We start from the raw sequence: 57,671 nt of genomic DNA, 5'->3' as shown, positions 1-57,671 counted from the left end.
TGCTCTTTATCGGAGCGGTTTGTCTCTTCTTTACCAAAAATCGTTTGGTTAATAATGTTGGACGAATCGTTTTTGGTGTCGGTGGTATCTTCTTTGCCCTCAACTTGATGAGTGGGGCTATGGAACCTCTTAAAGATTTGCAAGTCTTTCGTGACTATATGGTGCAGTTAAGTAAAAGTCCTATCTTGGGTGTCTTTGTTGGATCAGGCTTAACACTTTTGATTCAGGCCTCTTCTGCAACCATTGGTATCTTGCAAAATCTCTATGCTAGTCATTTGATTGACCTGAAAGGAGCCCTCCCAGTTCTCTTTGGTGATAATATCGGAACGACCATTACAGCTATCATTGCTTCCTTGGGAGCTAATATTGCGGCCAAACGTGTGGCAGGTGCCCATGTAGCCTTTAATGTTATCGGAACCATTATCTGTCTTGTCTTCCTTGTTCCGTTTACCTCTTTGATTCAATGGTTTGAAACGACTCTTCATTTATCCCCAGAAATGACCATAGCCTTTGCTCACGGAACCTTTAATATAACCAATACCATCATCCAGTTCCCATTCATTGGAGCTTTGGCATACTTTGTGACCAAGCTGATTCCTGGTGAGGATGAGGTTGTCAAATATGAACCGCTCTACTTGGATGAAAACTTGATCACCCAAGCGCCTTCGATTGCTCTTGGAAATGCGAAAAAAGAGTTGCTTCATTTAGGTGGATATGCAGATAAAGCCTTTAGCCTCTCTTATGATTATATTGTTCATCAAAATGAGAAAACAGCTGAAAAGGGTCATAAGACAGAAGAAGCCATCAATACCATCGATGATGATTTGACTCGCTACCTGATTCGTTTGTCAAGTGAAGCCTTGAGTCCGAGAGAAAGTGAAGTTCTCACCAATATCTTGGATTCTTCACGGGATTTGGAGCGGATTGGAGATCACGCGGAAGCCTTGATCAATCTGACCGATTATTTAATTCGTAAGAAAGTGGTCTTTTCAGAAGCGGCCTTGGCTGAATTGGAAGATATTTACAACCAAACCCATCAATTTGTAGAGGATGCTTTGAAAGCTATCGAGCACAATGATGTGAGTCTTGCAAACCAATTGGTAGCACGTCACGAGGCAATTGAAAAATTGGAGAAAAGACTTCGGAAAACTCATATTCGTCGTTTGAACCAAGGTGAATGTACGCCACAAGCCGGAGTGAACTTTATTGATATCATTTCTCACTATACACGTGTTGCAGACCATGCCATGAATCTAGCTGAAAAAGTACAAATCGAGCAAATTTAAGGAACGTCAAACAGAGTAAGTAGGAAGCTTACTCTGTTTTTTGTTGGATTCTATTCAAAAATAGGTCTAGACCATTTACAAATGGAAGTGAAAGCGTTATAATATGTATGAATATAAATGGAACACAGTTCCTACAATGGAAAGGACGATTTTATGTCTACATATATTAAAGCAGATCAATTTTATTATCCACATGGGGTTCGCCGCGGAGGCTATTTGGAGCTTGTTGATGGCAAGTTTGGAAAACATGTGGAAAGCTTACCAGAAGGTGCGGATGTGCTGGATTATTCTGGTTACAGCATTGCGCCTGGCCTCGTAGATACCCATATTCACGGATTTGGTGGGGTAGATGTGATGGATAATAATATCGAAGGCACTCTCCATACCATGAGTGAAGGGCTCTTGAGTACAGGGGTTACGAGCTTTTTGCCTACGACCCTTACTTCCTCTTACGAACAACTTTTGGCAGTAACGGAAAATATCGGTGCACGATACAAGGAAGCAACAGGAGCTAAGATTCGCGGGATTTATTTTGAAGGACCTTATTTTACAGAAAAATACAAGGGAGCTCAAAACCCATCTTATATGAAGGATCCAAGTATGGAAGAATTCCGGGCTTGGCAAAAAGCTGCCAATGGTCTGTTGAATAAGATTGCCCTTGCTCCCGAGCGTGAAGGGGTGGAAGAATTTGTTCGGACTATTACAGGAGAAGGAGTGACTGTCGCTCTGGGACACTCCAATGCTACTTTTGAAGAAGCTAAAAAAGCGGTTGATGCAGGTGCGAGTGTCTGGGTACATGCCTACAATGGTATGCGTGGTTTGACGCACCGTGAACTCGGTATGGTTGGTGCCATGTATGAGTTGCCTCATACTACAGCAGAGTTGATCTGTGATGGCCATCACGTTGATCCGCTAGCTTGTGATATCCTGATGAAACAAAAAGGAAAAGAAAATGTTGCCTTGATTACGGACTGTATGACAGCTGGGGGCTTAGAAGACGGGGACTACATGCTTGGGGAATTCCCAGTTGTGGTCGCTGAAGGGACGGCTCGCTTGAAATCAACTGGTAATCTAGCTGGCTCAATCTTGAAATTGAAAGATGGATTAAAAAATGTTGTAGAGTGGGGGATTGCTAACCCTCACGAAGCAGTGATGATGGCCAGCCTCAATCCGGCAAAATCAGTCCATATTGATGATGTTTGTGGTCAAATTCGAGAAGGGTATGATGCGGACTTCATCGTGCTTGATCAAAATTTGGATCTGGTTGCGACCTATCTCGATGGGGTCAAACGTTACCAAGCTACCAATTAGATTCAAGAAACGAAGATAGAATACCTCCTCTCTAGGTCATACCTAGAGAGGTTTTTGTTTACCAATGGTAGTGCAATTTTGTGAATGCTGTCTTTTCATGCTATAATGGGAATTGAAATGTGAGGTAGCTTATGAAGGCAATTGATATACGTTTTTTATTGATGGGAATTTTTTTCTTGCTTTATGGGATTGTAAGAAAAAATATCTTTATTGTGATTGTTGGTGGGGCATTTTTACTCTATAGTTTTTATAGCAAGAAGATGGAGCCAACCAAGAAAAATATTTTTAAGCCAGAGCTCAAGCTTCGAGGGCCTAAGAAACCGAAATCGAAGAAAGGAAAGAAAAAATGAATCATTATCGTTTGAATAATGGGGTGGAGATTCCAGTATTGGGATTTGGGACGTGGAAAGCAGCGGATGGAGAAGAAGCCTATCAAGCTGTCTTAGCTGCTTTAAAAGCAGGTTATCGCCATATCGATACAGCAGCGATCTATCAAAATGAAGAGAGTGTGGGTCGGGCCATTAAAGACAGTGGTCTTGCGCGCGAAGACCTGTTTATTACCACCAAACTTTGGAATACTCATCACACCTATGAAGACGCTCAAGCTGCTTTGGAAGAGTCTCTTGAGAAACTAGGCTTGGACTATGTGGATCTTTACTTGATTCATTGGCCAAATCCAAAACCCCTTCGAGAAAATGATGCTTGGAAACAACGAAATGCTGAGGTTTGGCGGGCAATGGAAGATATGCTAGCTGCTGGCAAGGTTCGAGCTATTGGTATTAGCAATTTTCTGCCTCATCATTTGGAAGCCCTCCTTGAAACAGCTCGGGTCATTCCGGCTGTGAACCAAATTCGTCTAGCACCTGGGGTGTACCAAAGTGAAGCCATTGCAGCAAGTCGTAAGCATGGCATTTTACTAGAGGCTTGGGGACCTTTTGGCCAAGGAGAATTGTTCCAAAATGAACAAGTAAAAGAAATGGCTACTAAATATGGAAAGACCGTCGCCCAACTAGCCCTGGCTTGGAGTTTACAAGAAGGTTTCCTTCCATTGCCCAAATCGGTTACGCCTGAGCGGATTGCGAGTAATTTAAATTGCTTTGATTTTGAATTAACGGCAGATGATGTGGAACTCCTTCGCCATCTTCCGGTTGAAGCAGGTGCACCAGATCCAGACAACAAAGATTTTTAAAAGAGAATTTCTATTCATTAATGAAAACCGAGGACAGTTTCGTTCTCGGTTTTTAAAATCCTTTCAATGATTAAATAATTTTAAAACTCCAACAAAAAACAGATGTTCTATAATACTTTCCCATGCAACTTCAAAATTTTCCGAACGAAAATTAGTTAATAGTTAGTAACATTCGTGAATGTTACATTTGTGTTACAATTTGTTTTTTGAATGAATTTTCAGATAATTTTGCGTTATAATAGTTACTATTAAAATAAAAGGGGAGTTTCTATGAATAGACAAGAACGTTTTTCATTAAGAAAATACAAATTTGGTGTAGCCTCAGTTTTATTAGGGGCTGTTTTGGTATTTGGATCTGCACAAGCGAGTGCTGAAGAACAAGCGGCCAGCCAAACGAGTGCTGGAACACAGCTTGTAGCCACTACTCAACAGGCACCTGCTGAAGAAGAGCATTCACAAGCAACAGAAGCAAGTACAGCAGTTGCTAGTGAGAAAGTAGAAGTTGCAAAAGAAGCAACAGTTGCTGCAAAGACAACGAATGCAACAGAAGCAGCTCTTGTTGAAAAAACAGAAGCTCCGAAAGAGGCAGCTACTGTTCCAGAAACAAAACCGGAAGTAGCGGAAAAACCTGTAGAAAAAGCAACAGCAGTGGCTACTGCGACAAGTTCAGAAACAACGAATCGCCATGAGGCAGCTGAAAAACCTCAAAGCATCGAAAGTGACGAAATTATTACTGTTCCCCAAACCTGGAAGCAAGGTTATAAAGGGGAAGGGATGGTTGTCGCCGTCATCGACTCTGGTTTGGATGTGAACCACGAGGTTCTTCGGATTACCGATCCTTCAAAAGCTAAGTTTAAAAACCAAGGAGAAATCGAAGCTGCTAAGAAAGCAGCAGGAATTGATTATGGTAAATGGTACAACGACAAGGTTGTCTATGCCTATGACTACTTTGATGGGACCGACAATATCAAAGAGGCCGAAAGAGATTCTCATGGGATGCACGTTACAGGGATTGCAACAGGGAATCCTGATAAAGCAGCAGGAAACGGAGAAAAGATCTATGGTGTAGCACCAGAAGCGCAAGTTATGTTTATGCGTGTCTTCTCAGATCGCCAAAAAACAACGGGATCTGCTCTTTATGTAAAAGCAATTGATGATGCTGTAGCTCTTGGTGCAGATACTATCAACATGAGTCTTGGTTCTACGACTGGTTCTACGGTCAATGCGGATTCAGATATTGTGGATGCCATTAAACGGGCGCGCGCTAAAGGCGTATCTGTCTTAATTTCTGCAGGAAATAGCAATAGCTTTGGAAATGGTTACTCAAGACCTTCTGCTGAAAATCCAGATTATGGTTTGGTCGGAAATCCTTCAACAGTAGAGGACTCCATCTCTGTTGCTTCTATCAATAATAATGTTATTACGACAGAAGTGTTTGAAGTCAAAGGCCTTGAAGGCAATGCGGAAGCGGATAACGGTAAGTTTGATTACAGTAAATCTGCTGCAGACGCTGATTTTGAAAAAGGCAAAGAGTACGAATATGTGTCAGTTGGTCTTGGAAAAGAAGATGATTTCAAAGATCTGGATCTTACCGGTAAATTAGCCTTAATCCAACGCGGGGAAATTCCATTCTCAGAAAAGATTGCGAATGCCTTCCATCATGGTGCAGCAGGAGCTTTGGTCTACAATAATGTGGAAGGATCGAACCTTGGAATGGCAATTGAAGGAGATGCGAAAAAGATCCCATCTGTCTTTATTTCAAAACGTTATGGGGAAGCTCTTAAGGCAGGTTCCTACAAAATTGTCTTTAACAATACTATGGCCAACCGTCCATCTCCAGAAGCAGACCAATTGTCTGATTTCTCAAGCTGGGGAGTGACAACCGATGGTCAGTTGAAACCAGATGTCACAGCACCTGGTGGGAATATCTTCTCTTCTTTAAATGACAATACCTACGGGGATATGAGTGGTACTAGTATGGCTTCACCTCACGTGGCAGGTGTCGCCGCCTTGGTCAAAGAATACCTTGTGAAGCATCACCCAGAATTAACTCCAGAACAAGTTTCTGCAACTGTCAAAGCCTTGATTATGTCTACGGCTAAACCACATGTTAACAAAGAAACCGGTGTCTATACGTCTCCACGCCAACAAGGAGCAGGGGTTGTCGACACAGCCGCAGCCGTTTCAACAGACTTGTATGTGACTGGTGAAAACAACTATCCAAGCGTCACTCTTGGAAATGTTGGAGATAGCTTTACCTTTGATGTCACAGTCCACAATATTTCAGATACCGATCGTACCTTGAAAATGTTGGTGAATACTGACACAGATGAAGTGAAGGATGGTAAATTTACCCTTCGTCCACGTAAATTAACAGAAACTGCTTGGCCTGAAGTAACCGTGAAAGCACATAGTTCTGAAACAGTTACAGTGAAAGTCGACACAAGCAAATTCACAGAAGAATTAAGCAAAGAAATGCCAAATGGTTATTTCCTTGAAGGATTTGTTCGTTTTGTCGATCCAGCAGATGATGGAGATGTAGTTAGCTTACCATTTATGGGATTCAAGGGAGAATTCCAAAACCTTCCAGCTGTTGAAAAACCAATCTATGATTTGGTTCGTGAAGGAAAAGATGGCTTCTACTATCATGTTCCAAAAAATTTGAATATCTCATCTAGTGCTAATGTTTCTGCGCTCGTCACCCTTCAAAATGACCTTCTCCTTACACAAGGGAAACGTGATGGTCGTCGGATTACAGTTCTTGGTATTGAAGAAAATGCAGAAGGAACTCACTCTCTTCAACTAGATGAGAATGGAAATGTTCGCATTGCCATTTCACCAAATGAAGATGGGAATAAAGACCTTGTTGAATACAAGACAGTCGCTCTTCGAAACATTGAAAACCTACATGCAACTGTCTATGCAGCAAGTGATACGGAACATAAAAATCCACTGTGGGAAGGAACTCCATCTGATCATCGTAAGAACTTCTTTGATGGCAATGAAAAGAACCCACGCAGCTACACACTAGATAACACTGCTTGGAATGGTACCGATGCAAATGGGAAAGCAGTAGCAGATGGTGTATATGATTATGTCATTCGTTACACCCCAATGGTTCCTGGAGCTGAGGAGCAATCAACAACCTTCAAGGTTCAAGTCGATACTCAAAAACCAGTGATCACATCAGGATATATCCGTTTCAAAGATGGGGCTCAACAGTTTGTAGCACGTAAAGCCAAAGATGTTGGCGATGGCGGTATCTTAACTGAAAAACTCGTCTATGTGACTCCATTTGATGATCAGGGGACAATGGTCCAAACCAGTGAAGATAAGAATGGTACACGTGCGCTTGAAAATTATCATGTGATCAAGGCCAATGCAGATGGTAGCTTCGATCTTCCTGAAAACATCGATAAGAAGAATATCTACTACTATGTAGAAGACTTTGCGGGGAACGTAGACTATGTTTCACTAGCTGATTTAGTTCGGGATCAAAATAGTGGTCGTATTCAAATTGCAGTGCGTGATGCTAAGACAAACAAAGATATAGATACCATGTATGTGTATCGTATCAAGGACAGCAATGGTCAATATGTAACGGTTGATAAAACAAAAGATATTAACTTCTTGAACTTTGGTCATTATACTGCAGAAATCTTTACGTATGATCGTACAGAAGTGAAATTTGTCAGCAGCTTGACCCAAGAATTTGATTTGACAGAGGATAATAGTTTCCAAACGATTGCTTTTCTTGCCAATACTTTAGAATATGCACCAGTTAGCATCAGCTTTGATCAACCGGTTTCAAAAGCAGCTACGATCGTATTAAAAGGGGCAGATGGTGAAAACTTTGTCTTGCCTGCTGAAAAATATGGTAAAAATGGCTTTGGTAAATCTGTAGCAACTGGTCAATATACCTTGGTTGCAACTCTTCCTACAGGCTATGAACTAGCTGAGGAAGCACCAGTGATCTCAGTTGTCGCAGGGCGCAACAACAATTATCGTATTGGAGTGATCTCAAAAGTGGATCTCTTGGCTGCTGTGAACAACCAAGCAGATGTTACAAAGACAGCGCAATACTTCAATGCCAGTACGGATAAGAAGGAAGCCTATGATCAAGCCTTGCAAGCTGCCCAAGCAGCCTTGACCAACAAGGTTAGTCAAGAGCAAGTCAACCAAGCTCTAGCTAGTCTTGAAGCTGCCAGCCAAGCTTTGGATGGGAAAGATTCAAACGTTGCGGCCTTGAAAGAAGCGATGCAGGCTTACGATGCTACGACTAAAACTGGTCGTTATGCCAATGCCAAAGAAAAAGTACGTCGAGACTACGATCGTGCTTTCCAAACAGTAGCTTTGCTTGCAGTTGATCCAACTGTGAAACAAGAACAAATCAATCAAGCACTTGCTGAGCTTAGCCGTGCAGAAGGAAAATTAAACGGGAAAGCAACTGATTTTTCAAGTCTTGAAAAATACATCAAGGAAGAATTGAAGTTCCAAGAAAAGAATGCGAAATTCATCTATGCTGGAAATGAAGAAAAAGAAGCTTACCTAGTAGCCTTCAAGGATGCACAAACTATCCTTTCAAATCCAGGAGCAAGCCAACAAGATGTGAAAGATGCTTTGACAGCCTTGAAGAATGCCAAGAAAAAACTTCATGGTAAAAAACCAAAAGCTGCAAGACGTCCATAAGAAAAACAACATTGTTTGTTAGCCTAAAATCCGTATGAAACGATTGTTTCATGCGGATTTTAATTTACAAGTCACTAAAAATCTGCTATAATACTAGTCAAGAAAGAAGGGCTTACGGCGTTTTTCTAGCGAGCTTGGGATAGTGAGAGCCAAGTAGAGCAAAGTAAGCAAGTGGCGCTTTCTCTCAGTAAAAATCTGAGTAAAGTAAAATAAAATGAAGTAATAAATTAGGGTGGAACCGCGTTTCTGACGCCCCTAGGTCAAAGGACTTAGGAGCAGAGACACGGTTCTTTTTGTATCCTAAGTCACAAGAAACTTTATGAATAAGGAGTATTCAATGTCAAAAAAACTAACCTTTCACTGCGTTAGTGGCAGAGATCTCCTTACAGTCGGACTGCCACACGCTCAGCACTAGGGTGCCTGAGCTAGACGCAGTACTAACTCGTCTTGCCTCGTATGATCAACGAGACAGACTCGTGTCGCAAGAATTTATAAAAAGGAGAAGAAAATGTCAAAAAAACTAACCTTCCAAGAAATTATTTTGACTTTGCAACAATACTGGAATGACCAGGGTTGTATGCTCATGCAGGCTTATGATAATGAAAAAGGTGCGGGAACCATGAGTCCTTACACCTTCCTTCGTGCCATTGGTCCTGAGCCATGGAATGCGGCTTATGTAGAGCCATCACGTCGTCCAGCGGACGGTCGTTACGGAGAAAACCCAAACCGTCTTTACCAACACCACCAATTCCAAGTGGTCATGAAACCATCACCATCAAACATCCAAGAGCTCTACCTTGAATCATTGGAAAAATTGGGGATCAATCCTTTGGAACACGATATCCGTTTCGTTGAAGATAACTGGGAAAACCCATCAACTGGTTCAGCTGGTCTAGGTTGGGAAGTTTGGCTTGACGGTATGGAAATCACTCAGTTCACCTACTTCCAACAAGTTGGTGGATTGGCAACTGGTCCGGTAACTTCTGAGGTCACTTACGGATTGGAACGTTTGGCTTCTTACATCCAAGAAGTCGATTCTGTTTACGATATTGAGTGGGCTCCAGGCGTTAAATACGGAGAAATCTTCCTTCAACCAGAATATGAACACTCAAAATACAGCTTTGAAGTTTCTGACCAAGATATGCTTCTTGAAAACTTCGAAAAATTTGAAAAAGAAGCAGGACGTGCTTTGGAATTGGGCCTTGTTCACCCAGCCTATGACTACGTTTTGAAATGTTCACATACCTTCAATTTGCTTGATGCTCGTGGCGCTGTATCCGTTACAGAACGTGCCGGTTACATTGCCCGCATCCGTAACTTGGCCCGTGTCGTAGCCAAAACCTTCGTCGCAGAACGCAAGAAACTCGGTTACCCACTTCTCGACGAAGCCACACGCACCAAACTCCTAGCAGAAGAGGAAGAATAAAGAGAGTTACAAGAATGGAAAGTGGGCAAACAAAGTGAGCCCACATGGCTACCCAGAGGCAAGTCGAAGACTTGCTAAAGGGATAGGCACCGCCGTACTGGTATATGGGGATTTTTGAAACGTTAGGTTCAAAAATCAGTTGGCTAAATCCACTTTGATGAGACTGTTGGAAATCGATGTCAAGGAGACAGAAGATTTCCCTACAGCCTCACAAAGTTAGTTAGCGACGTCCCCGGTACCTAAGGTGCCTATCAAAAGAAGAATTTTGTAAAGGAAAAAACATGACAAAAAACTTATTAGTAGAACTTGGACTTGAAGAGTTGCCAGCCTACGTTGTCACACCAAGTGAAAAACAACTCGGTGAGAAAATGGCAGCCTTCTTGGATGACAACCGACTTTCATACGAAAGCATTCAAACCTTCTCAACACCACGACGTTTGGCTGTCCGTGTGATTGGTTTAGCAGATCAACAATCTGATTTGACCGAAGATTTTAAAGGACCTTCTAAGAAAATCGCCTTGGATGCAGATGGAAACTTCTCAAAAGCGGCTCAAGGATTCGTCCGTGGAAAAGGCTTGACGGTTGACGATATCGAATTTCGTGAAGTCAAAGGTGAAGAGTACGTTTATGTTACGAAGCACGAAGCTGGAAAACCTGCCAAAGAAGTCTTGGCTGGCGTTCCAGAGGTGCTTGCTTCATTGACCTTCCCTGTTAGCATGCACTGGGCTAACAACACCTTTGAATACATTCGCCCAGTTCACACCTTGATCGTTCTTTTGGGCGACGAAGCACTCGACCTTGATTTCTTGGATATTAAGTCGGGTCGTGTGAGTCGTGGGCACCGTTTCCTTGGACATGAAGTAGAAATTACTAATGCGGATTCTTATGAAGAAGACCTTCGTACCGTTTACGTGATTGCGGATAGCAAAGAACGTGAAAACATGATTCGTGAGCAAATCAAGGCCATCGAAGCAGAACAAGGTGTTCAAGTCCAAATCGAAGAAGGACTTTTGAATGAAGTCTTGAACTTGGTCGAATACCCAACTGCCTTTATGGGAAGTTTTGACACTAAATATTTGGACGTTCCAGAAGAAGTCTTGGTGACCTCAATGGAAACACACCAACGGTACTTTGTTGTACGCGACCTTGATGGTAAGCTGAAACCAAACTTCATCTCCGTCCGTAATGGGAACGCTGAGCACTTGGAAAATGTTATCCGAGGAAATGAAAAAGTCTTGGTGGCACGTCTCGAAGATGGTGAATTCTTCTGGCGTGAAGACCAAAAACTTAAGATTGAAGACCTCGTTGCTAAATTGGCGAACGTGACCTTCCATGAAAAAATTGGTTCTCTTTCAGAACACATGGCGCGTGCGGGTGTTATTGCAGCGTCACTAGCTGAGCAAGCTGGTTTGACTGCAGAAGAAACGGCAGCCGTCGCTCGTGCAGCTGAAATCTACAAATTTGACCTCTTGACGGGTATGGTCGGAGAGTTCGATGAATTGCAAGGAATCATGGGTGAAAAATACGCCCTCCTTGCTGGTGAAGATGCTGCGGTTGCGACAGCTATCCGTGAGCACTACCTTCCTGATTCAGCAGACGGAGCCCTTCCAGAGACTAAGGTTGGTGCTATCCTTGCGCTTGCAGATAAATTGGATACCCTCCTTTCCTTCTTCTCAGTTGGCTTGATTCCATCAGGTTCAAATGACCCTTATGCGCTTCGTCGTGCAACACAAGGGATTGTTCGTATCTTGGATGCCTTTGGTTGGCATATCCCTATGGATGAGTTGATTGACAGCCTTTACGGACTTTCATTTGATAGCCTTTCTTATGACAATCAAGCAGAAGTGCTCAACTTCATCAAGGCGCGTGTGGACAAGATGATGGGACGCACAGCAAAAGACATCAAAGAAGCCGTTCTTGCTGGTTCAAACTTTGTCGTGGCTGATATGCTGGAAGCAGCTGAAGCTCTCTCAGAAGCTGCGAAGACCGATGGTTATAAGGCGGCTGTTGAGTCCCTCTCTCGTGCCTTTAACTTGGCAGAAAAAGCAGATGCTTCAGTAGCAGTCGATGCCAGTCTCTTTGAAAACGATCAAGAAAAAGCCCTTGCTAAAGCAATTGAAGATCTTGAATTGACTGGTTCAGCTAGCGACAAATTGGCTCAACTCTTTGCTCTTAGCCCAGTCATTGATGCTTTCTTTGACAATACCATGGTAATGGCAGAAGATGAGGCGGTTAAAAACAACCGTTTGGCCCTTCTTGCAGGCCTTGTAGCGAAAGCTAATAATGTTGCAGCCTTCAACCAATTGAACACAAAATAAGTACCTGATGACAGGTAGAAAGTAGGTTTTATTATGACACCTGAAAAAATTGCTCGGATCAATGAGCTTGCTAAAAAGAAAAAAACAGAAGGTTTGACTCCAGAAGAAGAAGTGGAGCAAGCAAAACTTCGTGAAGAATACATTGAGGGCTATCGTCGTTCGGTTCGTCACCACATTGAAGGGATCAAAATTGTGGATGAAGAAGGAAATGATGTAACCCCTGAGAAACTACGCCAAGTGCAACGTGAAAAAGGTTTGCATGGCCGTAGCCTCGATGACCCTAATTCATAAGCAAAAGAGTGCTGGAAGAGACTCCAGCACTCTTTTGTATATTTAAAATTCAGAATATTCTGGACTAGATTGACCAATTTTTAAAAACATGGTATAGTAGATTGTGTGAAAATTTGAAGTATACTTTTCTGAAAATGTACAGAAAAAGAATTGGAGTAATCATATGTCAAAAAAACATCATCCTGGTGAAGAAACCGAAAATGGGATGGTTCGTGGTCTGCAAAATCGGCATGTTCAGCTGATCGCTATTGCAGGAACCATCGGGACAGGACTCTTTCTTGGAGCCGGTCGTTCCCTTTCTTTGACAGGACCCTCTATTATTTTAGTCTATATGCTGACTGGCGCCTTCATGTACTTGATGATGCGGGCAATCGGAGAAATGCTCTATATGGACCCTGATCAACACACCTTTATCAACTTTATCACCAAGTATCTAGGAAAAGGTTGGGGTTATTTTTCAGGATGGTCCTATTGGGTCTCCTTGGTATTTTTGGGAATGGCAGAGATCACCGCTGTTTCCAACTATGTCCAGCTTTGGTTTCCAAATTGGCCAGCCTGGCAGATTCAAATTATCTTTTTAGCGCTTTTAAGTTGTGTAAACTTGATCGCTGTGAAGGTGTTTGGAGAGGTTGAATTCTGGTTTGGAATGATCAAGATTGTCACTATTTTAGCCTTGATCGTAACAGGGATCTTTATGGTGACGACTAACTTTGAAACACCAGCTGGACACGCTAGCTTAACCAATATTACTAGTGGTTTTCAAATGTTTCCAAATGGTTGGGTCAAGTTCGTCATGGCCTTCCAAATGGTCTTCTTTGCTTACCAAGCGATCGAGTTTGTTGGGATTACTACTTCAGAAACAGCTAATCCCCGCCAAGTATTGCCAAAAGCCATTAAAGAAATTCCAATCCGAATTGTAATCTTTTATGTAGGAGCTTTGTTGGCGATTATGGCTATTTTCCCTTGGCAACAGCTTCCCGTCAATAAGTCACCGTTTGTAACTGTCTTTCAGATGGTAGGAATCAAGTGGGCAGCAGGATTGATTAATTTTGTTGTACTGACAGCTGCTGCATCTTCCTTGAATTCCACCCTCTATTCAACAGGGCGTCACTTGTATCAGATTGCAAAAGAAACTCCAAACAGTAAAGTGATGAATCGTTTGAAGCTGAATAGCTTATCTCGTATGGGGATTCCAAGTCGCGCGATTATTTTCTCTGCGATTGTGGTTGCTGTTTCAGCCTTTATCAATGTGTTGCCAGGTGTCTCAGATGCCTTTGCCTTGATTACAGCATCTTCTTCTGGTGTCTACATTGCTATTTACATTTTGACTATGCTTGCCCATCTTAAGTACCGTAAATCGAAAGAATTTATGCCAGATGGTTTTGTCATGCCAGCCTATAAAGTGTTGAATCCATTGACCATTGTTTTCTTCCTCTTTGTATTCGTTTGTCTCTTCTTGCAAGAATCAACATACATTGGAGCGATTGGAGCAACCATCTGGATCATTCTTTTTGGGATTTACAGCAATTGGAAACATAATCAATAAACCGCAAGAGAGTGGGACAGAAATCGGTAATTCGTTAGAATTCGATTTCGTTGTCCCACCTCCGCACAGTTGAGTAGGGCTGTAAAAGCTGATGAAATCAGCGTAGTAGAGCCCACTCAACCACTGCGTCTTGCTCGACAATCCAAAAATAATTGAGAGGCTAGGACTTTTGTCCCAGCCTCTTTATTATTTCAGAGCTAGTTTGCTTTCTTTTAAGGAATTACTTGGAGGGAATAAAAGAAAAACAGAGGTGGAAGAAATTATTTTTCTTCCATCTCTGTTTTTTGTCCTTGAATGGCTTTTTTGAGCCACCAAAGTGAGCCGACTAGGATCAGGGCAGCAAGCCAAAAAATCCAAGCCTCAATAGTGGTTAGAAAAAAGTAGAGAGCAATAGCATCGACCAATAAAAGTGGGATGAGAATCTGTTTTCTTATTTTCATAAGAATATTGTATCATAAATCCTATAGGAAACAAGTGAAATCAAGCCTTTCTAGGTATTTTGTAGGATCCGAAAAGGTCAGATAGGATTAGTTAGTGAATTTTCTTTCAGGAGTGCATCTTGGTTCCATTTGTGGTAAAATAGTAAAGATATGAGTAAAGAATTTCATCATGTAACGGTTTTGCTTCATGAAACGATCGATATGCTGGATGTTAAGCCAGATGGGATCTATGTAGACGCCACATTGGGTGGGGCAGGCCACAGCGAATATTTGTTAACAAAATTAAATGAATCAGGCCATCTTTATGCCTTTGACCAAGATCAGCATGCGATTGAGAATGCTAAGATTCGTTTAGCTCCATTCATCGAGAAAGGCATGGTGACCTTCATTAAGGATAACTTTCGTCATTTAAAGGAACGTCTTAACGAATTGGGTGTGACTGAAATTGATGGAATCTGTTATGACTTAGGTGTGTCTAGTCCTCAGTTAGATGAACGGGAACGTGGATTTTCTTACAAGAAAGATGCGCCGTTGGACATGCGGATGAATCAAGAAGCTTCCTTAACAGCCTATGAGGTGGTTAATAGCTACGATTACCATGATCTAGTTCGCATTTTTTTCAAATATGGAGAGGATAAATTTTCCAAGCAAATTGCGCGGAAAATTGAGCAAGCACGAGCAATTAAACCGATTGAAACGACGACTGAATTAGCAGAGATTATTAAATCTGCTAAACCAGCTAAGGAGCTCAAGAAAAAGGGTCATCCTGCTAAACAGATCTTCCAAGCCATTCGTATCGAAGTCAATGACGAACTGGGAGCGGCGGATGAATCGATTCAGCAAGCCATGGATTTGTTGGCCCTCGATGGTCGTATTTCTGTGATTACCTTTCATTCGTTAGAGGATCGATTGACCAAACAATTGTTTAAAGAAGCTTCGACGGTTGAGGTTCCAAAGGGGCTTCCCTTTATTCCAGATGATTTGAAACCAAAGATGGAGTTGGTCAACCGGAGACCTATTTTGCCAAGTGAAGAAGAGCTTGAGGAAAATAATCGATCTCATTCAGCAAAATTACGGGTTGCTCGAAAAATACACAAGTAAGAGGAATTGATATGGCAGCAAGAGATGAGAGAACAAGAACACAGGTATTGCAAGACCACTTTCGCCGTTTCTCTAGAGTAGAAAAGGCTTTTTATGGGTCGATTGTCTTAACAGCTGTGATTTTAGCCATTAGTATCGTCTTTATGCAGACACGGATTTTACAAGTTCAGAGTGAATTGACTGATTTGAATACGGAACTAGAAGCCAAAAAGACGGAATTAGCAGATGTTCGTCAAGAGGTCAATGAATTAACACGTTATGACCGCTTATCACAGTTGGCTAGCTCCCAAGGAATGAAGCTGCAAAAAGAAAATCGAAAAACAGTGAGTGCAAGTAGTGATGAATAAATTCAAAAAATTTTTGATCGGGTATTCGATAAAGAAACGTCGCTTGCCGGATCAGAATCGAAAACAAGTTGGGAAAAATCTCAGTGTACTGGCGATTTTCCTCTTTTTTCTCTTTCTGATTAATTTTGCAATGATCATTGGGACTGACAAAAAATTTGGTGTGACCTTATCGGATCAAGCCAAAAAAGTCCATGAGCAGACGGTCATTGTTCCTGCAAAACGTGGAACGATCTATGATCGAAATGGAGCAGTAATTGCTGAAGATGCGACGACCTATAATGTTTATGCCATTATTGATAAAAAGTACAAATCAGCAACCGGGAAAATCCTCTATGTAGAAGAGAGCCAATTTAAAAAAGTAGCAGAAATCTTTAAGCAGTACTTAGGGATGGATGAGGATTACGTCATTCAACAGTTGTCGCAAAAGAAATTGAAACAGGTTTCTTTTGGCTCGAACGGAAACGGCATAACTTATAGCAATATGACGGCCATCCGTGAGGCCATGGAAGCGGCGAAGATTGAAGGGGTTGCCTTTACAACTAGTCCAAATCGGAGCTATAAAAATGGGGTTTTTGCCTCTCAATTTATAGGTCAGGCCTCTCTTCAAGAAGATAAAGAGGGGAATAAAACCCTGAAGGGGCAATCAGGGATGGAGAAATCCCTCGATCGTATTCTCGCTGGTCAAAATGGGGTTATCACCTATGACAAAGACCGAAACGGGAATATCGTTCCTGGTTCAGATAAGGTTTCTGTCAAAACAGAAGATGGAAAAGATGTCTATACGACCATTTCAGCAGAATTACAAACCTACCTTGAGACGCGAATGGATGTTTTCCAAGAAAAAGTAAAAGGAAAGTATGTTAGTGCGACTCTTGTGAGTGCAAAAACAGGAGAAATTCTTGCGACAACGCAACGTCCTTCCTATAATGCGGATACCAAACAAGGGCTGGATCTGAAAAACTTGAAAACCTGGAATACCATCCTTTATCAAGATCAATATGAACCGGGTTCAACGATGAAGGTCATGTTATTAGCTTCGGCGATTGATCATGGAACCTTCCCAGCCTATAATGAGGTATACTACAGTAACGAACTACAAGTAAAAGATGCGACGATCCGTGACTGGGATGTCAATATGGGACTGTCTGAAGGTCGCTATATGAATATCGCACAAGGCTTTGCTTACTCAAGTAACGTGGGGATGACCCGCTTGGAGCAAAAGATGGGAAATGCTGTCTGGATGGACTACCTAACCCGCTTTAAATTCGGTCTTCCGACCCGTTTTGGAATGGGAAATGAAGCTTACGGGGGTCTTCCAGGGGATAACTATGTCAGTCAAGCCATGTCTTCTTTTGGTCAAGGGATTTCCGTCAGTCAAACTCAAATGTTACGGGCCTTTAGTGCCATCGCTAATGATGGACAAATGTTGGAGCCGAAGTTTATTAGTGCTATTTACGATAAAAAATCAGACACAGCCCGCAAATCAAAAAAAGAAGTTGTTGGAAAACCAGTTTCAGGATCAGCTGCACAACAGACACGGAACTATATGATCACCGTCGGAACAGATCCAGAGTATGGAACCTTGTACAGTGATGGACCCATCATTCAGGTACCCGGTCAAAACGTTGCGGTGAAATCAGGGACTGCCCAAATGGCGACAGATCAAGGATACTTGCAAGGAGAAAATGATTATATCTACTCGGTTGTAGCCATGACACCTGCAGAAGATCCTGAATTCATCATGTATGTGACGGTCCAACAACCAGAAGTGAAATTCTCATTCACCAGCTGGGAAGAGCTGGTCAATCCTATTTTGGAAGATGCAGTTGCTTTAAAAGACGAATTGCATCTAACATCAGAGGCACCAACTTTGGATGATGTGACCAAAGAAACGACCTACAAAATCCCTTCAGTAGAAACTCTCTCTAAGGAGTTGAATCTGAAACAAAATCTGAGCCCAGGTGCTTATTCAGAGGAATTGCGTCGCAATTTGGTGCAACCAATTGTCCTAGGAACCGGGAAAAATATCCGCAAGATGTCTGTGGATGTAGGCTCTAAAGTCAAAGCCAATCAGCAAGTATTGTTATTGACAGAAGACTTTGATGCGGTTCCAGATATGTACGGTTGGACAAAGAAAAATGCGGACATCTTTGGAGAATGGACTGGAATTGAGATTACCTATAAAGGTAGTGGAAAGAAAGTAACCAAACAAAGTGTCAAAATGAACACCTCACTTAATAAAACTAAAAAGATTACGTTAACATTAGGAGACTAAGATGTATATTGCTACGATCCTTGTATCGTTTCTATTAACAGTGGCTGCTATTCCAGCCTTTATTCGATTTTACCATCGTGCTCATATTTCTGGGCAACAAATGCATGAAGATGTGAAACAACACAAAGCGAAAGCTGGCACTCCGACAATGGGTGGAGTTGTATTTCTCATTACAGCCGTTCTAGTTAGTTTTGTCGTTACCGTATTGACTGGAAATTTCACGCGCTCTGTTCAACTGATTCTATTTATCTTGATTCTTTATGGAATTGTTGGATTTTTGGATGACTTTTTAAAAGTTTTTCGTAAGATTAATGAAGGTCTTAACCCAAAACAAAAATTGGCCCTTCAACTTGTTGGTGGAATCATCTTCTATATTTTTTCTGAACGCCACGGTGCAGGAAGCCTTTTGAATGTTTTCGGATATGAACTTTACTTGGGCCATTTCTACATTCTCTTTGCTTTATTTTGGTTGGTTGGTTTTTCAAATGCTGTCAATTTGACAGATGGGATTGATGGATTAGCCAGCATCTCCGTTGCCATTAGCCTGAGTGCCTATTCCTTTATTGCCTATATGCAAGGGAAATGGGACATTCTCTTTGTCACCTTGAGTATGATTGGGGCCTTGCTAGGATTTTTTGTCTTCAACCACAAGCCAGCTAAAATCTTTATGGGAGATGTCGGTAGTCTAGCTCTTGGAGGGATGCTTGCAGCCTTGTCAATGGCTCTGCATGTCGAGTGGACGCTGCTCCTGATTGGTCTGGTCTATGTCATTGAAACAGGTTCTGTGATGCTACAAGTGACCTATTTCAAATGGACCAAGAAACGTTACGGGGAAGGACGTCGGATTTTCCGAATGACTCCTTTCCACCATCATTTAGAACTGGGTGGCCTTTCTGGCAATGGGCAAAACTGGTCAGAATGGAAAGTGGATGCCTTTATGTGGAGCATTGCCTTGGTGACAAGTGTCGTGACTCTAGTCCTTCTCTACCTATAAAACGACGGTGGGCTTGCCCATCGTTTTTTTGCTGACTCAGAGAGACTTTGCGGGTTAGGAAAAATGACTCATAAGAGAGGCAAGAAGACAGCTTTTCTGATATAATAATAGAGATCATGAAAGGAAATGAGAAAATGAAATTTACAGAGTTTAATTTTAAGCCCTATATTCAAGAGGCACTGAAAGAAATCAATTTTAGAGAAGCAACTGAAGTACAGGAAAAACTAATTCCGATTGTCCTAGCTGGAAATGATTTGGTAGGAGAGTCAAAGACTGGTTCTGGGAAAACCCATACTTTCCTCTTGCCAATTTTTCAAACTCTAAATGAAGACAGCCAACAAGTTGAAGCGGTCATCACGGCTCCTAGTCGGGAGTTGGCGACGCAAATTTACCAAGCTGCTCGTCAAATCGCTAGTCATTCTGACAAAGAGATTCGGATTGTGAATTATGTTGGAGGAACGGATAAAAGCCGTCAGATTGAAAAACTGCAGGTCAAACAACCACATATCGTGATTGGAACTCCAGGCCGGATCTATGATCTAGTTGCATCTGGTGATTTTGCTATTCATAAGGCCCATACTTTTGTGGTAGATGAGGCAGATATGACACTGGACATGGGATTCTTGTCTACCGTGGATAAGATTGCTTCAAGGCTTCCGCAACAACTGCAATTTTTAGTTTTTTCAGCCACCATTCCGCAAAAATTGCAGCCTTTCTTGAAAAAATATCTCTCAAACCCAGTCATGGAGCAAATTAAGACTAAGACGGTGATTTCAGATACCATCGATAATTGGCTGGTTTCCACCAAGGGTCGGGATAAAAATGAGCAAATTTACCAATTGACCAAGACCTTGCAACCTTATTTGGCCATGATTTTCGTTAATACCAAAACGAGAGCAGATGATCTCCATGCCTATTTGGTGGCTCAGGGATTGAAAGTGGCAAAGATTCACGGAGATATCCCACCACGTGAACGGAAACGGATCATGAATCAGGTTAAAAATCTTGATTTTGAGTATATTGTGGCCACAGATTTAGCGGCTCGTGGAATTGATATCGAAGGGGTGAGTCATGTCATCAACGATGCTATTCCACAAGATCTTTCTTTCTTTGTCCACCGTGTCGGTCGGACAGGACGCAATGGTCTACCAGGTGTCGCTATTACTCTTTATCAACCGAGTGATGATTCAGATATCCGTGAACTAGAAAAAATGGGCATTCGTTTCGTACCGAAAGTGTTGAAAAATGGGGTTATTGAAGATACTTATGATCGGGACAGACGGGCGAATCGTGAGAAAAAGCAAGAGAAACTCGACATCGAAATGATTGGTCTGGTGAAGAAGAAAAAGAAAAAAATCAAACCAGGCTACAAGAAAAAAATCAAATGGGCAGTTGATGAAAAGCGGAGAAAAGCTAAGCGAGCTGAAAACCGTGCGCGTGGTCGGGCGGAACGTAAGGCCAAACGCCAAACTTTCTAACCCCTTCTTTCAAATGTTCAGAAGAAAACATAGATTTTCTTTATGAACTCCATAAAGAAAAACTATTAGGAACTTGTCTAAAATTATGATAGACTAAATTTGAGTAGTCTATCATTTTTCTATTTCTGTAGCAATTTTTGGAATTCCGATAGTGAATGTGATAGAATGTTTATGTTCGAGAAAGGAAGTAACAAAAATGTTTACAACTAATCTTTTAGCTGCCAACTGGTATGCTGACTTTTTAAAACACGTTCCAGATAGCAAGCTGTTTAGTTTGAGAGCCGTATTGGATGCATTTCCGTCTGTCATAGGAAAATTGCCTGTGACGATTTTACTAGCCCTAGGAGGCGCATTTTTTGGGATTATTTTTGCCATGATTTTTGCTCTGGTCAAAATTAATCGTGTACGAATTCTATACCCGATTCAAGCTGTTTTTGTCAGTTTTTTACGGGGGACTCCTTTGTTGGTTCAGTTGATGTTGACCTATTATGGGATTCCTCTTATTTTAAAAGCAATCAATCAGTCTTATGGAACAGCTTTTAATATTAATGCTATTCCAGCTGAGTTATTTGCAATTGTGGCTCTTGCCTTTAATGAGGCAGCTTATGCGAGTGAAACCATCCGGGCAGCCATTTTATCAGTGGATCCTGGTGAAATTGAGGCAGCGCGTAGTCTTGGGATGACCAACCGTCAAGTTTATCGCCGGATTATTATTCCCAATGCAGCAGTCGTTGCAACTCCTACTTTAATCAACTCTCTCATTGGCTTGACCAAGGGGACCTCGCTCGCCTTTAGTGCCAGTGTGGTTGAAATTTTTGCTCAAGCACGGATTATTGGGGGGAGCGATTTGAAGTACTTTGAACGCTTTATCACGGTATCGATTGTTTACTGGATTGTGAACATTCTCATTGAAATACTAGGCCGTCACATTGAACGTCGACTGGATATTGAGACTCCCGTAGCAATTGATTTACCAGATCAGGAGGTCCGGATCTAATGATTTATATTTCAGAATTATCAAAGACATTTTCAGGTCAAAAGGTTTTAAATAATCTAAGTTTGGAAATTCAAAAAGGGGAAGTCGTGGCCCTAATCGGGTCTTCGGGAGCTGGTAAATCAACCTTCTTACGCAGTTTAAACTATTTGGAAGCACCAGATAGTGGTAGAATTAAGATTGATGATTTCGAAGTTGATTTTGAGCACATTACTCAAGATCAAATCTTAACCTTAAGAAGAAAATTGGCCATGGTGTTCCAACAGTTTAATTTGTTTGGTAGAAAAACAGCCCTTGAAAATGTGAAAGAAGGGCTCATTGTTGTGAAGGGGTTATCCGATCAAGAAGCAACGAAAATTGCTCGAGAAGAACTGGCAAAAGTCGGTTTATCGGATCGTGAAAATCACTATCCTCGTCACCTCTCAGGTGGACAAAAACAACGGGTGGCTTTGGCCCGTGCCTTGGCCATGAAACCAGAGGTTCTTTTGTTGGATGAACCGACTTCAGCCTTGGATCCAGAATTGGTTGGAGAAGTTGAAAAATCCATTGCCAATGCGGCAAAATCAGGACAAACCATGGTACTGGTCAGCCATGATATGTCTTTTGTAGCGCAAGTAGCAGATAAGGTATTATTTTTGGATAAAGGACGGATTATTGAATCTGGAACACCAGAGGAAATCATGCAACATCCAAAAGAAGAACGGACAAAAGAATTCTTTGCTAGTTACAAACGGACCTATGTTTGATATAATAGAGGAGAGGTAAGACTCAGCTGGCGATGCTAGCTGGGTTTGTTTTCTGAAAATGTAAAAATATTTGGAGTCGTGATGTTAAATAAATTATTGTCCTTATATTTACAAAGTTTAGTGACGACAACGATTTTAGTTGGGATCGCTTCTTGTATTTGGATTGGCTACCGTGCCCTTAAGAAGAAAGATAAAACAGCCAAGCAACGACAAGCCCATTTGTATGATATCCTCTTAATTGATATCATGACGATTCCTATTTTAACCTTTGCGGTCATAGGGATTTTGTTTATCTTTCAAGCACGATAATTGCAAAAAGACCGTGTTAGAATTATAATGGTTACAACAAAACAGAAAGAGGTTGTGTATGTTTGATACAGTGATTATTGGAGCAGGTCCTGCAGGGATGACTGCTGCCCTTTATGCAGCACGAAGCAATTTAAAAGTCGCATTGATTGAGAGAGGAATTCCAGGCGGTCAAATGAACAATACGTCTGACATTGAAAACTATCCTGGCTATGCGAATATTAGTGGCCCAGACTTGGCTGAAAAAATGTTTGAGCCTTTAGAAAATCTTGGTGTGGAACATTTGTTTGGTCAGGTAGAGCGCATCGAAGACCACGGAGCAACCAAAAAGATTGTCACAGATGATGGGGAATTTGAAGCTAAAACCGTGGTGATTGCAACAGGGTCTAACCACCGTTCATTGAATGTCCCTGGTGAAGAGGAGCTAAATAGTAGAGGGGTTTCCTACTGTGCTGTTTGTGATGGAGCTTTCTTTAGAGATGAGGATCTCTTGGTCGTTGGTGGTGGCGATTCTGCGGTAGAAGAAGCTGTCTTTTTGACTCAGTTTGCAAAAACAGTGACCATTGCCCATCGTCGTGATCAATTGCGTGCTCAAAAGGTTCTTCAAGATCGTGCCTTTGCCAATGATAAAATTCACTTTGCTTGGAATACGGTTGTTGAAGAAATTAAGGGTGAACAAAAAGTAACGTCTGTCCTTTTAAAAGATGTGAAGACAGGAGAGGTTAGAGAGCAAGCCTTCGGTGGTGTCTTTATCTATGTCGGTTTAGATCCTGTCAGTGATTTTGCGACAGAACTTGGTATTTTAGATGAAAATGGCTGGGTGGTTACGGATGATCATATGAGAACCACAGTCCCAGGTATTTTTGCAGTTGGCGATGTTCGTCAAAAAGATTTGCGTCAAGTGACGACAGCAGTCGGAGACGGTGCGATTGCTGGCCAAGAAGTTTATAAATATATCACAGAAAACTTTTAATCCAAAAAAATCTGAGCTTCCTGTCTCAGATTTTTTTCATGCTTTCCTTTCAGTATTCAATAGGGCTGAAATGTGCTATAATAGTACTAATTTTATGGTAGGAATTCATAGAACAAATCAATAAAAAAGAGGTATACATATGTATCCAGATGACAGTTTAACCTTGCATACTGATTTATACCAAATCAACATGATGCAAGTCTATTTTGATCAAGGTATCCACAATAAACATGCCGTATTTGAAGTCTATTTTCGTCAACAGCCTTTTAAAAACGGCTACGCAGTATTTGCTGGCTTAGAAAGAATTGTGAAATACTTGGAAAACTTGAGTTTTTCTGAGAGCGATATTGCCTATTTAGAGTCACTTGGTTATCATGGGGCCTTCTTGGAATATCTTCGTGATCTCAAGTTGGAATTGACGGTACGTTCTGCTCAAGAAGGAGATTTAGTCTTTGCCAATGAACCAATTGTTCAGGTAGAGGGTCCTCTGGCTCAGTGTCAATTGGTGGAAACAGCCCTTTTGAATATCGTCAACTTTCAAACCTTGATAGCAACAAAAGCTGCTCGTATTCGTTCAGTCATTGAAGATGAGCCTTTGATGGAATTTGGAACACGTCGTGCGCAAGAAATGGATGCTGCCATTTGGGGAACTCGTGCAGCAGTCATCGGAGGTGCCAATGGAACTAGTAATGTTCGTGCAGGAAAACTCTTTGGAATCCCAGTTTTAGGAACTCATGCCCATTCTCTTGTACAGGTTTATGGAAATGACTACCAGGCCTTTAAGGCTTATGCGGAAACCCATAAAGATTGTGTCTTCCTCGTCGATACCTATGATACTCTTCGTATTGGAGTCCCTGCAGCTATTCAGGTAGCGCGTGAAATGGGAGATAAAATCAATTTCCTAGGCGTACGGATTGACTCAGGAGATATTGCTTATATTTCTAAAAAGGTTCGCCAGCAATTAGATGAGGCTGGTTTTACAAATGCTAAAATCTACGCTTCTAATGACTTGGATGAAAATACCATCCTCAACTTAAAAATGCAAAAAGCAAAAATTGATGTTTGGGGTGTAGGAACCAAGTTAATTACAGCTTACGATCAACCAGCGCTTGGAGCGGTATACAAAATTGTCTCTGTTGAAAACGAAGCAGGAGAGATGATCAATACCATCAAGCTTTCCAATAATGCGGAGAAAGTTTCTACTCCAGGTAAAAAGCAAGTCTGGCGGATTACCAGCCGTGAAAAAGGTAAATCAGAAGGGGACTACATCACTTATGATGGAGTAGATGTTTCACAACTGACTGAACTTAAAATGTTCCATCCGACTTATACCTACATCAATAAAACGGTCCAAAACTTTGAGGCCATTCCTCTTTTAGTGGATATTTTTAAAGAGGGTCAATTGGTTTATCAACTGCCAACATTATCAGAAATTCAAGAATATGCTCGTAAAAATTACGATCAATTATGGGATGAATACAAGCGCGTCCTCAATCCACAGCATTACCCAGTTGACTTGGCCAAAGATATTTGGCAGGATAAGATGGATCTGATCGAGGAAATGCGTAACAAGGCCAATGGAGAAGGAGAAGCAAAATGAGTTTGCAAGAAGAGATTATCCAACAATTGGGTGTCAAGTCTAGCATTGATCCTCAGGAAGAGATTCGCCGCTCGGTTGATTTCTTAAAAAGATATCTAAAAAAACATCCCTTCTTGAAAACATTTGTATTAGGGATCTCAGGAGGACAAGATTCGACTCTTGCTGGGCGATTAGCTCAATTAGCCATGGAAGAAATGCGCTCAGAGACAGGAGATGCCTCCTATCAATTTATTGCTGTTCGCCTTCCTTATGGGGTACAGACAGATGAAGAAGATGCTCAAAAAGCTTTGACCTTTATCCAGCCAGATGTCAGCCTAGTCGTTAACATCAAGGAATCAGTTGATGCCATGGAACGCGCTGTCGAAGCAACAGGAACGGATATCTCCGACTTCAACAAGGGCAATATCAAGGCTCGCAGTCGCATGATTGCTCAGTATGCTTTAGCAGGTGCGCGGAGTGGAGCCGTTATTGGGACGGACCATGCAGCGGAAAATATTACAGGTTTCTTCACAAAATTTGGAGATGGTGGTGCAGATATTTTACCCCTTTTCCGTTTGAACAAGCGCCAAGGAAAACAATTGCTTAAAGCCTTGGGAGCTGATCCTGCTCTCTATGAGAAAATCCCAACTGCAGATTTGGAAGAAGAAAAACCAGGAATAGCAGACGAAGTAGCGCTGGGTGTCACCTATAATGAAATCGATGATTACCTAGAAGGCAAACAAGTGAGCCCAGAAGCTCAAGCCACTATTGAAAAATGGTGGTACAAAGGCCAACACAAACGCCACCTGCCAATCACAGTATTTGATCATTTCTGGGAGTAAAAAGGTCCACTGGACCTTTTTAGCCCGAGTCTTAAAATAGGAAAACGAGACAGAAATCGGTAACTCGCAGAGTTCGATTTCGTAGTCTCACCATACAATATTGTGAAAAGCATCAAAAAGAAGGGCGATTTCATCCGTCCTTTTCTTCTAGATTAAAGTAACCAACTTGCAACGTTCAAGTTGCATGAAAAAATGAAGGGAGACAATCTATGAATCATCTTGGAAGTCTTGTCATAGAGACAGAGCATTTATACTTGAGGCCTTTCGTTTTGGAAGATGCACCAGCGATGTTTGAAAATTGGGCTTCGGATCCTGAAACCCTGAAATATGTCACTTGGGATGCCCATGCATCTACTGAGAGAACCAGAGAATCGATCAAAAGATGGATCGAACAGTATCGTAAACCAGATACTTATAAATGGGCGCTTTGTTTGAAAACATCACTGGATCAGGTAATTGGAGATATTAGTGTGGTTTCTCAGGACCCGGAAAGTCAATCATGCGAGCTAGGTTATATCCTTGGCAAGAAATTCTGGGGGCGGGGATTCATGACAGAAGCCGTCATAGCTGTTTTGGATTTCTTATTGAACAAAGTCGGATTTAAAGAAATCAAAGCCACTTATGTCAGTTTAAATCCTGCTTCAGGGAAAGTCATGGAAAAGGCAGGAATGCAGTATGTAGAAACCATCCCTCATGCCATTCAACGCAAAGGATATTGCGGGGATAAAATCATCTATTCTAAACAGAATCCCTCTCTATAGGGTGATTTTTACTTGAAGATTCTGCTCAAAGGATTATAATAGTAAATAATGAAAAAAGGAGATTGCTATGTCAGAATTAACGAAAGAATTTACAGACCAGCTCTATGCTAATTATGAAGCAAATGTGAAATATGCGGCTCTTGAAAATGCTGTTACCCACAATGGGATCCATGCATCGCTTGAAACGCGCAAGAGTGCAGTAGAAAATACACCAGTTTTTTCACTTGATTTGACCAAGGATAAGGTGACAAACCAAAAAGCATCTGGACGTTGTTGGATGTTTGCGGCTTTAAATACCTTCCGTCACAAGATGATTTCAAGCTTCCAATTGGAGGATTTTGAATTGTCTCAAGCACATACTTTCTTTTGGGATAAGTATGAAAAATCAAACTGGTTTTTGGAGCAAGTGATTGCTACAGCAGATCAAGAATTGACCAGCCGTAAGGTGGCTTTTCTCCTACAAACCCCACAACAAGATGGTGGTCAATGGGATATGGTGGTATCCCTCTTTGAGAAATACGGAGTGGTTCCAAAATCAGTTTATCCGGAATCGATTTCTTCAAGTAATAGCCGGGAATTGAACACCTACCTCAATAAACTCTTGCGTCAAGATGCGCAAATCTTGCGTGACTTGATTCACTCAGGCGCAGATAGTGAGGCAGTTGCGAGCAAGAAACAAGCGTTGTTGCAAGAAATCTTTAACTTCTTGGCTATGTCTTTAGGATTGCCTCCGCGTGAATTTGACTTTTCATACCGTGATAAGGACAACCAATTCCATACCGAAAGTGGCTTAACTCCACAAAGCTTCTACAAAAAATATGTAGACCTTCAATTAGACGATTACGTCTCCATTATCAATGCCCCAACTACAGATAAGCCATATGGAAAATCTTACACCGTAGATATGCTGGGCAATGTGGTTGGTAGCCGTCCAGTCCGCTACCTAAATGTTCCAATGGATCGATTGAAAGAATTAGCTATTGCTCAAATGAAAGCAGGAGAAACTGTCTGGTTTGGTTCAGATGTAGGCCAAGTCAGCAACCGTAAAGCCGGAATCCTGGCAACAGATGTCTACGATTTTGAAGCAGGCATGGACATTCATTTGACACAAGACAAGGCGGGTCGCTTGGACTATGCAGAAAGTCTCATGACACACGCTATGGTCTTGACAGGGGTTGATTTAGACGAAGCAGGTCAGCCTCGTAAATGGAAGGTTGAAAATTCATGGGGAGACAAGGTCGGTACAGATGGTTACTTTGTGGCTTCTGATGCTTGGATGGATGAATATACCTATCAAATCGTGGTTCGTAAAGAATTCCTAACAGCAGACGAATTAGCAGCCTATGAAGCAGAACCAATTGTCCTAGCACCGTGGGATCCAATGGGAGCTTTAGCAAAATAATGATATAGAAAAGAGCCGAAAGGCTCTTTTCAGATTGAAGACAAAATATCTTAAAAACTTTCCTTAGGTGAGTACGGACGTCAGCGAACTTCTTTAAAGTTCCATGACTAATTATTGAGTCTAAGGTCTCAATAATTCCGAGTGCCTGAAACAATAACGTTTCAAGCACTTTTCTCACAGCGGAAAGTTTCAGTATTTTCTTAAATCGATTTAAATATTGGAACTCAATTTTGTTTTTTGCAGAATCACTTAACTTATTTTGCTTTAAAATAGTTTGTCTACATTCTAATAAGAGCCGAAAGGCTCTTTTTTTTATATACTCAAAAATAAAAAAGCTGGGAAGTCTAACTAAATAAATCAGATTTTATTCGTTCTGGTTTTTTAACCATTGTTTTAAAAAAAGCCGGGCAAAAGCCCGACTTCTCCATTCTATTATTCGTTATGATTGTTAGAGTCTTGCGAAGAAGGCTCAGATGGTTTAGATTGATTTTCTTCGTTCGAAGAGCTAGACGATGGTTCTTCATACGAATACTGATCAGTGGAATAACTTGGCTCATAGTAGTAGTTATTGTAGTTGTTCTTACCATTGTTTAAGTAGAGATAAGAACCACTTCGATACAGTCCACTTGGTTGCGTCCAATCCGTATGACCAGAGTTATTATTATTAGCAAGATAGAGCATCATTTGACGGTAGACATCCGTTGCGACCTGTATTCCATTATCCAATACTGGTGTAAAGCGATTGGAATAACCTGTCCATACTGCCATGGCATATTCAGGAGTGTAGCCTACAAACAATTCATCCGGTGTTACAATATTTGAATAAGCATTTTTTGTCAATTTACCGATTTCGTTATCAGCATAGTTTGATGTACCTGTCTTACCAGCTTGGTAGATTCCCGAAATGGCAGCATTTGTACCGGTACCAGACAAGAGAACTGTCTTCATCATATCTGTCATCATGTAGGCAGTTGTTGCTTTCATTGCACGAGTTCCTTCGGACTCAAATTCCTTGGTTGTGCCATCACTAAAGACAACCCGACTAACATAGGATGGTTTGTAATAGGTACCGCCATTGGCAAAAGCAGCATAGGCAGCTGCCATTTTCTCACTGCTGGCTCCGTATTTGTTGCTAGAATCGCTAGTGTTACTCGAGATAGCGTTGGCGTAAACCATTTCTGGGTAATCGATCCCTAATCCATTGAGGAATTTCTTAGCTTGTTTAAGACCAACTTTTTCCAGGGCCTTCACCGCAGGCACGTTACGAGATTGTTGAATTGCGTAGGTAATGGACATGCTACCATAGTATGAACGGTCCCAGTTGTAGACAGGCGTTGATGAATGAGGGAAGTTGTATGGCGCATCTGTTGTAGTAGCTGCTGTAGAGGTATATTCCTCATGTTCAAGAGCTGGTGCGTAATCTGTGATTGGTTTCATTGTTGAACCCCAGTCACGGTTCGTTTCAACCGCTTGGTTTGTACCAAAGGAAACATTGCTGGATTGGTGACGAGAACCCAGCTGAGCAATGACTTTACCAGTATTGACATCAATAACGGTAGAAGCTACTTGCATTTCATCATCCGGGTAATTGACATATTCATCTGTATTGTAGATATCCCATAGTTTCTTTTGAGCTTCTGTATCCACGTTTGTATAGACATCCATTCCGGTTGTCAACAAATTGTAGCCCGTTTCTTCTTCGACTTGCTCGATCACTTCTTTTAGGTAATTATCCATATAGGCTGGGTAACTGCTTGAAGAACTGAGACTTTGCAGACCATCTGTAACAGGTGTATTGACCGCTGCTTCGTATTGTTTGTTAGAAATGGTCTTCATATCGAGCATTTCTTTTAATACTAAGTTTCGGCGCTGTTGCGCTGCTTCAGGATGGGAGTATGGATCGTATTGGTTTGGTGCTTGGGGCATCCCCGCAAGGAGTGCCAATTGAGGGAGCGAAAGATCTTTTAGATCTTTTCCGTAATAACTTTTCGCAGCTGTCTGCATTCCGTAGTTCCCATTCGCCATAAATACTTTATTGACGTAATAGGTCAAGATTTCTTGTTTGGTTGCTTTCTTTTCTAGTTGGGTTGCTAACCAAGCTTCTTGGATCTTACGAGAGAGGGTACGGTCAGAGGCTGAAGTGGAGAAATAGGTTAACTTGATCAATTGTTGCGTCAAGGTTGACCCACCTTGACTTCCTCCTCGTAAGTTGTGAAGGAAGGAACCGCCGATCCGAATGATGTCGACCCCACGGTGATTGAAGAAACGGTGGTCTTCAATCGCAACGATAGCATTGACCAAATCAGTAGGGATTTCATTGGCTGTGACATTGATTCGTTTCTCAGCTCCCAAATCCGCGATCAAGTTATTTTGGTTGTCATAGATCTTACTAGATGTTGTTGCAACCAAATCTTTTTCAGACAAGGTTGGTGCTTTCATAGCATAGTAACTAAATATCAGTCCACCGAGGACAAATAAAAGTAAGAAAAATGAAATGGCTGCGATGGCAACATATTTCAACCATTGAATGACTGTTTGTTTATTCATTTAAATACCGCCTAGAAGTTTCTGTTCGATAATATCAAGATAAGGAACGCTTGGAAGACGATTCTTATCTACTAGAAAGCCGTGCTCCTGAATATAGGAGAGGGGCATGGATTTACTACCATGATCGATGTTGTAATAGTGAATTAATGCAGGAGCAGGAAGTAAGTAGGTTTCACTCAACTTTGCAAAATGCAAGAGAACGAAACAGATACCGCCTTGCTGAACAACTGCCTCCATATGATCGATTTGATGTTGATGAAAATTTTTCATCGGCATGGATTGCTTTTGCTGTGTTTCCTTCGCTTCAAAATCGATATAGCGTCCCTTGTATACTCCAGAATAGTCCGTCGTTGAGGCTTGCCTGAAATAGGCTTCAACAATCTTTGCCCGACTGCGACGTGGATAATCCACTTTCACGATTTGAATCGGTGTTGGTTTTTTATGGATGACTGCTAGACCTCGAGAAAGATAGTATTGATTGCTTTCATTGATCATTTTTTCAAATGTCATCCCACGATTCGCAAAGTCGACTGGATGTTTCCTTTGTGTAGAGACCAAGGTTTTTTTGGCTACTTTATGTGGATAGTTGACCATAGTTCTCCTTATTGGTACAATTACATCACTCTATTATATCATAAATTAGAATAATGAGGAAAAAATGAATACCATACTTGTTGCAGGTTATAAGAGTTTTGATGTGGGAGTCTTTTCCAATAAAGACCCTCGACTGACCATTATCAAAAAAGCCATTGAAAGAGATCTTCGTCGTCTATTTGAAGAAGGAGTGAAATGGCTGGTCTTTTCTGGTAATTTGGGATTTGAGGCTTGGGTACTAGAGGTCGCCTTTGCATTAAAAAAAGATTACGATTTTCAAATGGCGACGATCTTCCTATTTGAGAATGTTGGCGAAAATTGGAATGAAAGCAATCAGGAATTATTAGCACGCTTCAAACAGGTGGATTTCGTGAAATATGCCTATCCACACTATAGCAATCCGGGTCAACTAAAAGAATACAATCAGTTTTTGATAGATAACGCGGATGGAGCTTATGTTTTTTATGATCCAGAAAATGAAACCAATTTAAAATATCTTTACAAAATGATGGTAGAAAAAGAACCATTTTATGTCAAACAATTAAGTTTTGATGACTTAAATGAACTTGCTGAAAATTTTTACGAAAACTAAGTGTTATACCTTGATTTTTCTTACCATTTTTTTATATAATTGAGATGATGAACTAGATTGGAGAGAGTAATGGCGAGTATTATTTTTACTGCGAAAGATATTTTTGATCAAGATTTCAAACGAGAAGTTCGTGGTTATAATAAAGATGAAGTAAATGAATTTTTGGATGATGTCATAAAAGACTATGAAACCTATGCTGCTTTGGTGAAGGAATTGCGTGAAGAAAACGCACGCCTTCGTGAAGAACTTGCCCAAAAAGCACAGGAAACACCACAAACATCTCCGATTGCTAGCACTGCTACGCAAGAATACCCGCAAGTGACAACAGCGACGAACTTTGATATTCTCAAACGTCTCAATCGTTTGGAAAAAGAAGTTTTTGGGAAACAGATCGTAGATCGCGATTATTAATCCCATAGATTGTGCAATTTTTGGATAATCGCGTGAGAGAATATTCTCATGAGGAAAGTCCATGCTAGCACAGGCTGTGATGCCTGTAGTGTTTGTGCTAGGTGAATCCATAAGCCTAGGGACTTGGTATTCAAGTTACGGCGAGTGAAGGAGCTAAGTCTAAGGATAAGCTCTAGTAACTCTGAAAGTGCCACAGTGACGTAGTTTTTAGGGAAACCTAAAAAGTGGAACGCGGTAAACCCCTCAAGCTAGCAACCCAAACTTTGGTCGGGGCATGGAATGCGTGGAAACGAACATAGCATTCTGACTGGAAACAGTAGACAGATGATTATCAAAGGAAATGGTACCTAGTCATTTCTGGAACAAAACATGGCTTATAGAAAATTGCATATAGGTTGATGAGGTGGAGAGAGATCTCAACCTCCTTTTTTAAAGTGATAGGAATAAGATGAAAAAACAATTTGAATTGATTGCAACGGCCGCTGCTGGTATAGAGGCTGTTGTTGGTCGAGAACTACGCGATCTTGGCTACGATTGCCAGGTTGAAAATGGACGGGTTCGATTTCAAGGAGACCGTCGAGCAATCATAGAAACCAACCTCTGGTTGCGAGCGGCTGATCGAGTGAAAATTGTGGTTGGGACTTTTCCAGCCAAAACCTTCGAAGAACTCTTTCAAGGTGTCTTTGCTTTGGATTGGGAAAATTATTTGCCTTTAGGAGCACGTTTTCCTATTTCTAAGGCTAAATGTGTCAAATCAAAACTTCATAATGAACCTAGCGTTCAGGCCATTTCGAAAAAAGCAGTGGTTAAAAAGTTACAAAAACATTATGCCCGGCCAGAAGGTGTTCCTCTCATGGAAAATGGGGCAGAGTTCAAGATTGAAGTATCGATCCTTAAAGATCAAGCCACTGTCTTGATTGACACCACTGGTAGTAGCCTCTTCAAACGTGGTTATCGGACTGAAAAAGGGGGAGCCCCTATTAAGGAAAATATGGCAGCAGCAATTCTTCTGCTGTCAAACTGGTATCCAGATAAACCCTTGATTGACCCGACATGTGGTTCTGGAACGTTTTGTATTGAGGCGGCGATGATTGCGAGAAATATGGCACCTGGTTTACGTAGGACCTTTTCTTTTGAAGAATGGAACTGGATGGATGATCGCTTGATTCATGAAGTCCGTCAAGAAGCAAGCAGAAAAATCAATCGCGAGATCGAATTGGATATTATGGGAACTGATATCGATTCACGGATGGTTGAGATTGCCAAAGAAAATGCCCAGAAAGCGGGCGTTAGCAGTGATATTACTTTCAAACAGATGCGAGTCCAAGATCTTCACTCAGATAAGATCAACGGGGTGATTATCTCCAACCCTCCATATGGAGAACGCTTATCTGATGATGAAGGTGTGACGAAATTGTATACTGAAATGGGGCACGTATTTGCACCTCTCAAAACCTGGAGTAAATTTATCTTAACCAGTGATGAAGGTTTTGAATCTAAATTCGGTGGTAAAGCAGATAAAAAACGAAAACTTTATAACGGAACCCTAAAAGTTGATCTCTACCAATATTTTGGGGAACGAGTAAAACGGCAGATTAAGGCATAGAAAGGATTTTTATGACAGAGAAGGATAAAAAGCCATTAGAGCAAGAAACAGAATCAATTTTAGATTTTGAAGATGCTAAAGAGATGACGATTGGGCAGGCCAATCGAAAGGCAGAAGAAATCGAAGCAGGTGTAACTGAAGGTGATAATGTCTTAGACAAATACATCAAACAACACCGAGCAGAAATTGAAGCTGAAAAATACGACACAAAGATTTTGGCCAAAGAAGAATTGGCTAAAGCTGAAGAGTTGGCAGCTACAGAAACAGTTGCTGAAGTAGCTGAAGCAGTGGAGGCGCCGGAAGTGACGGAAACGGTCTTGGAACAAAGGCCTGAAATGGATGCTATCTCAACTGAATTACCTGCTAAGATTAAATTTGGTCCCACACCAACTGAACCAATTGTAGAAGCTGAGGAACTTCCTGAGGAAACACCAAGCAATGCGGGTAAACGAATCAAAGCGGTTCTATACTCTGCATTAGGTCTTGCGATTGTCGGTTCGGCCATTTTTGTGACCTATAACTGGATGCACAGTCGTGGAAAATCTGGTGGTACAACTGTTGTATCGTCTTCATCTAGCAAGTCATCTTCTACTTCTAAATCAAGTAGCAGTGAAACACAGGCTCAAAAATTGGAAGAGTTTACCAAAGCCTACGATGCCTTTTTTGTAGATGAATCAAAAAGTGCTCTTAAAAATGATAAATTCGGAGACTTGGAAAATCTGAAGAAACTGCTGGACAAATTAGAAGGAAGCAGTGATTATAATGCGGCTAAAACAAAATATGAAGACCTTGTGAAGCAAGTTTCTGCCATTCAAAAAGTGAATTCTCAATTTAGTTCTCCAGTCATCAAAGATGGAGTTCTTGATGCAACTGCCAAAGCGAAAAGTGATGCGACCTTTGCAGAAACAAAGACAGGCAATGAAAAATTAGATAGCTTATTGAATGAGGCAGTTGCTCAAGGACGTTCACAACAAGTTGCGACACCGGCACCAGTGACAGGGACAGGTGGTACAGATACTTCTAATGCAACTCCAGCCCCAGCTCAATCAGCAACGCCTACGGCCCCAGCTGTCAATGCTGCTACAGGTAGTGCAGGAACGGCAAACCCAGGCTATTCAGGGTACGGTCTTCCAAGCGATGGTGTCCCACTTCAACGGAACTTGAGCCGTGTGCCATATAACCAAGCAGCTATCAATGATGTCAATAACCCGGCTTGGGTATTTGGTGATGGGATCCTTGAAAAAGTATTGAATATTGCTCGTAAACGTGGACATATCACTGGCAATCAATACATTTTAGAGCGTGTCAATATCATTAACGGTAATGGCTATTACAATCTCTTCAAACCAGATGGAACCTATCTCTTTAGTATCAATGCCAAGACTGGTTATTTCGTAGGAAACGGAAAAGGTCATTCAGATGCTCTGGATTATTAATGCTTGATCAGACATCCCTTTTCTGGGAAAAATGACAACAAAAAAGAGAGTGGGACAGAAATCGGTAATTCGTTAGAATTCGATTTCGTCGTCCCACCTCCGCACAGTTGAGTAGGGCTGTAAAAGCTGATGAAATCAGCGTAGTAGATCCCACTCAACCACTGCGTCTTGCTCGACAATCCAAAAATAATTGAGAGGCTAGGACTTTTGTCCCAGCCTCTTTTTCGTATTAAACAAGATGACGTTCAAATGGATCATCTGAGATTCCTTGGTCTAGAATCAAGCGACACCATTCTTTGGCTGAGAAGAGGCTGTGGTCCTTGTAATTTCCACAAGACTCAATGGTTGTGCCTGGGACATCCTCCCAAGTGCTGACTGATGCAATTTCTTCTAAAGATTCTTTAATCACTTTAGCAATTTCCGTACTCGAATGCTGTCCCCACATGATCATATGAAAACCGGTGCGACATCCAAATGGGGAACAATCAATCATACCATCGATGCGTTTGCGAATAAGCATCGCAAGAAGGTGCTCGATCGTGTGGAGCCCTGCAGTTGGAATCGCATTTTCATTGGGTTGCACCAGACGAATATCGAAGTTAGAGATGATGTCTCCTTTGGGTCCAGTTTCTTCCCCAATCAAGCGTACATAGGGAGCCTTCACCGCCGTGTGGTCCAATTCAAAACTTTCAACAATTACTTCTTTTGTCATACTCAAATCCTTCTTTGTTTTTCTTGATTATAGCATAAAAAAGCAGATTCAACAAAGTGGAAATAAATGAATTCCTCACAGATGTTCCATGAAAGAAAAGACGATAAAAGAATAAGCATTAAGCAAAAATATAAAAGGTTTTTCCTGTTTTTTTAGATTGTTAATTTTAGTAATTTATGGTAAAATGTAAAAGAATTTTTAATTCAACTAATTAAATAGATTTGGGGTAAAAGCATGAATTTTGTTATTACAGGTGTTTTTGCCGCGGTCATTGGTTTAGTCATTGGATATGTGGGAACTGCTCTTAAAATGAAAGCTTCAAAAGAGGCTGCGGAACTCACCCTTTTGAATGCTGAACAAGAAGCAACGAATTTACGTGGACAGGCTGAACGCGAAGCCGATTTAATTTTAAAAGAGGCGAAGCATGAGTCAAGTTCACTTAAAAAAGAAGCACTTTTGGAGGCAAAGGAAGAAGCCAGAAAATATCGTGAAGAGGTCGATGCTGAGTTTAAGTCAGAACGACAAGAATTGAAGCAATTAGAAAGCCGTTTGGCAGAACGTGCTAGCAATCTTGATCGCAAAGACGACATTTTAACAAGCAAAGAACAGTCTCTTGAACACAAAGAGCAAAGTCTTACAGATAGAACTAAACACATTGATGCGCGGGAACAACAGCTGGAAGAGCTTGAACACAAGAAAGTAGAAGAACTGGAACGTGTCGCTGCTCTAAGTCAAGGAGAAGCGCGTGACATTATTTTGAGTCAGACGGAAGAGCAACTTTCAAAAGAAATTGCCTCACGGATTCGTGATGCTGAATTGGAAGTGAAAGAACGTTCTGATAAAATCGCAAAAGACATTCTCGTGCAAGCTATGCAGCGAATGGCGGGTGATTTTGTTGCTGAGCAAACAAACTCAACCGTTCATTTGCCAGACGATAGTATGAAGGGTCGGATTATTGGTCGTGAAGGTCGCAACATTCGTACCTTTGAGAGCTTGACAGGTGTCGATGTGATTATTGATGATACGCCTGAAGTGGTGACCTTGTCAGGGTTTGATCCGATTCGTCGTGAAATTGCCCGCATGACAATGGAGAGCCTTCTCAAAGATGGTCGGATCCATCCAGCCCGTATCGAAGAGCTGGTTGAGAAGAACCGTCAGGAAATTGACAATCGTATTCGTGAATACGGTGAGGCGGCTGCCTATGAAATTGGTGCGCCAAACCTCCATCCAGATTTGATGAAAATCATGGGACGGTTGCAATTCCGTACTTCTTATGGTCAAAACGTTTTGCGTCACTCCATTGAAGTTGCCAAACTTTCTGGTATTATTGCTAGCGAGTTGGGTGAAAATGCTACCTTGGCACGACGTGCAGGATTCTTACATGATATCGGAAAAGCGATTGACCGTGAAGTGGAAGGAAGTCACGTCGAGATTGGAACTGAATTGGCACGGAAGTACAAGGAACACCCAGTGGTTGTCAATACCATTGCCAGTCACCATGGTGACGTGGAACCAGAAAGTGTCATCGCAGTCATTGTCGCTGCAGCGGATGCCTTGAGTGCAGCTCGACCTGGAGCACGAAGTGAGTCACTTGAAAGCTACATCAAACGCTTGCAAGATCTTGAAGAAATTGCAAATAGTTTTGAAGGAGTTAAGACAAGTTTCGCCCTTCAAGCGGGTCGTGAAATCCGTATTATGGTTAGCCCTGAGGCAATCAAGGATGATAAAGTGACGATCTTAGCTCATGATATTCGTGAGAAGATCGAGTCCAATCTTGAGTATCCTGGAAACATTAAGGTTACCGTGATTCGAGAATTGCGTGCAGTAGATTACGCAAAATAAACAAAAGCTTGAGATCTAGCATCTCAAGCTTTTTTGAATGAAAAAATCAGTTGAAAATTAGGCCGATTTTTGTTACACTAGATAGAAAGACATTGAAGGAGAAATCATGGCGGATCGTGGCTTATTAATCGTATTTTCTGGCCCTTCGGGGGTTGGAAAAGGAACGGTCAGACGAGAAATTTTTGAAAACTCGGACAATCAGTTTCAGTATTCTGTATCGATGACGACGCGTGCACAACGTCCAGGTGAAGTGGATGGTGTCGACTATTTTTTCCGTACACGTGAAGAATTTGAAGATTTGATCCGTCAAGGGCAAATGTTGGAGTACGCTGAGTACGTTGGAAATTACTATGGGACTCCTTTAACCTATGTGAATGAAACCTTGGACAAGGGAATCGATGTATTCCTTGAAATTGAAGTTCAGGGTGCCCTTCAAGTAAAGAAGAAAGTTCCAGATGCAGTTTTTATTTTCTTAACTCCGCCTGATTTGGATGAATTGCAAGATCGATTAGTGGGTCGCGGGACAGATAGTGCAGAAGTTATTGCGCAACGGATTGAAAAAGCAAAAGAAGAAATCGCCATGATGCGTGAATATGACTACGCCATTGTGAACGACCAGGTTCCTCTTGCTGCTGAACGTGTCAAACGTGTGATCGAAGCAGAGCATTTCCGTGTAGACCGTGTCATTGGCCATTATCTGGATATGTTACCAAAAACACAAACTATTGTGAAGAGATAAATAATTAGAAATTAGGTATAGGAATATGATGTTAAAACCTTCTATTGATACATTGCTTGACAAAGTACCATCAAAATATTCATTGGTTATTCTTGAGGCAAAACGGGCCCACGAATTGGAAAGTGGTGCAGTACCAACTCAAGAATTCCAATCAGTTAAATCAACATTACAAGCGCTTGAAGAAATCGAGTCTGGAAACGTAGTTGTTCACCCGGATCCAGAAGCAAAACGTGAAGCACTTCGTCGTCGGATTGAAGCAGAGCGGATTCGCAAAGAAGAAGAAGAGCGCAAAATTAAGGAACAAATTGCCAAAGAAAAAGAAGATGGTGAAAAAATTTAAGGTTGGGGCTTCTCAATCTTATTTTTTGCTATTTAAAGGGTTCCGTGATAAAGTAAAGCTCATATGATAGAGGCTGGAGGTGAAAAAGTGATAGCAAAAGTCATCGTAGATGTCCCATTGATGCAGACAGATAAACCCTATTCTTATCAGATTCCATTAGAATTTGAGGATATGGTGGAGGCAGGTATGCGAGTTCATGTCCCCTTTGGTAAAGGGAATCGCCTCATTCAAGGGATTGTGGTAGATGTTTTAGAAGAGGCAGACACAAGCGAGGAATTAAAAGCGATTGTGGAGGTCTTGGATTACACTCCGGTCTTAAATCAAGAGCAGTTCTGGTTGGCAGATCAATTACGAAAAAGTGTTTTTTCTTATAAGATCACGATTTTAAAAACCATGCTTCCTTCTCTCCTCAATTCGAGTTATGATAAGATTTTGTATCCTCAACCTTCTTTAGATCCAACTCTCAAAGTGAAACTTTTTGGTGAAAAAAATGAAGTTTCTTTTTCTTCTCTAGATGCGGCCGATCAAGCCCAAGTGATGCGGTTGGTCAGAAAAGGAGATTTGGTACTTGAATACAAGGCCAAGGATAGGAAACAAATTAAAACAGAAAAATGGTATCGCGTTAACCAGGAAGGATTAAAAGAACTTCAACCATCAGGAAGAGCTAAAAAAAGGCTAGCATTGAAAGAGCGCCTGTTACTAGAGCAAGGGGAGCAACCCTTAGCAGGATTGTATCAGGATTTTTCACGAGAAGTGGTAGCTTATTTTATCGAACAGGGTGTTTTAGAAATTACAGAACGAGAAGTGAATCGGGCGGCTGCATATTATGAAGGCAAAGAACAGACCCAGGCTCTGCTTTTAAATTCAGAGCAAGCAAAAGCTGTCGAAACAGTAGTTTCTCAAATTGGGAAAACATCAAAACCTTTTTTACTAGAAGGTGTGACTGGAAGTGGGAAAACAGAAGTTTATCTGCAGATTATTCAAGAAGTTCTAAATAAGGGGAAAACGGCTATTATGTTGGTTCCTGAGATTTCCCTGACGCCACAGATGACGGATCGTTTTATCTCGCGTTTTGGCCAGGAAGTAGCTATTCTGCACTCGGGCTTATCAAATGGTGAGAAGTATGATCAATGGCGAAAAGTTGAACGTGGGGAGGCCAAGGTAGTCGTTGGAGCGCGCTCAGCCATCTTTGCCCCTTTAAAAAACATCGGAGCCATCATCATTGATGAGGAGCATGAGGCTTCCTACAAACAAGATAGTAATCCACGCTACCACGCAAGGGAAGTCGCAGTCCTAAGGGCTCAGTACAATCAAGCAGTCTTGCTTCTTGGATCTGCTACACCAAGTTTAGAATCGAGGGCTCGTGCAACAAAAGGGGTTTATGAATTAATTCGTCTCACCCAACGGGCCAATCCGGCAGCCAAAATTCCAGAAGTTAAAGTCGTTGATTTCCGTGATTATATTGGCCAAAATGAAGCTGGTAACTTCACTCCGGTTCTAGTGGAAGCTATTGCTGATCGCTTGCAGAAAAAAGAGCAGGTCGTCTTGATGTTGAACCGCCGTGGTTATTCCAGCTTTGTCATGTGTCGCGAGTGTGGAACTGTGGATACTTGTCCCAATTGTGATATCTCACTGACCCTCCACATGGATACTAAAACCATGAACTGTCATTATTGTGGCTATAGCAAAGCGATTCCTCGACACTGTCCAAATTGCCAAAGTCCTTCCATTCGTTATTACGGGACAGGAACACAAAAAGCCTATGATGAATTACAAGAGATCTTTCCTGAGGCTAAAATTTTGCGTATGGATGTGGATACTACCCGAAAAAAAGGGAGCCACGCAGCAATATTAGATGCTTTCGGGAATGGAGAAGCGGATATTTTATTAGGGACGCAAATGATTGCGAAGGGCTTGGATTTTCCAAATGTGACGTTAGTGGGTGTCTTGAATGCGGATACTTCTTTAAATTTACCGGATTATCGATCCTCAGAGCGAACCTTTCAACTCTTGACTCAGGTGGCAGGAAGGGCCGGACGAGCAGAGAAAGAAGGAGAGGTTATCATTCAGAGCTACAACCCCAATCATTATGCGATTCGATTTGCCAAAAACCAAGATTATGAAGGCTTTTTTGCCTATGAAATGCAGATTCGCCGGCAGTTAGGCTATACGCCTTATTACTTCACAGTTGGGTTAACCCTATCCCATAAGAGTGAGGAAATTGTGATGGAGAAGTCACATCAGGTCATGGAAATTCTCCGATCTGGCTTATCTGATCAGGTCCAAATCTTAGGACCAACACCTAAACCAATTGCACGCACACATAATTTGTATCATTATCAAATCATTGTGAAATATCGTTTCGAAGAAGGCATGACACAGGTCTTGAATCAAATCCTAGAATTTACACAAGAAAGAGGCAACCAAGATCTACGTGTCAGTATTGATAATGAACCTCAAAGCTTTATGTAAGGAAGAAAGAAATGACAAAATTAATTTTTATGGGAACGCCTGATTTTTCAGCGACGGTTTTAAAGGGATTGTTAGCAGATTCGCGCTATGAAATTTTGGCAGTTGTGACGCAACCAGACCGCAAAGTAGGTCGCAAAAAAGAGATTCGAATGACCCCGGTGAAGCAGGTAGCTTTAGAACATCGACTACCAGTTCTTCAGCCGGAGAAATTATCGGGTAGTCCAGAAATGGAAACGCTCTTATCACTAGATGCAGATGGAATTGTGACCGCTGCTTTTGGACAATTTTTACCGACAAAATTGTTGGAGAACTTCCAATTCGCGGTGAATGTCCACGCGTCTTTATTACCTAAATATAGAGGTGGAGCTCCCATTCACTATGCCCTGATCAATGGTGACGAAGAAGCTGGGGTTACAATTATGGAAATGGTCAAGGAAATGGATGCCGGAGACATGATTGCAGCTCGTTCTCTCCCAATTTTAGATGAGGACAATGTGGGAACTTTGTTTGAAAAATTGGCAGTCCTTGGACGTGACTTACTCCTAGATACTTTGCCAGCTTACCTGGCAGGGGAGATCAAGCCAAGTCCACAAGATCCAAGTTTGGTCACATTTTCACCGAATATTTTACCGGAAGAAGAGGTTTTGGACTGGACCAAAACCAATCGCCAAGTCTTTAATCAGATCCGAGGGATGAATCCTTGGCCGGTCGCTCATACGTTATTAAATGGGCAACGCTTTAAAGTTTATGAAGCAGAGCTATGCGAAGGAAATGGAAATCCAGGAGAAGTGATTGCTTTGACCAAAAAAGAGTTGCTGGTCGCTGCAGGAGAAGGCGCATTGTCCCTCAAAGTTGTGCAGCCGGCAGGAAAACCAAAAATGTCCATCACAGACTTTTTGAATGGCGCTGGCCGTCAATTGAAAGTAGGAGATCACTTTGGAAATTAAACAAATGAATGCGCGTGAACAGATCGTTCGAGTGTTAGAAGAGGTTTTTGAACAGGGAGCTTATTCTAATATTGCACTAAATCAAGCGCTAGAACACTCTCAACTTTCAGATAAAGATAGAAGCTTTGTTACGGAAGTTGTATACGGTACTGTAGCACGGAAGATAACACTCGAGTGGTATCTCGCCCACGTAATTGAAGACCGGACGAAATTGGATCCTTGGCTCTATTATCTTTTGATGATGAGTTTGTATCAACTTGTTTATTTAGACCGCATTCCCGATCATGCCATCGTCAATGAAGCTGTTCGGATAGCAAAACGTCGAAAAGAAGGCAGTGAGAAGTTTGTCAATGCTATTCTTAGAAAGCTCCTCCGCGAGGGGCTACCAGCTATTGATACGATCAAGCGAAAGAACAAACGTTATTCGGTAGAGTATTCCCTACCTGTATGGTTGGTCAAAGCATTGATCGAAGAATACGGTGAGGAACGTGCTTGCGCTATTTTTAAGAGTCTCTATCAGCGTAATAAATCCAGTATTCGTGTGATTGATCTAGACGAAAAAGAAGAGTTGGCTCAGCTACTCGAAGCAACCTCCTCTCTACTTGCTCCGTCCGCTCTCGTGAAAGAACAGGGACATTTTGCAGCGCATTCCTTGTTCAAAGAAGGGCGCATTACTATTCAAGACGAGTCCAGTCAATTGGTGGCACCGGCTTTGGATTTGCAAGGAGATGAGTGGGTTTTAGATGCCTGTGCGGCGCCAGGTGGAAAGACGACTCACCTGGCTTCTTATCTCACAACTGGGAAAGTCACAGCCTTGGATCTCTATGACCATAAGCTCAAATTGATTCAAGAAAATGCTAATCGGCTCCATGTTGCGGACAAAATTTTGACAAAGAAGTTAGATGCGACAAAAGTCTTTGAAACATTTGGACCTGATGCTTTCGATAAAATTTTGGTGGATGCGCCTTGTTCAGGGATTGGTTTGATACGGAGAAAGCCTGATATCAAGTACAATAAAGAGAGTACAGATTTTGTATCTTTACAAGCTATTCAATTGGCCATTCTGGATAGTGTTTGTCAAAGTGTGCGTAAAGGTGGTATAATAGTGTACAGTACGTGTACAATTATGGGTAAAGAGAATTTTGAAGTGGTGGACCAATTTTTGAAAAACCATCCAAATTTCGAACAAGTCCCATTGGATCACGAAAGAAAAGATATTCTTAAAAATGATTGTATCCTTATTACACCCGAATTATATGGAAGCGACGGCTTCTTTATCAGTCGTTTTAAGAGAATCTCATAATATCAGGAGGAAACTGACAGTATGGATATTACGATCTTAACCGATGTAGGTCAAAGACGGACAAATAACCAAGACTATGCAAATCAATATAAAAACAAGGCAGGAAAATCTATGGTTTTACTTGCTGATGGTATGGGAGGACACCGTGCCGGAAATATTGCTAGTGAAATGGCAGTCACAGACCTAGGTGCGGCTTGGGTTTCTTCTGAGATCGAGACGGTTAATCAAGTACGGGAATGGTTTGCAGAACATTTAGAAGCTGTGAACCGTCGGATCCATTTAGCTGGGCAAGATGATGAGCACAAAGGAATGGGAACGACACTGGAAGCTTTGGCTTTTGTAGAAGGACAAGTGATTTATGCCCATGTTGGAGATTCGCGGATTGGCCTCATTCGTCAGGGCGAATACCAGCAGTTGACCAGTGACCATTCTCTTGTAAATGCTCTTTTGCGAGCTGGTCAAATTACAGAGGAAGAAGCTGCCCATCATCCTCAACGTAACATCATCACTCAGTCCATTGGTCAAAAAGATGAGTTAGAGCCGGATTATGGTTTGGTGACGGTTGAAGCAGATGATTATATTTTGATCAATAGTGACGGTTTAACCAATATGATTGGCCCGGATGAAATCAGAGATATTGTCTTGAGTGATGTTTCACTGGAAGAAAAAGCTCAAACCTTGATTCGTTTTGCCAATAATGCTGGAGGCTTGGATAATATCACTGTTGTACTGCTCCACTTTACTGAGGAGGACGCAGCATGATTCAAATCGGCAAAATTTTTGCCGGGCGATATAAAATCATCCAACAAATTGGACGCGGCGGGATGGCAGATGTTTATCTTGCGCGTGATTTGATTTTAGATGGGGAAGAAGTTGCAGTCAAGGTACTGCGTACGAATTACCAGACGGATCCCATTGCGGTTGCGCGTTTTCAGCGTGAAGCAAAGGCGATGGCAGAGCTGGACCATCCAAATATCGTTCGGATTACAGACATTGGCGAAGAAGAAGGACAACAATACCTTGCAATGGAATATGTTGCAGGTTTAGACTTGAAACGCTATATCAAAGAAAATGCTCCTTTATCAAATGAAGAAGCTGTTCGTTTGATGGGGCAGATCCTTCTAGCTATGCGTCTTGCCCATACGCGTGGCATTATCCATAGAGATTTAAAACCACAGAATGTCCTCTTGACACCAGATGGAACAGCAAAAGTTTCAGACTTTGGGATTGCAGTGGCCTTCGCAGAGACTAGCTTGACCCAGACCAACTCGATGTTGGGGTCGGTTCATTATTTGTCCCCTGAGCAGGCGCGTGGATCAAAAGCTACGGTGCAAAGTGACATCTACGCGATGGGGATTATTTTCTATGAGATGTTGACAGGACACATTCCTTATGATGGAGATAGTGCAGTCACAATTGCTTTGCAGCATTTTCAAAAGCCACTCCCCTCTATTCGTGAAGAAAATAAGAATGTTCCACAAGCTTTAGAAAATGTGGTGATCAAGGCGACAGCTAAAAAACTGACGGATCGCTATAAATCAGTGGCAGAGATGTATGTAGATCTTTCAAGTTGCTTGTCCTATGAGAGAAGAAATGAGAAAAAACTGGTTTTTGAAGACCAAGCGAAAGCTGATACAAAGACTCTTCCAAAAGTGAGTCCAACTCCAAGGACGGCTCCTGTTCCAATCTCTGAGGTACGCAGTGAAATCAGTTCAGTAGATCCTAATCGACCATTATCTGATCAGCAGACCATGGCGCCAAGTAAAAAGCCAAGAAGACGTTTGCGGGCGCGCTACAAGGTCTTGTTTGTTGCCATTGCCCTAGTACTTGCAGCCTTTACTTTCTTGTTATATATGAGCCCAGCCAATAAAACAGTTCCAGATGTTTCCGGCAAAACCATTGCCGAAGCCAGAGCGGTTATTGAGGGACAAGACCTTCAAGTCGGTGAAGAGAAAGAAGAGTACAGTGATTCGGTTGCAGAAGGCTACGTCATTCGAACCAATCCAAATGCAGGGGCCCAAAAGAAAGAACAAAGTCGAATTGATTTGATTATTTCCAAAGGACCAAACAGCTTTGAAATGCCAAATTACGTGGGTGAAACACGGGCAAAAGCAGAAGAAGATCTGAAAAATACTTATAAAGTATCAAGCAAAATGATCACGATTGAAGAAGTTGAGACCTTCGATTATGCTGCAGGGACAGTTCTTGAACAAACTCCAGCTCCAGGAGAGCAATATTCTCTGAATTCAAAAACCAAGATTGTTTTGAAAGTAGCGAAAGAAACGACTTCAATTGAAATGCCAAACTATGTTGGATCAACTTACGATTTTGCTAGAAGTAATTTGATTGAGATCTATAGTATTAAAGAAGCCAATATCGAATTAAGAAAAACAGAACATCTCCCTGATGGGGTAGTTGTTTCTGCCGGTCAAATTGTTAGTCAAACTCCAGAAGTTTCGAGTACGGTGGATATTAACCGAACACGAATTGTTTTAACGGTATATGAACCTAAAGTGACCGCTTCTTCAAGTACGAAAGCCTCATCCAGTTCAGATACATCTAGTTCATCTTCTGCTGAACGATCAGATACAGAAAGTTCTAGCAGTAGTGCAACTGGTGGAGATTCATAAAACAGTCTAAGACTCAGATGGATTTCTGAGTCTTTTTGTATTTTTTTGTTGCTATGTCGTGATTTTTTTATTTCCCTGTCGAGGGAAATACTTTGAAGTCGCTTCAAGAAACTATTTTTCTACAGATGAATAGATTATGTGAACTCCTTAACAAACAAGGGGTTTCAAGTCCGGTAAAATAAAATAGTCAATTAAACATAAGGTAATTTGAAGTTGAAAATAGATTGAATATCAAATTATTTGCCTTTGTTTTAGCCCACATGCTATAATCTGCGTGAAAGGAGATCAAAGAGTAAAAAGTCGTTCAGGCCTGCTTTGATAGGAAATTGGTAAACGAATAGATTTTTTTCTGCTAGTTGAATAGGCCTTGACAACTAGTGGAGAAAAATATCGTGAACTGAGAAACAGGGAGGTAGAATGACTTTTGAAATATGTGCACATAGTTGATGTATCTTTCGCCTATACTTTCCCAATGGAGATTATTTAAATGGACAGAAAATATAGAGTGGTTAGTCGAGCAATCTTAGCAACAGCTATGATTGTCCCGGCATTTATAGCAACAAAAGTAGCTGCAGAAAATAGAGGATGGAATACCTCCTCTTATCGTTCAAACTATTATAACTATGGTTACAATAATTGGAACGGTTATAATGGCTATAATTCATGGACCTATAGTTATGGCTATGGATATCCAAATTGGAACTATTATTATGGCTATAACTATGGTTATCCTAGCTGGAATAATTATTATGGCTATAATGGTTGGAACTATGGTTATTCCTTGGAAAATGATGTAAACTACATTTATTGGAATGGCAATCATTATTATCGGATGAGTGATGGAACTTACCGGATCTACCGCAATGGTGAGTGGAAGCCTCTAACTAATCGGAATAACTCTACTAATAACCTTGCCAATGACCCTCATTATGTATATGAAAATGGCTACCATTATTATGTATTGGATAATGGGGATTATTACTACTATAAAAATGGCAAATGGGTATTTGTGAAGAATTCAACGGAAAATCCTGATACTCCTGATCCGGTTCCAACACCGACTCCGGATCCAACTCCAACACCTGAAGAGCCAGATCCAAGCGATAAACCGGATCAACCAGTTAATCCATCAGAACCATCTACACCAGAAGATCACGGCAACTTGATCTTCCCAGAAAATCCTCCATTTGTAGGAGCAGATGGAGAGTTTGATCCTTTCGCACCAACCCCAGAAAATCCAAGTGAACCAAAACCAGAAGAACCGGTGCAACCTGAAGTGCCTGGAAATGATGGTTTGGTATCAACAGATCAGCCTAGTGAAAACCAAATTCCTCCATACGTTGAGACACCAGCAGAAGGATTAGAACATCTTCCATGGGCTCCAAATGGACGAGCACCTAAGATAGTCTATCCTCCTGGAAAACCTGGATCAGCAGCTTTGCGTCGAGATAAGAACTACTACTTTGACGGGTCGACTCACTATTACTACGTTCCTTCTGATACGGAAGCAACTGGTTACTCTGCTTATTGGAAATGGAATGGAGATAAATGGAAACTTTATGGAATGACAGATCCGAAAGATCCTGAGATCGATCCAAAATTCCACGAAGATGCCAAAGATGATGAATATGCTTATAGCGATCGTGACTCAAGCGTGAAGCTCTACTCTACAAATCTGGTAGAAACAGCTAAAGCAGGTCAAGCTCTTCCATTTAAGAATGTGGATGAATTTAAGGACTATGTCATTAAGAAAATGAATCCTAAATTTATTGATAATGCTGGCTGGGATGCCAAAGTAGAATGGGAAATCGAGGACCCAGAACTCTTTGAGCAATCTAAAGAAAACCCATGGGCTAAAGACTATGTTTTAATCGCTAACTTGAAGAGTGGAGTAGATGACAAGAACTATAAAGATGTTGAGTTTGGCTATGTGAAATTCGTTTATCGTGTAGAAGCGACAGACAATACAAACTATATCGAGTTAGATAAAGCGAAAGAAGCTTTTGCTAAGATTAACGAATTACGAAAGGCACAAGGCTTAAAAGAATTGACTTGGTCAGATGATGTCTACAACTCACGTGCCTTGCCAAAAGCCCATACTATTTCACGTCAGTACGATAGCACAGGGTTTGTAACTCGCCGTGAAGACAATGCAACAACAGTCGCAACGAAATGGTATAACAGTGGATTGAGAGAATTAATGCTCGATCCAAATGCCACAGAAGGTGCGGTAGCAGCAGTCATCAATGGCGACGGTAACTATTACTGGGCATTCATGTATAAATAATGCCTCTAGACAACTGTTATCGGAAAGAACTTATTTAATAACAATTCATTCCGATACCAAGGACACCCAAAGGATTTCTTTCTTTTGGGTGTTTTTTTGCTCTTCTTATTATCCAACCACAGACGGAAGTCAAATGAGGAAAAATTTGATAAAATAGGAAAAGATGAGGTAGACTATGTGGAAAATACAAATTTTTATTTTCGTTGAAGCCGTTTTGTTAACATTAGCAGCGATCACCATTTTATCAATCGATTTTTCCAGATTTGTTGTCTTGATGGTTCTCTTTTTGCTCCTTTTGTATTACTATTTTGGCAAACAAAAAGCGAATTTTCTATTAATCGCGCTGAGTGTGCTCTTGTTTTTTATCGTGATGCTGAATCCTTTTGTGATTGCAGCCATTTTATTTGCGGTGGTTTATGGTTTATTGATCGCCTACCCTTATATGTATAAGGAAAATGAAGCCGTTGTGTTTGATGTTGAAGAGGATACGAAAATTCGTCAGGAAAAAACTCGATGGATTGGTGATTTACAACATTTTTCAAAGCAAAGTCGAGGGTATCGAGATCTGAATGTGATCCGAGTTTTTGGGAATGACACCCTCCATTTAGAGGAGGTAGCCATTTGCAATTGGGACAATGTAGTGATCATTCGGAAAGGTTTTGGAAATACAAAAATTATCTTACCGATTGATTTGGAATTGCATTTACAAATTAACACCCTGTATGGAGATCTGAAGTTTTTGGATCTTCCTGTCCGTAAAATGAGGAATGAAACCATAGACATTGAAACGGCACATTATCGGAGATCGCACCGTTCTATAAAAATTGTGTTAGTTGGTATTGTTGGGGATGTTGAGGTGATTCGCGCATGAAGAAATTAGACTATCTCCTATTGTACTTCTATTCCCTAATGGTAGTTGCGGTCATTTGTCATACCATTTTCCATTTTGTTGGTTTTCAGTGGGGCAAACTTCTCTCAGATCTTTCCTTGCTTCAGTCATTCCTATTTTTGGTTTTTAGTCTGACGCTTGCATTGACGGCTTTGGTTGTCTTAATAATTAAAATCACGCAATTTGTAACGGTTCATGCAGTACAACAAAAGGTAGAATCTATCCTGACTGCTTCACAGCGAAAAGAAATTGCCCCCAAAGAATTGAATCAACAGTTAGATTTATTGGACAGCAAATTGCTTCGACTAGAAGAAAATTTACAAAAAAGTGAAAATCGTGTGATGCGAAATGAAGAAGAAATTGTGGAAATCGAGCGTAAGAGAATTGCGCGTGATCTACATGACACGGTTAGTCAAGAATTGTTTGCAGCCAATATGATTTTATCTGGAGTGGCAGCACAGGCTCTTGAGTTAGAGAAAAGTCAGATCCAGCAGCAACTAAATGGTGTGTCAGATATTCTAGGTACAGCCCAAAATGATTTACGCGTCTTGCTCCTACATCTTCGTCCTACAGAATTGGAAGGAAAAAGTTTGGTAGAAGGGATGGAGATGATTTTTAGAGAATTGAAGGAAAAGAGTAACCTAACAGTTGTCTTCCATCATAATGACGTGAGCATTCCAAAAGAAATGGAAGAACATCTATTTCGGATCGTCCAAGAAATTGTCAGCAATACCTTGAAACACGCTAGAGCTCAACAAATGGATGTCTTTTTGCATCAGGAAGGAAAACAACTTCATTTACGGATGGTAGATGATGGAATCGGCTTTGAGCAGGAAAAATTGGAACGATTGAGTTATGGGTTGAAAAATATTCAAGAACGTGTAGAAGACATGGCGGGAACCATTAAAATAAGAACGAGTCCTCAAAAGGGAGTGGCTGTAGATATTCGTGTTCCCCTCCTTGTAAAAGATAAAAATGAAAAGGAAACTGTATGAAAGTATTATTAGTAGATGATCATGAAATGGTCCGATTGGGATTGAAAAGCTTTTTGTCCATGCAAACCGATATTGAGCAAGTCTTAGAGGCGAAAAATGGGCATGAAGGGGTGGACTTGGCGCTGAAAGAAAGACCAGACGTCATCATCATGGATATTGTGATGCCAGAGCTAAATGGAATCGATGCGACTCTAGCCATCCTAAAAGAGTGGCCGGAAGCTAAAATTGTCATTTTGACGTCTTATTTAGATAACGAAAAGATTTACCCTGTCTTAGATGCCGGTGCAAAAGGGTATATTTTAAAGACCTCGTCAGCAACTGAGATCTTACAGGCTGTCAGAAAGGTTGCAAAGGGAGAATTTGCAATTGAGACAGAAGTTAGTCAAAAAGTTGAGTCACGAAAGAACCATGCTGAATTGCATGATGATTTGACAGCTAGAGAACGAGATATTCTGGCTTTATTGACGAAAGGATATGAAAATCAACGAATAGCAGATGAACTCTTCATTTCTTTAAAAACAGTGAAGACCCATGTCTCCAACATCTTATCCAAATTAGAAGTCAGTGATCGGACGCAAGCAGTCGTCTATGCCTTCCGACACCATCTGGTGAATCAAGAAGATTTTTAAAGGGAAACATGCTATAATAGAGCATGATCATAAGGGGGAGACAAGTGGACGCAAAATTACGTTATAAAGCCAAAAAAGTTAAAATCGTCTTTTTTGATATTGATGATACATTACGTGCAAAAGAAACTGGATTGATCCCAGAATCTGTCAAAGAAGTCTTTCATCAATTGAAAGAAAAAGGAATCCGAACAGGGATTGCAACGGGTAGAGGGATTTTTGGGGTTGTTCCTGAAATCATGGACTTAAAGCCTGATTTTCTAGTAACCTTAAACGGTGCCTATATAGAAGATACAAAAGGAACTGTGATCTACCAATCACCAATCAATGAAGCAATCGTTTCTTCTTTTGTGGATTGGGCCAAAGAATCCGAGATTGATTATGGGTTAGTAGCTAGTCATCAAGCTGCCCTGTCTAATCGGACACCCTTGATCAGTGATGCTATTGACATCATTTATCCCAACTTACCTGTAGATCCAGATCTGCATTTGAAAGAACCTATTTTCCAAATGTGGACCTTTGATGAAAATGATAGTGAGCTAGAGTTGCCCCCTTCTTTGCAAGAGAAATTGCGCCTAGTTTCGTGGCATCCCCATTCGTCAGATGTTGTTCGCTTTGAAGCTTCAAAAGCTTCAGGAGTTTCTCATCTTGTAAATCATTTGGGCTTGAAGCCAGAGAATGTTTTAGTATTTGGGGATGGATTAAATGATCTAGAACTGTTTGATTACGCTGGAATTAGTATCGCAATGGGAAAATCTGCCCCAGAGTTACAAGAAAAAGCTGATTATATCACTAAGAATTTAGAAGAAGATGGCATATTCTATGCCTTAGAGGAGTTAAATATGGTTGAAAAAGAATTGACATTACCACAGTTAGAACTTGCTACGGTTGACGGTCCTGTCGCTGTGATCAAAACCAATCACGGTGAGATGAACATTCAATTGTTCCCGGATCAAGCGCCAAAAACAGTTGCAAACTTTGTAGCTCTTGCTAAGTCTGGCTATTATGATGGTGTCATTTTCCATCGGATTATTAAAGATTTTATGATCCAAGGGGGAGATCCAACAGGCACAGGTATGGGTGGTGAATCCATCTATGGGGAGAGCTTCGAAGACGAATTTTCAAAAGAATTGTACAATATTCGCGGAGCCCTTTCAATGGCAAATGCTGGACCAAACACAAATGGCAGCCAATTCTTTATTGTACAAAATCAACATCTCCCATATTCGAAAAAGGAATTGGTCCGCGGTGGCTGGCCTGAAGAAATTGCTGAAATCTATACGACAGAAGGGGGAACTCCTCACCTAGATCAACGCCATACCGTATTTGGACAATTGATGGATGAAGCTTCTTTTGCTGTGTTGGATGAGATCGCGGCTGTTGAGACAGGGATGATGGATAAGCCAGTAGAAGATGTCGTGATTGAAACCATCGAGATTGAGGACTAATATGAAAATTGGAGATAAGTTAGAAGGGACCATTACAGGCATTCAACCTTATGGTGCCTTTGTCGAACTAGAGTCGGGTGTCACGGGCTTGATTCATATCTCAGAGATTAGAAGTGGTTATGTAAGTAATATTCATGATATTCTTTCAATTGGAGAAAAAGTCTTTGTCCAAGTCATCGATGTTGATGAATATTCTAAGAAACCTAGCCTCTCTTTGAGAACACTAGAAGAAACACCACAACGAAGTATTCGACACCATCGTTTTTCAAATGACCGCCACAAGAGTGGTTTTGCGCCCTTAGCTCAACAGATGCCGACCTGGGTCAAAGAAGGAAAGGTATTCTTTAGCAAACAAGAAAAAAAATAAAAACTTCGATAGGTTGATGAAACCTATCGAAGTTTTTTTGATATAGAGAATTATTCAAATTCGTAAAGGGTAGTAGAAAGGTAACGTTCTCCATTATCTGGTGCAAGAGCAAGAACTTTTTTACCGCTTCCCAATTCTTTTGCGACTTCAATAGCAGCATAGATAGCAGCTGCGCTTGAGATACCGACTAAGAATCCTTCAGCTCCACCGATAGCGCGTGCAAGTTCGAAAGCTTCTTCTGAAGATACGCGACGAACACCATCATATGCATTAGTGTCTAAAGTATTTGGGATAAAGCCTGCTGAAATCCCTTGGATTTTATGTGGTCCAGGTTTTTCACCAGAAAGGACTGCAGATTCATTGGCCTCAACGGCATAGACTTTGACAGCAGGATTATTCTTTTTCAAAGTATGAGAAATACCAGAAACAGTACCACCAGTACCAACACCTGCGACAAAAGCATCTAAACAATCTTTTCCAAAGGCATCAACGATTTCTTGTCCTGTTGTTCTTTCATGTACCTCTGGGTTAGCAGGGTTTTCAAATTGAAGAGGAAGGAAGCCATTTCTTTCTGCAGCGATTGCTTCAGCTTTAGCGATAGCGCCTTTCATTCCTTCACTTCCAGGAGTCAAAACGAGTTCAGCTCCATAGGCTTGGATGATTTTACGACGTTCCACACTCATGGTTTCAGGCATGACAATCACAACTTTGTAGCCTTTAGCTGCGCCAACCCATGACAAACCAATCCCTGTGTTCCCACTAGTTGCTTCGACAATGGTATCACCTTGTTTGATCAAGCCATCCGCTTCAGCTTTTTCAATCATGCTCAAAGCAATCCGGTCTTTAACAGATGATCCAGGATTGAAAGCTTCGAGTTTGACATAGACATCTGCAGCTCCTTCAGGAACAAGACGGTTCAATTTGACAATCGGAGTGTTCCCAATCAGTTCTGTAATATTTTCATAAATAGCCATAATATACCTCAGTTCTAGGTTTTCTTGATACTAACAAGTATAGTCTCTTGCGAGAAGAATGTAAAATATAGAAATTTTATGGGTGTGATAAAAAAAAACTATCGTTGCCGATAGTATTTTAATTATTTTTCTACAGAAAATAGGGGTACTTCAACCTCACGAATTCCTTGGTCCTCAATAATGACTTTACCATTATAAAATTCGACTAAAGCTGCTGTGATAGAACTTGTGTTTTCTTTATCCACAAAAATAGTTGTCATCACCTGATCTGTGAACATCGGATCTTGTTCCGCCAATTGATGGTCTTTTAAGAAATTAGCAAATTCTTGGTATTGGGAATAAGAAAGTGTGATCCCAAGTACCACTTGCTCTTTGATTTCTACCAGTCCAATCTCTCGAACTGCTTGTGCAACACTTCCAGCATAAGCACGAATCAGACCGCCAGCACCTAATTTAATACCTCCAAAATAGCGGGTAACCACGACACAACTATTAGTGATGCGATGATTCTCCAAAACTCCTAACATCGGTACCCCAGCGGTTCCACTAGGCTCTCCATCGTCACTGGTCCGTTTGATGTCACTTTGTTCCCCAATGATGAAAGCAGAGCAGTTATGTGTAGCCTTATAGTGTTCCTTTTTGATGGCATTGATAAAATCTCTAGCTTCCTCTTCAGAGGAGACTCGCTTGACATGACAAATGAATTTTGATTTTTTGATTTCTTCTTGAACAGTGCCGTTCTCTTTAAATGTAACATATTCCATATTCTTATTTTACAAAAAAAGAATGATTTTCTCCAACTTTTGCGAATTAATAAGTATGAAGATAGAAGATTCTTATGGAAGACTCTTAACGAAGAGTCAAATGACAAATGATCTAAAAGAAATTGCCCAAGAACTTCCAGCTATAGAAAAAGAGAATGGAAGGTACCAATGCTTTCGATGTGGCAGTTTGATTGATCAAAAACTGTGGAAGTTGAGTGAAGAGGTACTGTATTGTAGAGCCTGTATCCAATTGGGGAGGATCCGGAGTGATCAAAAACTTTATGCTATTGCACAGAAAGACTTTGAAGGACAGGAGGTGTTAAACTGGAAGGGAACCTTGACTTCCTATCAACAAGAGGTATCTGAAGGACTTATCCAAGCAGTTAAAGCAGGAAAACATGCCTTGGTACATGCTGTGACAGGAGCAGGAAAAACGGAAATGATGTATCAGGTTGTAGCAACAGCGATCAAGGCAGGAAAAGCAGTCTGTATTGCTACCCCAAGAATCGATGTCTGTATAGAATTGTACGGAAGGATGAAGGAAGATTTTTCCTGCCCCATCTCTTTGCTTCATGGAGAATCGGAGCCCTATTTTAGAACGCCTTTAGTGATCGCTACAACCCACCAATTGCTAAAGTTCTATCAGGCCTTTGATCTCCTTATTATAGATGAAGTAGATGTTTTTCCCTATGTAGACAATCCAATCTTATATAAAGCAGCTCAGAATGCAATAAAAAAAGAGGGGAATACCCTATATTTAACAGCAACCTCTACAGATGAGTTAGATAAAAAGGTCAAGAAAAAAGAAATCATTCGTTATAGTCTTCCAAGAAGATTTCATGGGAACCCACTAGTGGTCCCTGAAATAAAATGGGTGCCGAAAATGAGAGAAAAAATAGAAAAAGGAAGAATCCCTTACCAACTATTGCAACTGATCAAGAAACAAATACAAACTCACTACCCATTGTTAATCTTTGTATCTGAAATAGAATTAGGACAACAATTTACCGAGAACTTAAAAAAATACTTTCCCAAAGAAACAGTAGGTTTTGTATCCTCACAGACAACAGACCGTCTACGAATGGTAGAAGAGTTTAGAAACAGAGCCATAACCATGCTAGTCTCTACAACAATTTTAGAAAGAGGAGTGACTTTTCCGTTTGTAGATGTCTTTGTTTTAGAAAGTAATCACAAATTATTTACTAAAAGTGCTCTCGTACAAATTTCAGGAAGGGTCGGTCGAAGTAAAGAAAGACCAACAGGTAAACTACTTTTTCTATCAGATGGCATAACAAGAGAAATGAAGAAAGCGATCAAAGAAATAAAGGAAATGAATCAGGAGGCTGGATTTTGAAAGAATGCTTGCTTTGTACTAAAGAGTTAAAAACTGGTGAACATTTCACAGACCTTATTTTTATGAATCAACAAGAAGAATGGATTTGTAAAGAATGCAAAGAAGACTTCGAACAAATTGGCGAAATCCATTGTCCTAGATGTTATAAAGATAAGGAGGAGAAAGTATGTAAAGATTGCGAATACTGGATACAAAAGGGGAATATGGTCGAACATGAAGCATTATATAGATATAATACAGCAATGAAGGACTATTTCAAGCGATATAAATTTGAAGGCGATCGTTTATTAGGAATGGTATTTGCATGTGACATCAAAAAAGCCTTGAAAAAGTATAAAAGCTATACGATAATACCGACTCCAATCAGCCATGAAAAAAGGCAGGAAAGAGGATTCAATCAAGTATCGACTATACTAGATTTTGCAGAGATAAAGTACAGCAGTCTCTTCCAAAAAGAAGACACTTTAGCCCAATCAAAAAAAACAAGAGAAGAAAGATTAAAAACCTCTCAGCACTTTCAATTAAAAGGAGAAATTTCAGGAAAGCAGAAATATCTAATCTTCGATGATATCTACACAACGGGCAAAACAATCGAATTAATGAAGCGCCTACTAATTGAAAAAGGTGTGAAAGAAATAAAGACATTTTCAATCGCAAGGTAAAAAAAGATTTGCAAAAACTTTATGAAAGCGTTATAATATACATATAAATAAAAACATAATGTTTAGAAAGTAGGTACTAATATGATTAAATATAGTATCCGTGGTGAAAACCTAGAAGTAACAGAAGCCATTCGCGACTATGTCGTTTCTAAACTCGAAAAGATTGAAAAATATTTTCAGGCAGATCAAGAGCTAGACGCTCGAGTAAACTTAAAAGTTTACCGTGAAAAGACCGCAAAAGTAGAAGTGACCATTCCGCTTGGATCTATCACACTTCGTGCAGAAGATGTCTCTCAAGATATGTACGGTTCAATTGATCTGGTTGTGGATAAAATTGAACGTCAAATTCGTAAGAATAAAACAAAAATCGAAAAGAAAAATCGTATTAAATCTGGTGCAGGTAAATTGTTTACCGATGCAGTTGTAGAAGAAGCAGCAACCACAGAAAAAGTTGTTCGCTCAAAAACAATTGATCTAGAACCAATGGATTTAGATGAAGCGATCCTTCAAATGGATCTATTAGCACACGATTTCTTCATTTATCGTGATGCAGAGGATAACACAACAAATGTGATCTACCGTAGAGAAGATGGAGACATCGGTCTATTGGAAGTAAAAGAATAAAGATCAAAAAGAGATTGAAAACATCAATTAAATTATAGAGGAATCAGGAGCATCTATGCTCCTGATTTTTTTATATAAACCAAAAAAGTAAAAAAACTTTCAAAAAAATAAAAAATTTTGGAAAAAAGTATTGACAGTAAGGGTAGGTCATGATATACTAATATAGTTGTCGCGCGAGAGCGACAAAGACCTTTGAAAACTGAACAAGACGAACCA

49 protein-coding genes and 1 other RNA gene (1 of these 50 running past the window's edge) are annotated in these 57,671 nt (G+C 41.0%); 44 read left to right on the top strand and 6 right to left on the bottom strand.

Going from position 1 to position 57,671, the window contains the following annotated elements:
• From QM870_RS08960 to QM870_RS08920, 9 genes are all read left to right on the top strand, one after another.
• A protein-coding gene (locus QM870_RS08960) for a Na/Pi cotransporter family protein (RefSeq protein WP_049498095.1) crosses the window boundary here: on the top strand, positions 1-1,286 show its 3' portion. Its footprint begins 346 nt before the window's first position; only the last 1,286 of its 1,632 coding nucleotides appear in the window; the start codon falls outside the window, past its left edge; the stop codon is at positions 1,284-1,286.
• Positions 1,287-1,439: 153 nt separating this feature from the next.
• Positions 1,440-2,597: an N-acetylglucosamine-6-phosphate deacetylase gene (gene nagA, locus QM870_RS08955; RefSeq protein ID WP_042760248.1), complete on the top strand. Its 1,158-nt coding sequence runs from the start codon at positions 1,440-1,442 to the stop codon at positions 2,595-2,597.
• A gap of 131 nt (positions 2,598-2,728) precedes the next feature.
• The gene (locus QM870_RS08950) at positions 2,729-2,947 is read left to right on the top strand and encodes a hypothetical protein (protein ID WP_003018530.1); all 219 of its coding nucleotides are present in this window, start codon (positions 2,729-2,731) and stop codon (positions 2,945-2,947) included.
• Positions 2,944-3,786 carry an aldo/keto reductase gene (locus QM870_RS08945; RefSeq protein WP_414369341.1) on the top strand — a complete coding sequence of 281 codons (843 nt, stop codon included), beginning with the start codon at positions 2,944-2,946 and terminating at the stop codon, positions 3,784-3,786. Before QM870_RS08950 ends, QM870_RS08945 begins: the two co-directional genes overlap by 4 nt.
• Positions 3,787-4,056: 270 nt before the next feature.
• On the top strand, positions 4,057-8,475 hold the full coding sequence (locus QM870_RS08940; protein WP_414369339.1) for a S8 family serine peptidase: 4,419 nt from the start codon (positions 4,057-4,059) through the stop codon (positions 8,473-8,475).
• 508 nt (positions 8,476-8,983) lie between these two features.
• Positions 8,984-9,901 carry a glycine--tRNA ligase subunit alpha gene (glyQ, locus tag QM870_RS08935; RefSeq protein ID WP_031575254.1) on the top strand — a complete coding sequence of 306 codons (918 nt, stop codon included), beginning with the start codon at positions 8,984-8,986 and terminating at the stop codon, positions 9,899-9,901.
• Positions 9,902-10,182: 281 nt separating this feature from the next.
• Complete coding sequence (gene glyS, locus QM870_RS08930; protein ID WP_414369337.1) at positions 10,183-12,219, top strand: glycine--tRNA ligase subunit beta; 2,037 nt, start codon at positions 10,183-10,185, stop codon at positions 12,217-12,219.
• Between the two features lie 33 nt (positions 12,220-12,252).
• The gene (locus QM870_RS08925) at positions 12,253-12,510 is read left to right on the top strand and encodes a DUF896 family protein (protein ID WP_031575259.1); all 258 of its coding nucleotides are present in this window, start codon (positions 12,253-12,255) and stop codon (positions 12,508-12,510) included.
• A gap of 163 nt (positions 12,511-12,673) precedes the next feature.
• Complete coding sequence (locus tag QM870_RS08920; protein WP_414369335.1) at positions 12,674-14,056, top strand: amino acid permease; 1,383 nt, start codon at positions 12,674-12,676, stop codon at positions 14,054-14,056.
• Positions 14,057-14,316: 260 nt separating this feature from the next.
• On the opposite strand, the gene QM870_RS08915 is transcribed toward QM870_RS08920, so the two are convergent.
• Positions 14,317-14,496, bottom strand: a complete 180-nt coding sequence (locus QM870_RS08915; RefSeq protein ID WP_003014929.1) for a hypothetical protein — start codon at positions 14,494-14,496, stop codon at positions 14,317-14,319.
• A 150-nt stretch (positions 14,497-14,646) separates the two neighbouring features.
• Between QM870_RS08915 and rsmH the strand changes: the two genes are divergently transcribed.
• From rsmH to pepC, 13 genes are all read left to right on the top strand, one after another.
• A complete protein-coding gene (gene rsmH, locus QM870_RS08910) occupies positions 14,647-15,597 on the top strand; it encodes a 16S rRNA (cytosine(1402)-N(4))-methyltransferase RsmH (RefSeq protein WP_031575264.1) in 951 nt (316 codons plus the stop codon).
• A gap of 11 nt (positions 15,598-15,608) precedes the next feature.
• A complete protein-coding gene (gene ftsL / locus QM870_RS08905; protein ID WP_003010374.1) occupies positions 15,609-15,944 on the top strand; it encodes a cell division protein FtsL in 336 nt (111 codons plus the stop codon).
• On the top strand, positions 15,937-18,219 hold the full coding sequence (pbp2x, locus tag QM870_RS08900; RefSeq protein WP_155125291.1) for a penicillin-binding protein PBP2X: 2,283 nt from the start codon (positions 15,937-15,939) through the stop codon (positions 18,217-18,219). Before ftsL ends, pbp2x begins: the two co-directional genes overlap by 8 nt.
• A gap of 1 nt (position 18,220) precedes the next feature.
• Positions 18,221-19,213 (top strand): phospho-N-acetylmuramoyl-pentapeptide-transferase, encoded by a 993-nt coding sequence (gene mraY / locus QM870_RS08895; protein WP_201037378.1) that lies wholly within the window; start codon positions 18,221-18,223, stop codon positions 19,211-19,213.
• Between the two features lie 134 nt (positions 19,214-19,347).
• Entirely contained in the window at positions 19,348-20,691 is a 1,344-nt protein-coding gene (locus tag QM870_RS08890; protein WP_301362607.1) for a DEAD/DEAH box helicase, read from the top strand.
• A gap of 196 nt (positions 20,692-20,887) precedes the next feature.
• Positions 20,888-21,688, top strand: coding sequence for an amino acid ABC transporter permease (locus tag QM870_RS08885; protein ID WP_070506166.1), 801 nt, complete (start codon positions 20,888-20,890; stop codon positions 21,686-21,688).
• Positions 21,688-22,431, top strand: a complete 744-nt coding sequence (locus QM870_RS08880; protein WP_003003991.1) for an amino acid ABC transporter ATP-binding protein — start codon at positions 21,688-21,690, stop codon at positions 22,429-22,431. Before QM870_RS08885 ends, QM870_RS08880 begins: the two co-directional genes overlap by 1 nt.
• Positions 22,432-22,512: 81 nt before the next feature.
• Positions 22,513-22,740, top strand: coding sequence for a DUF4059 family protein (locus QM870_RS08875; protein ID WP_003003995.1), 228 nt, complete (start codon positions 22,513-22,515; stop codon positions 22,738-22,740).
• Between the two features lie 58 nt (positions 22,741-22,798).
• On the top strand, positions 22,799-23,710 hold the full coding sequence (gene trxB, locus QM870_RS08870; protein ID WP_049474369.1) for a thioredoxin-disulfide reductase: 912 nt from the start codon (positions 22,799-22,801) through the stop codon (positions 23,708-23,710).
• A 139-nt stretch (positions 23,711-23,849) separates the two neighbouring features.
• Positions 23,850-25,310 carry a nicotinate phosphoribosyltransferase gene (locus tag QM870_RS08865; protein ID WP_313790661.1) on the top strand — a complete coding sequence of 487 codons (1,461 nt, stop codon included), beginning with the start codon at positions 23,850-23,852 and terminating at the stop codon, positions 25,308-25,310.
• Entirely contained in the window at positions 25,307-26,131 is an 825-nt protein-coding gene (gene nadE / locus QM870_RS08860) for an ammonia-dependent NAD(+) synthetase (RefSeq protein WP_414369330.1), read from the top strand. Before QM870_RS08865 ends, nadE begins: the two co-directional genes overlap by 4 nt.
• A 209-nt stretch (positions 26,132-26,340) precedes the next feature.
• Positions 26,341-26,892: a GNAT family N-acetyltransferase gene (locus QM870_RS08855; RefSeq protein ID WP_349977295.1), complete on the top strand. Its 552-nt coding sequence runs from the start codon at positions 26,341-26,343 to the stop codon at positions 26,890-26,892.
• A 67-nt stretch (positions 26,893-26,959) separates the two neighbouring features.
• Entirely contained in the window at positions 26,960-28,294 is a 1,335-nt protein-coding gene (pepC, locus tag QM870_RS08850) for an aminopeptidase C (protein ID WP_009732326.1), read from the top strand.
• Between the two features lie 432 nt (positions 28,295-28,726).
• Here pepC and pbp1a read toward each other — a convergent pair whose 3' ends face one another.
• On the bottom strand, positions 28,727-30,841 hold the full coding sequence (pbp1a, locus tag QM870_RS08845) for a penicillin-binding protein PBP1A (RefSeq protein WP_021154545.1): 2,115 nt from the start codon (positions 30,839-30,841) through the stop codon (positions 28,727-28,729).
• Positions 30,842-31,435 carry a Holliday junction resolvase RecU gene (recU, locus tag QM870_RS08840; RefSeq protein WP_003010355.1) on the bottom strand — a complete coding sequence of 198 codons (594 nt, stop codon included), beginning with the start codon at positions 31,433-31,435 and terminating at the stop codon, positions 30,842-30,844.
• Between the two features lie 64 nt (positions 31,436-31,499).
• On the opposite strand from recU, the gene QM870_RS08835 reads away from it, so the two are divergent.
• The 5 genes from QM870_RS08835 (at position 31,500) to QM870_RS08815 (ending at position 35,480) form a co-directional block, all read left to right on the top strand.
• Positions 31,500-32,027, top strand: coding sequence for an SLOG family protein (locus tag QM870_RS08835; RefSeq protein ID WP_023920293.1), 528 nt, complete (start codon positions 31,500-31,502; stop codon positions 32,025-32,027).
• A gap of 69 nt (positions 32,028-32,096) precedes the next feature.
• Positions 32,097-32,438, top strand: coding sequence for a cell division regulator GpsB (gene gpsB, locus QM870_RS08830; RefSeq protein ID WP_049496141.1), 342 nt, complete (start codon positions 32,097-32,099; stop codon positions 32,436-32,438).
• A gap of 16 nt (positions 32,439-32,454) precedes the next feature.
• An RNA gene (gene rnpB, locus QM870_RS08825) (RNase P RNA component class B) lies at positions 32,455-32,820 on the top strand.
• A gap of 66 nt (positions 32,821-32,886) precedes the next feature.
• Complete coding sequence (locus QM870_RS08820; protein WP_049482722.1) at positions 32,887-34,044, top strand: THUMP domain-containing class I SAM-dependent RNA methyltransferase; 1,158 nt, start codon at positions 32,887-32,889, stop codon at positions 34,042-34,044.
• Between the two features lie 11 nt (positions 34,045-34,055).
• The gene (locus QM870_RS08815) at positions 34,056-35,480 is read left to right on the top strand and encodes a cell division site-positioning protein MapZ family protein (RefSeq protein WP_155125282.1); all 1,425 of its coding nucleotides are present in this window, start codon (positions 34,056-34,058) and stop codon (positions 35,478-35,480) included.
• Between the two features lie 229 nt (positions 35,481-35,709).
• Here QM870_RS08815 and QM870_RS08810 read toward each other — a convergent pair whose 3' ends face one another.
• Positions 35,710-36,192 carry an S-ribosylhomocysteine lyase gene (locus tag QM870_RS08810; RefSeq protein WP_024054576.1) on the bottom strand — a complete coding sequence of 161 codons (483 nt, stop codon included), beginning with the start codon at positions 36,190-36,192 and terminating at the stop codon, positions 35,710-35,712.
• Between the two features lie 234 nt (positions 36,193-36,426).
• On the opposite strand from QM870_RS08810, the gene QM870_RS08805 reads away from it, so the two are divergent.
• The 14 genes from QM870_RS08805 to QM870_RS08740 all read left to right on the top strand — a co-directional run bounded on the left by QM870_RS08805 (position 36,427) and on the right by QM870_RS08740 (position 53,077).
• Positions 36,427-38,034: a ribonuclease Y gene (locus QM870_RS08805; RefSeq protein ID WP_049492366.1), complete on the top strand. Its 1,608-nt coding sequence runs from the start codon at positions 36,427-36,429 to the stop codon at positions 38,032-38,034.
• Positions 38,035-38,140: 106 nt separating this feature from the next.
• Entirely contained in the window at positions 38,141-38,773 is a 633-nt protein-coding gene (gene gmk, locus QM870_RS08800) for a guanylate kinase (protein WP_003010341.1), read from the top strand.
• Between the two features lie 25 nt (positions 38,774-38,798).
• Entirely contained in the window at positions 38,799-39,113 is a 315-nt protein-coding gene (gene rpoZ, locus QM870_RS08795) for a DNA-directed RNA polymerase subunit omega (RefSeq protein WP_003010339.1), read from the top strand.
• 63 nt (positions 39,114-39,176) lie between these two features.
• Positions 39,177-41,585, top strand: coding sequence for a primosomal protein N' (locus tag QM870_RS08790; RefSeq protein WP_003010336.1), 2,409 nt, complete (start codon positions 39,177-39,179; stop codon positions 41,583-41,585).
• 11 nt (positions 41,586-41,596) lie between these two features.
• A complete protein-coding gene (gene fmt / locus QM870_RS08785; protein WP_003010335.1) occupies positions 41,597-42,532 on the top strand; it encodes a methionyl-tRNA formyltransferase in 936 nt (311 codons plus the stop codon).
• Positions 42,522-43,835 (top strand): 16S rRNA (cytosine(967)-C(5))-methyltransferase RsmB, encoded by a 1,314-nt coding sequence (gene rsmB / locus QM870_RS08780; RefSeq protein WP_049507133.1) that lies wholly within the window; start codon positions 42,522-42,524, stop codon positions 43,833-43,835. Before fmt ends, rsmB begins: the two co-directional genes overlap by 11 nt.
• 21 nt (positions 43,836-43,856) lie before the next feature.
• On the top strand, positions 43,857-44,597 hold the full coding sequence (locus QM870_RS08775; protein ID WP_021154558.1) for a Stp1/IreP family PP2C-type Ser/Thr phosphatase: 741 nt from the start codon (positions 43,857-43,859) through the stop codon (positions 44,595-44,597).
• The gene (gene pknB, locus QM870_RS08770; protein ID WP_049516135.1) at positions 44,594-46,465 is read left to right on the top strand and encodes a Stk1 family PASTA domain-containing Ser/Thr kinase; all 1,872 of its coding nucleotides are present in this window, start codon (positions 44,594-44,596) and stop codon (positions 46,463-46,465) included. The genes QM870_RS08775 and pknB overlap by 4 nt, the downstream gene beginning before the upstream one ends.
• Before the next feature lie 487 nt (positions 46,466-46,952).
• Positions 46,953-48,752: a CAP domain-containing protein gene (locus QM870_RS08765; protein ID WP_414369325.1), complete on the top strand. Its 1,800-nt coding sequence runs from the start codon at positions 46,953-46,955 to the stop codon at positions 48,750-48,752.
• Positions 48,753-48,927: 175 nt separating this feature from the next.
• Positions 48,928-49,623 carry a cell wall-active antibiotics response protein LiaF gene (gene liaF / locus QM870_RS08760; RefSeq protein ID WP_003003865.1) on the top strand — a complete coding sequence of 232 codons (696 nt, stop codon included), beginning with the start codon at positions 48,928-48,930 and terminating at the stop codon, positions 49,621-49,623.
• Positions 49,620-50,636 carry an envelope stress sensor histidine kinase LiaS gene (locus QM870_RS08755; protein ID WP_118096436.1) on the top strand — a complete coding sequence of 339 codons (1,017 nt, stop codon included), beginning with the start codon at positions 49,620-49,622 and terminating at the stop codon, positions 50,634-50,636. Before liaF ends, QM870_RS08755 begins: the two co-directional genes overlap by 4 nt.
• Positions 50,633-51,265: a response regulator transcription factor gene (locus QM870_RS08750; protein WP_049507122.1), complete on the top strand. Its 633-nt coding sequence runs from the start codon at positions 50,633-50,635 to the stop codon at positions 51,263-51,265. Before QM870_RS08755 ends, QM870_RS08750 begins: the two co-directional genes overlap by 4 nt.
• A gap of 44 nt (positions 51,266-51,309) precedes the next feature.
• Complete coding sequence (locus QM870_RS08745; protein WP_414369323.1) at positions 51,310-52,710, top strand: bifunctional Cof-type HAD-IIB family hydrolase/peptidylprolyl isomerase; 1,401 nt, start codon at positions 51,310-51,312, stop codon at positions 52,708-52,710.
• Between the two features lies 1 nt (position 52,711).
• A complete protein-coding gene (locus tag QM870_RS08740; RefSeq protein ID WP_272157616.1) occupies positions 52,712-53,077 on the top strand; it encodes a S1 RNA-binding domain-containing protein in 366 nt (121 codons plus the stop codon).
• A gap of 50 nt (positions 53,078-53,127) precedes the next feature.
• Here the strand turns inward: QM870_RS08740 and cysK are convergent, their stop codons facing one another.
• Together cysK and QM870_RS08730 are read right to left on the bottom strand one after the other, a co-directional pair.
• On the bottom strand, positions 53,128-54,051 hold the full coding sequence (gene cysK / locus QM870_RS08735) for a cysteine synthase A (protein WP_272157617.1): 924 nt from the start codon (positions 54,049-54,051) through the stop codon (positions 53,128-53,130).
• Between the two features lie 122 nt (positions 54,052-54,173).
• Complete coding sequence (locus tag QM870_RS08730; protein ID WP_049486060.1) at positions 54,174-54,815, bottom strand: YigZ family protein; 642 nt, start codon at positions 54,813-54,815, stop codon at positions 54,174-54,176.
• Between the two features lie 55 nt (positions 54,816-54,870).
• Between QM870_RS08730 and QM870_RS08725 the strand changes: the two genes are divergently transcribed.
• The 3 genes from QM870_RS08725 to hpf all read left to right on the top strand — a co-directional run bounded on the left by QM870_RS08725 (position 54,871) and on the right by hpf (position 57,455).
• A complete protein-coding gene (locus QM870_RS08725; protein ID WP_414369321.1) occupies positions 54,871-56,169 on the top strand; it encodes a DEAD/DEAH box helicase in 1,299 nt (432 codons plus the stop codon).
• The gene (locus QM870_RS08720; RefSeq protein WP_414369319.1) at positions 56,166-56,831 is read left to right on the top strand and encodes a ComF family protein; all 666 of its coding nucleotides are present in this window, start codon (positions 56,166-56,168) and stop codon (positions 56,829-56,831) included. Before QM870_RS08725 ends, QM870_RS08720 begins: the two co-directional genes overlap by 4 nt.
• 81 nt (positions 56,832-56,912) lie before the next feature.
• A complete protein-coding gene (hpf, locus tag QM870_RS08715; RefSeq protein WP_003010301.1) occupies positions 56,913-57,455 on the top strand; it encodes a ribosome hibernation-promoting factor, HPF/YfiA family in 543 nt (180 codons plus the stop codon).
• The last annotated feature ends 216 nt before the right edge of the window (positions 57,456-57,671 follow it).

Origin of the sequence: Streptococcus parasanguinis (genome assembly GCF_047463195.1) — a bacterium.
Classification (GTDB): Bacteria; Bacillota; Bacilli; order Lactobacillales; family Streptococcaceae; genus Streptococcus; species Streptococcus parasanguinis_R.
This window is presented reverse-complemented; position numbering and strand designations above follow the sequence as displayed.

Bases quoted from the DNA above. Each gene is read 5' to 3' on its own strand.
- nagA (WP_042760248.1), top strand. From the start codon at position 1,440: ATGTCTACATATATTAAAGCAGATCAATTTTATTATCCACATGGGGTT.
- QM870_RS08950 (WP_003018530.1), top strand. From the start codon at position 2,729: ATGAAGGCAATTGATATACGTTTTTTATTGATGGGAATTTTTTTCTTG.
- QM870_RS08945 (WP_414369341.1), top strand. From the start codon at position 2,944: ATGAATCATTATCGTTTGAATAATGGGGTGGAGATTCCAGTATTGGGA.
- QM870_RS08940 (WP_414369339.1), top strand. From the start codon at position 4,057: ATGAATAGACAAGAACGTTTTTCATTAAGAAAATACAAATTTGGTGTA.
- glyQ (WP_031575254.1), top strand. From the start codon at position 8,984: ATGTCAAAAAAACTAACCTTCCAAGAAATTATTTTGACTTTGCAACAA.
- glyS (WP_414369337.1), top strand. From the start codon at position 10,183: ATGACAAAAAACTTATTAGTAGAACTTGGACTTGAAGAGTTGCCAGCC.
- QM870_RS08925 (WP_031575259.1), top strand. From the start codon at position 12,253: ATGACACCTGAAAAAATTGCTCGGATCAATGAGCTTGCTAAAAAGAAA.
- QM870_RS08920 (WP_414369335.1), top strand. From the start codon at position 12,674: ATGTCAAAAAAACATCATCCTGGTGAAGAAACCGAAAATGGGATGGTT.
- QM870_RS08915 (WP_003014929.1), bottom strand. From the start codon at position 14,496: ATGAAAATAAGAAAACAGATTCTCATCCCACTTTTATTGGTCGATGCT.
- rsmH (WP_031575264.1), top strand. From the start codon at position 14,647: ATGAGTAAAGAATTTCATCATGTAACGGTTTTGCTTCATGAAACGATC.
- ftsL (WP_003010374.1), top strand. From the start codon at position 15,609: ATGGCAGCAAGAGATGAGAGAACAAGAACACAGGTATTGCAAGACCAC.
- pbp2x (WP_155125291.1), top strand. From the start codon at position 15,937: ATGAATAAATTCAAAAAATTTTTGATCGGGTATTCGATAAAGAAACGT.
- mraY (WP_201037378.1), top strand. From the start codon at position 18,221: ATGTATATTGCTACGATCCTTGTATCGTTTCTATTAACAGTGGCTGCT.
- QM870_RS08890 (WP_301362607.1), top strand. From the start codon at position 19,348: ATGAAATTTACAGAGTTTAATTTTAAGCCCTATATTCAAGAGGCACTG.
- QM870_RS08885 (WP_070506166.1), top strand. From the start codon at position 20,888: ATGTTTACAACTAATCTTTTAGCTGCCAACTGGTATGCTGACTTTTTA.
- QM870_RS08880 (WP_003003991.1), top strand. From the start codon at position 21,688: ATGATTTATATTTCAGAATTATCAAAGACATTTTCAGGTCAAAAGGTT.
- QM870_RS08875 (WP_003003995.1), top strand. From the start codon at position 22,513: ATGTTAAATAAATTATTGTCCTTATATTTACAAAGTTTAGTGACGACA.
- trxB (WP_049474369.1), top strand. From the start codon at position 22,799: ATGTTTGATACAGTGATTATTGGAGCAGGTCCTGCAGGGATGACTGCT.
- QM870_RS08865 (WP_313790661.1), top strand. From the start codon at position 23,850: ATGTATCCAGATGACAGTTTAACCTTGCATACTGATTTATACCAAATC.
- nadE (WP_414369330.1), top strand. From the start codon at position 25,307: ATGAGTTTGCAAGAAGAGATTATCCAACAATTGGGTGTCAAGTCTAGC.
- QM870_RS08855 (WP_349977295.1), top strand. From the start codon at position 26,341: ATGAATCATCTTGGAAGTCTTGTCATAGAGACAGAGCATTTATACTTG.
- pepC (WP_009732326.1), top strand. From the start codon at position 26,960: ATGTCAGAATTAACGAAAGAATTTACAGACCAGCTCTATGCTAATTAT.
- pbp1a (WP_021154545.1), bottom strand. From the start codon at position 30,841: ATGAATAAACAAACAGTCATTCAATGGTTGAAATATGTTGCCATCGCA.
- recU (WP_003010355.1), bottom strand. From the start codon at position 31,435: ATGGTCAACTATCCACATAAAGTAGCCAAAAAAACCTTGGTCTCTACA.
- QM870_RS08835 (WP_023920293.1), top strand. From the start codon at position 31,500: ATGAATACCATACTTGTTGCAGGTTATAAGAGTTTTGATGTGGGAGTC.
- gpsB (WP_049496141.1), top strand. From the start codon at position 32,097: ATGGCGAGTATTATTTTTACTGCGAAAGATATTTTTGATCAAGATTTC.
- QM870_RS08820 (WP_049482722.1), top strand. From the start codon at position 32,887: ATGAAAAAACAATTTGAATTGATTGCAACGGCCGCTGCTGGTATAGAG.
- QM870_RS08815 (WP_155125282.1), top strand. From the start codon at position 34,056: ATGACAGAGAAGGATAAAAAGCCATTAGAGCAAGAAACAGAATCAATT.
- QM870_RS08810 (WP_024054576.1), bottom strand. From the start codon at position 36,192: ATGACAAAAGAAGTAATTGTTGAAAGTTTTGAATTGGACCACACGGCG.
- QM870_RS08805 (WP_049492366.1), top strand. From the start codon at position 36,427: ATGAATTTTGTTATTACAGGTGTTTTTGCCGCGGTCATTGGTTTAGTC.
- gmk (WP_003010341.1), top strand. From the start codon at position 38,141: ATGGCGGATCGTGGCTTATTAATCGTATTTTCTGGCCCTTCGGGGGTT.
- rpoZ (WP_003010339.1), top strand. From the start codon at position 38,799: ATGATGTTAAAACCTTCTATTGATACATTGCTTGACAAAGTACCATCA.
- QM870_RS08790 (WP_003010336.1), top strand. From the start codon at position 39,177: ATGATAGAGGCTGGAGGTGAAAAAGTGATAGCAAAAGTCATCGTAGAT.
- fmt (WP_003010335.1), top strand. From the start codon at position 41,597: ATGACAAAATTAATTTTTATGGGAACGCCTGATTTTTCAGCGACGGTT.
- QM870_RS08775 (WP_021154558.1), top strand. From the start codon at position 43,857: ATGGATATTACGATCTTAACCGATGTAGGTCAAAGACGGACAAATAAC.
- pknB (WP_049516135.1), top strand. From the start codon at position 44,594: ATGATTCAAATCGGCAAAATTTTTGCCGGGCGATATAAAATCATCCAA.
- QM870_RS08765 (WP_414369325.1), top strand. From the start codon at position 46,953: ATGGACAGAAAATATAGAGTGGTTAGTCGAGCAATCTTAGCAACAGCT.
- liaF (WP_003003865.1), top strand. From the start codon at position 48,928: ATGTGGAAAATACAAATTTTTATTTTCGTTGAAGCCGTTTTGTTAACA.
- QM870_RS08755 (WP_118096436.1), top strand. From the start codon at position 49,620: ATGAAGAAATTAGACTATCTCCTATTGTACTTCTATTCCCTAATGGTA.
- QM870_RS08750 (WP_049507122.1), top strand. From the start codon at position 50,633: ATGAAAGTATTATTAGTAGATGATCATGAAATGGTCCGATTGGGATTG.
- QM870_RS08740 (WP_272157616.1), top strand. From the start codon at position 52,712: ATGAAAATTGGAGATAAGTTAGAAGGGACCATTACAGGCATTCAACCT.
- cysK (WP_272157617.1), bottom strand. From the start codon at position 54,051: ATGGCTATTTATGAAAATATTACAGAACTGATTGGGAACACTCCGATT.
- QM870_RS08730 (WP_049486060.1), bottom strand. From the start codon at position 54,815: ATGGAATATGTTACATTTAAAGAGAACGGCACTGTTCAAGAAGAAATC.
- QM870_RS08725 (WP_414369321.1), top strand. From the start codon at position 54,871: ATGAAGATAGAAGATTCTTATGGAAGACTCTTAACGAAGAGTCAAATG.
- hpf (WP_003010301.1), top strand. From the start codon at position 56,913: ATGATTAAATATAGTATCCGTGGTGAAAACCTAGAAGTAACAGAAGCC.